The sequence below is a fragment of the Flavobacteriales bacterium genome (assembly GCA_016704485.1).
Lineage (GTDB): Bacteria > Bacteroidota > Bacteroidia > Flavobacteriales_F > PHOS-HE28 > PHOS-HE28.
In genome coordinates this window covers 1,786,258-1,843,928 of record JADJAA010000001.1, presented here as the reverse complement: position 1 = coordinate 1,843,928, position 57,671 = coordinate 1,786,258, and the positions used below count along the sequence as shown (strand labels likewise).

At 48.7% G+C, this 57,671-nt stretch carries 57 protein-coding genes and 1 pseudogene (2 of these 58 only partly in view); 24 read left to right on the top strand and 34 right to left on the bottom strand.

All coding sequences use genetic code 11. The features are described from left to right. Positions 1 to 1,364, top strand: the 3' portion of a protein-coding gene (locus IPF95_07800) for a T9SS type A sorting domain-containing protein (protein MBK6474601.1). The gene continues 565 nt to the left of window position 1, outside the view; only the last 1,364 of its 1,929 coding nucleotides appear in the window; its start codon lies off the left edge, out of view; it ends in the stop codon at positions 1,362 to 1,364. Between the two features lie 96 nt (positions 1,365 to 1,460). Here IPF95_07800 and IPF95_07795 read toward each other — a convergent pair whose 3' ends face one another. Then, positions 1,461 to 2,237 carry an ATP-binding cassette domain-containing protein gene (locus IPF95_07795; GenBank protein MBK6474600.1) on the bottom strand — a complete coding sequence of 259 codons (777 nt, stop codon included), beginning with the start codon at positions 2,235 to 2,237 and terminating at the stop codon, positions 1,461 to 1,463. A 6-nt stretch (positions 2,238 to 2,243) separates the two neighbouring features. After that, positions 2,244 to 2,984: an ABC transporter permease gene (locus IPF95_07790; protein MBK6474599.1), complete on the bottom strand. Its 741-nt coding sequence runs from the start codon at positions 2,982 to 2,984 to the stop codon at positions 2,244 to 2,246. Between the two features lie 341 nt (positions 2,985 to 3,325). On the opposite strand from IPF95_07790, the gene IPF95_07785 reads away from it, so the two are divergent. From IPF95_07785 to IPF95_07760, 6 genes and pseudogenes are all read left to right on the top strand, one after another. Then, complete coding sequence (locus IPF95_07785) at positions 3,326 to 3,958, top strand: sprT domain-containing protein (GenBank protein ID MBK6474598.1); 633 nt, start codon at positions 3,326 to 3,328, stop codon at positions 3,956 to 3,958. Positions 3,959 to 3,980: 22 nt separating this feature from the next. Further along, the gene (locus IPF95_07780) at positions 3,981 to 5,072 is read left to right on the top strand and encodes an NTP transferase domain-containing protein (protein ID MBK6474597.1); all 1,092 of its coding nucleotides are present in this window, start codon (positions 3,981 to 3,983) and stop codon (positions 5,070 to 5,072) included. Between the two features lie 62 nt (positions 5,073 to 5,134). Further along, positions 5,135 to 5,470, top strand: a complete 336-nt coding sequence (locus IPF95_07775) for a DUF2752 domain-containing protein (protein MBK6474596.1) — start codon at positions 5,135 to 5,137, stop codon at positions 5,468 to 5,470. A 33-nt stretch (positions 5,471 to 5,503) separates the two neighbouring features. Then, positions 5,504 to 6,658 carry a ribonuclease D gene (locus IPF95_07770; protein ID MBK6474595.1) on the top strand — a complete coding sequence of 385 codons (1,155 nt, stop codon included), beginning with the start codon at positions 5,504 to 5,506 and terminating at the stop codon, positions 6,656 to 6,658. Positions 6,659 to 6,764: 106 nt separating this feature from the next. After that, the gene (locus IPF95_07765) at positions 6,765 to 7,562 is read left to right on the top strand and encodes a sulfite exporter TauE/SafE family protein (protein MBK6474594.1); all 798 of its coding nucleotides are present in this window, start codon (positions 6,765 to 6,767) and stop codon (positions 7,560 to 7,562) included. Between the two features lie 38 nt (positions 7,563 to 7,600). Further along, positions 7,601 to 9,012: pseudogene (locus IPF95_07760) on the top strand (MBL fold metallo-hydrolase). 70 nt (positions 9,013 to 9,082) lie between these two features. Here IPF95_07760 and IPF95_07755 read toward each other — a convergent pair. Beyond that, the gene (locus IPF95_07755) at positions 9,083 to 9,712 is read right to left on the bottom strand and encodes a peroxiredoxin (GenBank protein ID MBK6474593.1); all 630 of its coding nucleotides are present in this window, start codon (positions 9,710 to 9,712) and stop codon (positions 9,083 to 9,085) included. Between the two features lie 178 nt (positions 9,713 to 9,890). Here IPF95_07755 and IPF95_07750 point away from each other — a divergent pair, with 178 nt between their 5' ends. The 5 genes from IPF95_07750 to trxA are packed head-to-tail and all read left to right on the top strand — an operon-like array spanning position 9,891 to position 11,164. After that, the gene (locus tag IPF95_07750) at positions 9,891 to 10,091 is read left to right on the top strand and encodes a DUF2892 domain-containing protein (GenBank protein ID MBK6474592.1); all 201 of its coding nucleotides are present in this window, start codon (positions 9,891 to 9,893) and stop codon (positions 10,089 to 10,091) included. Next, positions 10,088 to 10,285 (top strand): hypothetical protein, encoded by a 198-nt coding sequence (locus IPF95_07745; GenBank protein ID MBK6474591.1) that lies wholly within the window; start codon positions 10,088 to 10,090, stop codon positions 10,283 to 10,285. The genes IPF95_07750 and IPF95_07745 overlap by 4 nt, the downstream gene beginning before the upstream one ends. 9 nt (positions 10,286 to 10,294) lie before the next feature. Continuing rightward, positions 10,295 to 10,597 carry a rhodanese-like domain-containing protein gene (locus IPF95_07740; GenBank protein MBK6474590.1) on the top strand — a complete coding sequence of 101 codons (303 nt, stop codon included), beginning with the start codon at positions 10,295 to 10,297 and terminating at the stop codon, positions 10,595 to 10,597. Between the two features lie 8 nt (positions 10,598 to 10,605). Beyond that, entirely contained in the window at positions 10,606 to 10,854 is a 249-nt protein-coding gene (locus tag IPF95_07735) for a hypothetical protein (protein MBK6474589.1), read from the top strand. A 10-nt stretch (positions 10,855 to 10,864) separates the two neighbouring features. Beyond that, positions 10,865 to 11,164, top strand: a complete 300-nt coding sequence (trxA, locus tag IPF95_07730; GenBank protein MBK6474588.1) for a thioredoxin — start codon at positions 10,865 to 10,867, stop codon at positions 11,162 to 11,164. Here the strand turns inward: trxA and IPF95_07725 are convergent. The 5 genes from IPF95_07725 to IPF95_07705 form a co-directional block, all read right to left on the bottom strand. Further along, complete coding sequence (locus IPF95_07725) at positions 11,159 to 11,779, bottom strand: Crp/Fnr family transcriptional regulator (protein MBK6474587.1); 621 nt, start codon at positions 11,777 to 11,779, stop codon at positions 11,159 to 11,161. The two genes, trxA and IPF95_07725, sit on opposite strands and share 6 nt — an antisense overlap. A gap of 62 nt (positions 11,780 to 11,841) precedes the next feature. Further along, positions 11,842 to 13,236, bottom strand: coding sequence for a class II fumarate hydratase (fumC, locus tag IPF95_07720; protein MBK6474586.1), 1,395 nt, complete (start codon positions 13,234 to 13,236; stop codon positions 11,842 to 11,844). 43 nt (positions 13,237 to 13,279) lie between these two features. Continuing rightward, positions 13,280 to 13,630: an arsenate reductase (glutaredoxin) gene (gene arsC / locus IPF95_07715; protein ID MBK6474585.1), complete on the bottom strand. Its 351-nt coding sequence runs from the start codon at positions 13,628 to 13,630 to the stop codon at positions 13,280 to 13,282. 63 nt (positions 13,631 to 13,693) lie between these two features. Then, on the bottom strand, positions 13,694 to 14,794 hold the full coding sequence (prfB, locus tag IPF95_07710; GenBank protein ID MBK6474584.1) for a peptide chain release factor 2: 1,101 nt from the start codon (positions 14,792 to 14,794) through the stop codon (positions 13,694 to 13,696). Positions 14,795 to 14,898: 104 nt separating this feature from the next. Next, positions 14,899 to 15,375: a RecX family transcriptional regulator gene (locus tag IPF95_07705; protein MBK6474583.1), complete on the bottom strand. Its 477-nt coding sequence runs from the start codon at positions 15,373 to 15,375 to the stop codon at positions 14,899 to 14,901. Between the two features lie 109 nt (positions 15,376 to 15,484). On the opposite strand from IPF95_07705, the gene IPF95_07700 reads away from it, so the two are divergent. The 3 genes from IPF95_07700 to IPF95_07690 all read left to right on the top strand — a co-directional run bounded on the left by IPF95_07700 (position 15,485) and on the right by IPF95_07690 (position 20,976). After that, positions 15,485 to 17,203: a tetratricopeptide repeat protein gene (locus IPF95_07700; protein ID MBK6474582.1), complete on the top strand. Its 1,719-nt coding sequence runs from the start codon at positions 15,485 to 15,487 to the stop codon at positions 17,201 to 17,203. 365 nt (positions 17,204 to 17,568) lie between these two features. Next, the gene (locus tag IPF95_07695; protein ID MBK6474581.1) at positions 17,569 to 19,167 is read left to right on the top strand and encodes a T9SS type A sorting domain-containing protein; all 1,599 of its coding nucleotides are present in this window, start codon (positions 17,569 to 17,571) and stop codon (positions 19,165 to 19,167) included. A 12-nt stretch (positions 19,168 to 19,179) separates the two neighbouring features. Beyond that, on the top strand, positions 19,180 to 20,976 hold the full coding sequence (locus IPF95_07690) for a T9SS type A sorting domain-containing protein (protein MBK6474580.1): 1,797 nt from the start codon (positions 19,180 to 19,182) through the stop codon (positions 20,974 to 20,976). A 184-nt stretch (positions 20,977 to 21,160) separates the two neighbouring features. Here IPF95_07690 and IPF95_07685 read toward each other — a convergent pair whose 3' ends face one another. The 4 genes from IPF95_07685 to IPF95_07670 all read right to left on the bottom strand — a co-directional run bounded on the left by IPF95_07685 (position 21,161) and on the right by IPF95_07670 (position 24,552). Then, positions 21,161 to 21,742 (bottom strand): hypothetical protein, encoded by a 582-nt coding sequence (locus tag IPF95_07685; protein MBK6474579.1) that lies wholly within the window; start codon positions 21,740 to 21,742, stop codon positions 21,161 to 21,163. 261 nt (positions 21,743 to 22,003) lie between these two features. After that, complete coding sequence (locus tag IPF95_07680; GenBank protein ID MBK6474578.1) at positions 22,004 to 23,554, bottom strand: Rne/Rng family ribonuclease; 1,551 nt, start codon at positions 23,552 to 23,554, stop codon at positions 22,004 to 22,006. A 221-nt stretch (positions 23,555 to 23,775) separates the two neighbouring features. Beyond that, a complete protein-coding gene (locus IPF95_07675; protein MBK6474577.1) occupies positions 23,776 to 24,258 on the bottom strand; it encodes a tetratricopeptide repeat protein in 483 nt (160 codons plus the stop codon). A 3-nt stretch (positions 24,259 to 24,261) separates the two neighbouring features. After that, positions 24,262 to 24,552 (bottom strand): integration host factor subunit beta, encoded by a 291-nt coding sequence (locus tag IPF95_07670; protein ID MBK6474576.1) that lies wholly within the window; start codon positions 24,550 to 24,552, stop codon positions 24,262 to 24,264. 177 nt (positions 24,553 to 24,729) lie between these two features. On the opposite strand from IPF95_07670, the gene mutY reads away from it, so the two are divergent. Then, the gene (gene mutY / locus IPF95_07665) at positions 24,730 to 25,800 is read left to right on the top strand and encodes an A/G-specific adenine glycosylase (protein ID MBK6474575.1); all 1,071 of its coding nucleotides are present in this window, start codon (positions 24,730 to 24,732) and stop codon (positions 25,798 to 25,800) included. A 271-nt stretch (positions 25,801 to 26,071) separates the two neighbouring features. After that, positions 26,072 to 26,737 (top strand): hypothetical protein, encoded by a 666-nt coding sequence (locus tag IPF95_07660; protein ID MBK6474574.1) that lies wholly within the window; start codon positions 26,072 to 26,074, stop codon positions 26,735 to 26,737. Between the two features lie 383 nt (positions 26,738 to 27,120). Here the strand turns inward: IPF95_07660 and IPF95_07655 are convergent, their stop codons facing one another. Beyond that, positions 27,121 to 27,747 (bottom strand): hypothetical protein, encoded by a 627-nt coding sequence (locus IPF95_07655; protein MBK6474573.1) that lies wholly within the window; start codon positions 27,745 to 27,747, stop codon positions 27,121 to 27,123. 502 nt (positions 27,748 to 28,249) lie between these two features. Next, complete coding sequence (locus IPF95_07650) at positions 28,250 to 28,408, bottom strand: hypothetical protein (protein ID MBK6474572.1); 159 nt, start codon at positions 28,406 to 28,408, stop codon at positions 28,250 to 28,252. Positions 28,409 to 28,526: 118 nt separating this feature from the next. Here IPF95_07650 and ssb point away from each other — a divergent pair, with 118 nt between their 5' ends. The 3 genes from ssb to IPF95_07635 all read left to right on the top strand — a co-directional run bounded on the left by ssb (position 28,527) and on the right by IPF95_07635 (position 31,022). Next, complete coding sequence (gene ssb, locus IPF95_07645; GenBank protein ID MBK6474571.1) at positions 28,527 to 28,994, top strand: single-stranded DNA-binding protein; 468 nt, start codon at positions 28,527 to 28,529, stop codon at positions 28,992 to 28,994. A gap of 152 nt (positions 28,995 to 29,146) precedes the next feature. After that, positions 29,147 to 30,427 carry a gliding motility-associated protein GldE gene (gldE, locus tag IPF95_07640; GenBank protein ID MBK6474570.1) on the top strand — a complete coding sequence of 427 codons (1,281 nt, stop codon included), beginning with the start codon at positions 29,147 to 29,149 and terminating at the stop codon, positions 30,425 to 30,427. Continuing rightward, complete coding sequence (locus IPF95_07635; protein MBK6474569.1) at positions 30,420 to 31,022, top strand: gliding motility lipoprotein GldD; 603 nt, start codon at positions 30,420 to 30,422, stop codon at positions 31,020 to 31,022. Before gldE ends, IPF95_07635 begins: the two co-directional genes overlap by 8 nt. On the opposite strand, the gene IPF95_07630 is transcribed toward IPF95_07635, so the two are convergent. Further along, a complete protein-coding gene (locus tag IPF95_07630; GenBank protein ID MBK6474568.1) occupies positions 31,003 to 32,037 on the bottom strand; it encodes a COX15/CtaA family protein in 1,035 nt (344 codons plus the stop codon). The two genes, IPF95_07635 and IPF95_07630, sit on opposite strands and share 20 nt — an antisense overlap. Before the next feature lie 77 nt (positions 32,038 to 32,114). Next, positions 32,115 to 32,651, bottom strand: coding sequence for a heavy-metal-associated domain-containing protein (locus IPF95_07625; GenBank protein MBK6474567.1), 537 nt, complete (start codon positions 32,649 to 32,651; stop codon positions 32,115 to 32,117). Between the two features lie 96 nt (positions 32,652 to 32,747). Between IPF95_07625 and IPF95_07620 the strand changes: the two genes are divergently transcribed. The 3 genes from IPF95_07620 to IPF95_07610 all read left to right on the top strand — a co-directional run bounded on the left by IPF95_07620 (position 32,748) and on the right by IPF95_07610 (position 36,279). Continuing rightward, positions 32,748 to 33,656, top strand: coding sequence for a DMT family transporter (locus IPF95_07620; protein ID MBK6474566.1), 909 nt, complete (start codon positions 32,748 to 32,750; stop codon positions 33,654 to 33,656). A 69-nt stretch (positions 33,657 to 33,725) separates the two neighbouring features. Beyond that, on the top strand, positions 33,726 to 34,487 hold the full coding sequence (locus IPF95_07615) for a glycosyltransferase family 2 protein (protein MBK6474565.1): 762 nt from the start codon (positions 33,726 to 33,728) through the stop codon (positions 34,485 to 34,487). Between the two features lie 184 nt (positions 34,488 to 34,671). Then, on the top strand, positions 34,672 to 36,279 hold the full coding sequence (locus IPF95_07610) for a T9SS type A sorting domain-containing protein (protein MBK6474564.1): 1,608 nt from the start codon (positions 34,672 to 34,674) through the stop codon (positions 36,277 to 36,279). Between the two features lie 2 nt (positions 36,280 to 36,281). Here the strand turns inward: IPF95_07610 and IPF95_07605 are convergent, their stop codons facing one another. From IPF95_07605 to IPF95_07565, 9 genes are all read right to left on the bottom strand, one after another. Continuing rightward, a complete protein-coding gene (locus tag IPF95_07605) occupies positions 36,282 to 36,857 on the bottom strand; it encodes a DUF4123 domain-containing protein (GenBank protein ID MBK6474563.1) in 576 nt (191 codons plus the stop codon). A gap of 5 nt (positions 36,858 to 36,862) precedes the next feature. Further along, the gene (locus tag IPF95_07600) at positions 36,863 to 37,342 is read right to left on the bottom strand and encodes a hypothetical protein (protein MBK6474562.1); all 480 of its coding nucleotides are present in this window, start codon (positions 37,340 to 37,342) and stop codon (positions 36,863 to 36,865) included. A gap of 104 nt (positions 37,343 to 37,446) precedes the next feature. Further along, positions 37,447 to 39,246, bottom strand: coding sequence for a hypothetical protein (locus IPF95_07595; GenBank protein MBK6474561.1), 1,800 nt, complete (start codon positions 39,244 to 39,246; stop codon positions 37,447 to 37,449). Positions 39,247 to 39,254: 8 nt separating this feature from the next. Continuing rightward, complete coding sequence (locus IPF95_07590; protein ID MBK6474560.1) at positions 39,255 to 39,791, bottom strand: hypothetical protein; 537 nt, start codon at positions 39,789 to 39,791, stop codon at positions 39,255 to 39,257. Then, positions 39,788 to 40,888 carry a TIGR02594 family protein gene (locus tag IPF95_07585; protein MBK6474559.1) on the bottom strand — a complete coding sequence of 367 codons (1,101 nt, stop codon included), beginning with the start codon at positions 40,886 to 40,888 and terminating at the stop codon, positions 39,788 to 39,790. The genes IPF95_07590 and IPF95_07585 overlap by 4 nt, the downstream gene beginning before the upstream one ends. Further along, a complete protein-coding gene (locus IPF95_07580; protein MBK6474558.1) occupies positions 40,879 to 41,217 on the bottom strand; it encodes a hypothetical protein in 339 nt (112 codons plus the stop codon). Before IPF95_07580 ends, IPF95_07585 begins: the two co-directional genes overlap by 10 nt. Then, positions 41,214 to 41,753, bottom strand: a complete 540-nt coding sequence (locus IPF95_07575; protein MBK6474557.1) for a hypothetical protein — start codon at positions 41,751 to 41,753, stop codon at positions 41,214 to 41,216. The genes IPF95_07580 and IPF95_07575 overlap by 4 nt, the downstream gene beginning before the upstream one ends. A gap of 76 nt (positions 41,754 to 41,829) precedes the next feature. Next, complete coding sequence (locus IPF95_07570) at positions 41,830 to 43,188, bottom strand: hypothetical protein (protein MBK6474556.1); 1,359 nt, start codon at positions 43,186 to 43,188, stop codon at positions 41,830 to 41,832. After that, positions 43,188 to 43,988, bottom strand: coding sequence for a PAAR domain-containing protein (locus IPF95_07565; protein ID MBK6474555.1), 801 nt, complete (start codon positions 43,986 to 43,988; stop codon positions 43,188 to 43,190). The genes IPF95_07570 and IPF95_07565 overlap by 1 nt, the downstream gene beginning before the upstream one ends. Before the next feature lie 170 nt (positions 43,989 to 44,158). Between IPF95_07565 and IPF95_07560 the strand changes: the two genes are divergently transcribed. Next, positions 44,159 to 46,747 carry a hypothetical protein gene (locus IPF95_07560; GenBank protein MBK6474554.1) on the top strand — a complete coding sequence of 863 codons (2,589 nt, stop codon included), beginning with the start codon at positions 44,159 to 44,161 and terminating at the stop codon, positions 46,745 to 46,747. A 7-nt stretch (positions 46,748 to 46,754) separates the two neighbouring features. On the opposite strand, the gene IPF95_07555 is transcribed toward IPF95_07560, so the two are convergent. The 9 genes from IPF95_07555 to IPF95_07515 form a co-directional block, all read right to left on the bottom strand. Continuing rightward, positions 46,755 to 47,225 (bottom strand): hypothetical protein, encoded by a 471-nt coding sequence (locus tag IPF95_07555; GenBank protein MBK6474553.1) that lies wholly within the window; start codon positions 47,223 to 47,225, stop codon positions 46,755 to 46,757. Then, positions 47,222 to 48,868: a hypothetical protein gene (locus IPF95_07550; protein MBK6474552.1), complete on the bottom strand. Its 1,647-nt coding sequence runs from the start codon at positions 48,866 to 48,868 to the stop codon at positions 47,222 to 47,224. The genes IPF95_07555 and IPF95_07550 overlap by 4 nt, the downstream gene beginning before the upstream one ends. Beyond that, the gene (locus IPF95_07545) at positions 48,865 to 49,539 is read right to left on the bottom strand and encodes an ABC transporter ATP-binding protein (protein MBK6474551.1); all 675 of its coding nucleotides are present in this window, start codon (positions 49,537 to 49,539) and stop codon (positions 48,865 to 48,867) included. Before IPF95_07545 ends, IPF95_07550 begins: the two co-directional genes overlap by 4 nt. A gap of 82 nt (positions 49,540 to 49,621) precedes the next feature. Further along, on the bottom strand, positions 49,622 to 52,129 hold the full coding sequence (locus tag IPF95_07540) for a hypothetical protein (GenBank protein MBK6474550.1): 2,508 nt from the start codon (positions 52,127 to 52,129) through the stop codon (positions 49,622 to 49,624). A gap of 2 nt (positions 52,130 to 52,131) precedes the next feature. Further along, positions 52,132 to 53,601: a hypothetical protein gene (locus IPF95_07535; protein MBK6474549.1), complete on the bottom strand. Its 1,470-nt coding sequence runs from the start codon at positions 53,599 to 53,601 to the stop codon at positions 52,132 to 52,134. After that, positions 53,598 to 54,896, bottom strand: coding sequence for a T9SS type A sorting domain-containing protein (locus IPF95_07530; protein ID MBK6474548.1), 1,299 nt, complete (start codon positions 54,894 to 54,896; stop codon positions 53,598 to 53,600). The genes IPF95_07535 and IPF95_07530 overlap by 4 nt, the downstream gene beginning before the upstream one ends. A gap of 619 nt (positions 54,897 to 55,515) precedes the next feature. Then, the gene (locus tag IPF95_07525; GenBank protein ID MBK6474547.1) at positions 55,516 to 56,700 is read right to left on the bottom strand and encodes a PKD domain-containing protein; all 1,185 of its coding nucleotides are present in this window, start codon (positions 56,698 to 56,700) and stop codon (positions 55,516 to 55,518) included. Further along, entirely contained in the window at positions 56,697 to 57,245 is a 549-nt protein-coding gene (locus tag IPF95_07520) for a hypothetical protein (protein MBK6474546.1), read from the bottom strand. Before IPF95_07520 ends, IPF95_07525 begins: the two co-directional genes overlap by 4 nt. A gap of 256 nt (positions 57,246 to 57,501) precedes the next feature. Further along, positions 57,502 to 57,671, bottom strand: the end of a protein-coding gene (locus tag IPF95_07515; protein ID MBK6474545.1) for a M23 family metallopeptidase. 424 nt of this gene lie beyond the right edge of the window; only the last 170 of its 594 coding nucleotides appear in the window; its start codon lies beyond the right edge, outside the window — the gene reads right to left on this strand; the stop codon is at positions 57,502 to 57,504.

Sequence of the window (57,671 nt, the reverse complement as noted above, 5' to 3'; positions counted from 1 at the left end):
CCACTGCCTTCTTGACCAACCCAGGATTGCCATTGAATCAAGGAGCACCGGGAGTTGGAGGTGGACCCGTTACAACGGAGACCCGAGTGTTCAACTTGACCAATGCCATAGCTGCTGATGCGACCCAGGTGAAATTCCGTTTCCGTCACAACAGCGAATCCGGTACATCGCACTACTTCTGGCAAGTGGATGATATCGAGATCCGTATGCTAGGCGAATACGACCTGCGATTGGTATCTGCGGCCAATACTTCGTTTGACCTCGCCGCTGCTGCTACCTATGATTCATTGGCATACACCATTTTCTCATACAACCAACTGCGACCATTGGGATTGAATATGACCGTTCTGAACAACGGATCTATGGCACAAACAGATGCGGTTGCGAACTTTACGGTGATGGAGGGAAGCAATACCGTATTGGATCAGGACCAACCCGTTGCCGATTTCCTGCCTGGTGAAGAACGCTTGATCTTCGTAGATCCTGGTTTTACCCCACCAGCAGTAGCAGGTACATACAACGTCGATTATTCCATTACCTCAAGCGCGACGGATCCCGTAGCGGATAATACGGGCAGTTCCTCATTCAAGGTGGACGCTAACCGTTATGCAAGAGATGGTGGATCGGCCACTGGATATGATGATGGTGATGGTGCTGGCGGCGTGTTCATTTTCGGTAATATGTTCTACGCTGCCAATGCGGCTGACCTCTACAGTATTTCTGTGCTTTTAGGAGCCCAATCCGTAGTAGGAGATCTAGTGGTTGGCCAAGTGCGTGCTACTGATGAAGATTTCAGCCTTATTGCATCTACAGAAGAGATCCAGATAACTTCTGCAATGCTGAACGGAACCGGTGGAACTAATTTTACTGAACTACTTTTCTCTTCACCATTTACCGTTGAGGCAGGAACGGACTATTTGATCTCCATCGAAGTCTATGGAAGTGCTCGAATTGGCGTGAGCGGAACCAGTGAAGCACAAACTTCTTTCATCTATTACAACAGCCCAACGCAGGGTGAGGATTGGTTCTATACGACCACAACTCCGATGGTACGCATGAATTTCGATGCGACCGTAGGTATCGAGGAAAGGGATCTTTCCAATGGTGTTGCTTTGGGACAGAATATTCCGAATCCTGTAAATGAAACAACTACGATCCCATACGTGTTGGAGGTTCCTGCGGCAGTAACTTTTGAGGTGCGTGATCTTAGTGGAAAACTCGTTCAGTCCATTAACCAAGGGAAGCGTGGTGCAGGTTCATACCGCATGACCATGGACACTGGATCATTGAGCGAAGGCGCGTACACATACACCATCATTGCTGGTGCTGTTAAGCAGACCAAACGAATGACGGTCGTTCGTTGATCGGAACAGATCTAAATGCGGAACGCCCGTTGGTCAGACCAATGGGCGTTCCGCATTTAAGACGATCACAGTATTGTCTGTGGAAGGTCCAAACAATTAATCAAGCGCGTGAGGATCCTTTGTCATCACTTTCTTCACGATCCGCATTAGACCTCCAGCGAAGATGAACTCATTGAGTTCTGCATTATCGCTATTCATCAATTCGTCCCGGGTTCCTTGCCACCAATTCTGACCTTTATGGATGAACATGATGTTCTCACCAGTTTCCATAACGGAATTCATATCGTGTGTTATGACAATGGTCGTGGTGTTGAATTCCACGGTCAGTTCCTTGATAAGGTCGTCGATCAGGATACTTGTCTCGGGATCCAACCCACTGTTCGGTTCGTCCACAAAAAGGTATTCCGGAGTCATTGCGATCGCTCTTGCGATACCAACGCGTTTTTGCATTCCACCGCTCAACTCGGATGGATAGAGTCTATCCTTATCGAGAATGTTTACACGTTTCAAGCAAAAATGTGCGCGATCCTCCATTTCACTCTTGGACATATTGGCGAACATCTGCAACGGGAACATAACGTTCTGCATCACCGTAAGGCTATCGAACAATGCTGAACCTTGGAACAACATTCCAATGCGCTGCCGGATCTCGCGTTGCGCATCCGTATCCATTTCATGAAAGCTCTGTCCTTCGTAGAGGACCACACCTTCATCAGGCTTATGTAACCCAACGATACACTTGGCAAGCACGCTCTTACCGGAACCGCTCTTACCTATGATCTGGTTGATCTTTCCTTTATTGAATTGCGCATTGATGTTGCTGAGTACCTGCACGGAGCCGAAGCTCTTCGATAAGTTCTTTACCTCGATCATCCAGGATCAGATCAACAACAATTGTGTTAGTGCATAATTCGCGATCAGTATCACTACGTTACTGTATACAACCGCTTTGGTGCTACTCACACCAACTTCACGCGTACCACCACTTGTATAATACCCTTGATAAGCGGAAACGGTAGCAATGATGAATGCAAAGACAACGGTCTTGATCAACGCATACGTTACGTGGTAAGGATCGAAATCCGATTGGATACCTTGAATAAAATCCGTTCCTCCTACGATACCCGTACCAACTCCAGCGAGATAGCCACCGAATATGCTCAGGAACATGGAAATGATCACAAGGAAGGGATTCATCAGAATAGAAGCGATGATCTTGGGTAGGATCAAATAACCTGCACTATTCACACCCATGATATCCAAAGCGTCGATCTGTTCATTCACACGCATGGAGCCGATCTCTGCGGCAATATTGGAACCGACTTTACCGGCCAGAATAAGCGAAATAATAGTTGGGCTGAATTCCAGGATCGTGCTTTGCCGAACCGCAAAACCTACGATATACTCTTGGATCAACGGACTGTCCATATTGGTCTTGGTCTGGATCGTGACCACCGCACCCATGAACAAGGAAAGCAACGCCACAATACCTAAGCTATTGACACCCAGCAGGTCCATCTCCTCCAAGGTCCGCTTCCAATAGAGTTTCAACCGCTCAGGACGACTGAACGTCTCTTTGAGCAGCATAAAATATCGGCCAATGTGGAATAATACGGTCATCCAAGGAATTGAAAGGGCTAAAATTAGTTCTTGCTGCTCAGGTCACAGACCAAGAAGGGTCAACACTTCAATGTGTATCCGTAATTTTGGGGACGCTGATGAACATCCCTAAACCCAACTCGCTGATTCTTAAGATGGTGGCCATCATACTGGTCGCGACAAGCTTAACTGCCTGTAATTCAAGACCTTCCAAATATCGAAAGAAAAAAGAGTGTGATTGCCCCAAATGGAACCATCGGAAATTACCTTTGGACAATGGTGTACACGCTAATTTGGACCACCATAAGCCCTACGGCGCAAACACACAGGTGAATAAATTGAATACGATCGGCTCATAATAAATGGTACACTTATCTGACATCGATAAACTTCGAAAACACATTCCTTCCGGAGCATATCCTATCGTAGTGCAATGGTTACGTCGCAACCCTTTACAGTTGAGCATTGTTCGTCCACGCCAAACCAAGTTAGGTGATTACCGAAGTGCGATCAATGGAAAACCACATCGTGTAACGGTGAATAATGATCTGAACAAATATTCTTTTCTGGTTACGTTGATCCATGAGTTCGCGCATTACACGACCTGCGTGAATAGCAAACGTTGGTTGCAACCACACGGAACCAAATGGAAGAACGAATACCATCGGTTGATGCGACCGTTCATGTCACGCAGTGTATTTCCGGCTGATGTGCTAAAAGCCTTGGAGCATCATTTATACGATGCACCTGCAAGCAGTTGTACGGATATCGATCTGATGCGTGTGTTGCGCAAGTATGATCGTGAACCACGTCCGATGTTGGAGGAATTGGAAGATCGTTCCGTATTCCGGTTCAACGAGAAGATCTTTGTAAAAGGTCCGCAGATGCGGCGTCGTTATAAGTGTCATTGTCTTAACGATCGTCGACTTTACTTCATTGACCCATTGGCTGAGGTACACGTGCATGGTCCTATGATCGCACGTAAAGCATCGTAGAACTTCGGCTGCCCACTACATCATGACGAATAAACATACCTACTGCGTTATTATGGCAGGCGGCGTCGGAAGCCGTTTTTGGCCAATGAGCCGTAGTGTTTACCCAAAGCAGTTCTTGGACTTTTTAGGACTTGGTCGCACGCTGTTGCAGATGACCTATGATCGGTTCTTAGCGATCTGTCCACCAGAGAACATCTACATCGTTACGAATGCACAATACGCGGATCTGGTGCAGGAGCAACTACCGGGACTGAAAGCACACCAAGTTCTGTTGGAACCAAGTCGTCGGAATACGGCGCCTTGTGTGGCTTATGCGAATCATGTTATCGCTGCACGCGATCCGGAAGCGTTGATCGTAGTGGCACCGAGTGATCACTTGGTGATGAAAGATGAAGCATTCCAGGAAACGTTGCGAATTGCCTTGGATGAAGCGAAGGGTGGCGATCGATTGGTGACATTGGGAATTACACCGAGCCGTCCTGATACGGGTTATGGTTACATACAATATGTCGAAGGAACTGATACGGTACATGCCCGTGTAAAAAAGGTGAAGACCTTTACGGAAAAGCCGGATCTGGAAACCGCGGAGCGATTCATTCAGAGCGGTGATTTTTTGTGGAATGCCGGCATCTTCATCTGGAGCGTTAAGAGCATCATGAAGGCATTTGCGAAACACCTTCCGGAAATGGAAGCTCGTTTCGCGGAAGGTGCGAACAGCTATGGCACCGACAATGAGCGTGCGTTCATAGAGAACACCTATGCAGATTGTGCGAATGTGAGCATCGACTACGGAATCATGGAAAAAGCGAAGAACGTATTCACGGTCGTAAGTGAATTCGGATGGAGCGATCTAGGCACATGGGGAAGCTTGTTCACGCACTTGGAAAAGGACGCCAGCGGCAACGCTGCGGTCGGCGATAACGTTAAGCTCTACAACTGCAAGGACAATATGGTACATGTTCACGATGGCCGTTTGATGGTGTTGCAAGGCTTGGAGGATTACATCGTTGTGAGCACCAAAGAAGCATTGTTGGTCTGCCGTAAGCAGGATGAACAGCAGATCAAGCAATTCGTGAACGACCTTACCGCTGAGAGCGGAGGCAAATACGTTTGATCTTGAGCATCAGGCAAATACGCGAAAGAAAGATCACGTCCTTAGTGATCTTGGGCTCAGTGATGATTGTTCTTGGCGTATTCTATTTCATCGATCCTGCTTCGGGCGGCCTATTTACCTGCCCATTGAACAAACTCACAGGACTTCTTTGCCCAGGTTGCGGTTCCCAACGTGCATTGCACGCTCTATTACACGGGGAAACAATTGCGGCAATGAACCACAACCCACTAATGTTCATTGGGTTACCTGTACTTGGGCTCCAATTGATCTCAAATAGAGCAAGATCCGGCCTTGCTTGGAATGAACTACCGAAATGGAGCGTTATCAGTTGGTCGATCGTTATCATAGGCTGGGGAATTTTACGCAATATGCCCGTCCTTAGTGGCTTTGGTGACTAGCGCCCCTTACCTTGCACCATTCACCTCGGCGAATTGACCAGAACCTCCGCATCTCCCACTACCGTGCCAGCATTTGAATTGATCACTGAACCGAAAGCTCTAACAAAGCTTACGGCACATTTGGCTCCTACCAAGGTGCTTGCATTGGATACCGAAGCGAGTAGTTTTCATCGTTACAAAGAGCGTGTCTGTTTGATCCAATTAAGTGACAGGGATCACACCTGGTTGGTGGATCCGTTGTTAGTTGAGAACTTGGATGATCTCGGGAAATTACTGGCCGATCCAGCAATGGAGATCGTGATACATGATGCTGACTATGATCTTCGGATCCTTGCTAAGCATCACAAGATACGGGTGTCCAATATTTTCGATACGCTTGTCGCTGCTGAATTGGTGAACGAACCTGAGATCGGTCTCGCCGCATTGCTTAAGAAATACAAAGGCCTTCAGATCGATAAGAAGTTCCAGAAAGCAGATTGGAGCAAACGCCCATTGCCGCAGGACATGCTGGATTACGCCGCTGGCGATACCAGCGACCTGATCGAACTGCGCGACATTCTGAAGGAAGAGTTGATCGCTAAAGGTAGATGGGCATGGGCTGAAGAAGAGTTTGCATTGCTTACCGACATGCCATTCAATGCGCCAACAAAAGGCGAGCCCGCATTCATTCGCATGAAAGGCGCCAAGACCCTAAAACCAGTTCAACTCGCCGTTCTTCGTGAAGTGCATGCATGGCGCGAGAAAGTTGCAGAGCGTATGGATCGTGCCCCGTTCATGGTGGTCGGCAACACTACGTTGCTCGCAATTGCAGTACAGCCGCCATCGAGCATGAAAGAATTGGCCAAGGTTGCCGGCATGGGCGATAGGGTCATGGAACGTTACGGTAAAGCCATCATGGATGCAATTGTAAAGGGCCAGGCCGTACCAAAGGACGAATGGCCTCGCGTAGAAAGGCCGAAGCGTTATCCACGTGATGACGATCATGAAGAGCGCTTGAAACGGTTGAAGGTAGTTCGTGAAAAGCTGATGGTCGATCACGACCTGAAACCGGGAATAATCGGCGCGAATCAGTTGTTGGCTGATATTGCTCGCACGCTACCGGGCGATCTGGAAGCGTTGGCCGCATTACCGGGTATCCGCAACTATCAGGTCGCTAACTTCGGTTCAGAACTGCTGAAGGCACTTTGAACACGTATGCCAGTTGGGTGTGATGTACATCACGTTGCACCAATTGTTACACCCGTAAATTTGCAGCTTGCTTGGGGAAAGCGTCATTTGTTGTTCCCAATTGCCCATGGAGATAGTAGGCTATTTAGGAGCACTTGTAATGGGTATTACGCTCGGACTGTTCGGCGGTGGTGGATCAATTCTCACTGTACCCATACTTGTCTATTTATTCGGACAGGATCCACTCACCGCTACGGGTCTGTCGTTGTTCATTGTTGGAGCTACGAGCGCGGTCGGGTCGTTCGCCCATCACCGGCAGGAGAACATCCATTGGGGGACTGCGCTTTTATTCGGCGCGAGCTCAATTATCAGTGTTTATGCAACACGGCATTGGTTGATGCCCGCATTGCCCGACCCATTATTCCTTATCGGCGACATTGCCGTTGGCAAAGGCACCGCGATACTTGTTCTGTTCGCGATCCTCATGTTGGGCGCATCACTTTCCATGATCAGGAAACCAGCTGCACAGAACAACTCAGTTGAACACACACCAAGTCCATTAGCACTGTTAATTATCGGTCTGCTCTCGGGTGTGATCACCGGCATCCTTGGCGCCGGTGGTGGGTTCTTGATCGTACCGGCATTGGTACTGCTTGCAGGGCTTGACATGAAAAAGGCGGTGGGCACATCCCTCTTCCTGATCACTGTAAATGCCTTTATCGGTTTTATGGGTGATCCGGATATTCACATCAAAGAGCAATACGCGATCCTACTACCTCTCGTGGCCATAGCGATACTCGGAACAGTGCTAGGCAGCCGAATGTCCAAGCAGGTCGATGGAAAAAAGCTTCGTCCTATCTTCGGGTGGTTCGTTCTAGCGATGGGGATCATGATCATGGTGAAGGAACTATGGATGATCAAGTAAGGAGAGGATCAACTACACGACAACAAAAAACATAGAAAATGAAGATTGAACAGATCTATACGGGCTGTCTTGCACAAGGAGCCTATTACATTGAAAGTAATGGCGAAGTGGCCATAATCGACCCGTTGCGTGAATCGCAGCCATACATCGATCGTGCTGAAAAGAATGGTGCTAAGATCAAGTACGTTCTGGAGACACATTTCCATGCCGACTTCGTGAGCGGCCATGTTGACCTTGCCAAGCGCACCGGGGCAACGATCATCTATGGCCCGAACGCGAACCCTGATTTCACAGCGCACATTGCAACAGATGGTGAGGAGTTGAAACTTGGGAATGTCACCATCAAAGTGTTGCATACGCCTGGCCATACTATGGAGAGTACGACTTACTTATTGATCAACGAGCAAGGCAAGCCGCATTGCATCTTCAGCGGTGATACACTGTTCATTGGCGATGTAGGCCGACCGGACCTTGCACAAAAAATGGGATCACTTACACAAGAGGACCTTGCAGGGTATTTGTACGATTCATTGCACACCAAGATCATGACGTTGCCAGATGATGTGATCGTTTACCCTGCGCATGGTGCGGGTAGTGCGTGTGGCAAGAACATGAGCAAGGAGACCTATGACACGTTGGGCAATCAGAAAAAAGTGAACTATGCGCTTAAGGCTGCAACCAAAGAACAGTTCATCAAAGAAGTGACGGACGGCATTCTACCACCGCCAGCTTACTTTCCACAGAACGTGGCCATGAACAAAGGCACCATCCCTAGCTTGGATAAAGTGAAGGAGATGGGCATGCGTGCGTTGACACCTGATCAACTGGAACTGGTTGTTGAAGGAGAAGGCGCACTCGTATTGGACACCCGCGAACCACAGACATTCAAGGATGGGTTCGTACCGCGTAGCATCAACATCGGGTTAAAGGCGATTTTGCTCCGTGGGTCGGAGCGATGATCCCGGACGTAAAACACCCGATCGTTATCGTTGCGGATGAAGGAAGCGAAGATGAAACCGTTACACGCTTGGCCCGGGTAGGCTATGACAATGTCTTCGGCTATTTAGAAGGCGGGATCAATGCTTGGAAAAAAGCGGGGCGTGAAGCGGATACATTGGAAAGCATCAGTGCCCAAGAATTCGCAAGGCGCATGAAAGCCGAGGATCTGAATGTTTTCGATGTGCGTAAGCAAAGCGAATGGGAAGCAGAACATTTGGAGCATGCCAAGCATGCTTCATTACAATTCCTGAACGATCATCTTGCTGAGTTCAACAAGACCGCGCCGAACTATATCCACTGCGCTGGTGGTTATAGAAGCATGATCGCAAGTTCTGTTCTGAAATCACGCGGATACCATAATGTGATCGATGTCGCCGGTGGGTTCGCTGAGATCAAGAAAACGGATCTGGCTACAACGGCATTCGTGTGCCCAAGCACGTTGAAGAGTTGATCAAGCGAAAGTCTTTACACGAGAAGGGCGGCCATTTCTGGCCGCCCTTCTTCGTTGAACATTTGTCGACCTACGCCAACTCCTTTTTAGCGAGGTAGAAATCGATCAGTTCAATACCCTTCTCGTTCAAGCGTGCATCCAGATCTTTCAAGGTCTTAGGTGGAGGAAGGATCACCTTCGCTCCTTTGACCCAGTTCAATGGCATTGCACAACCCTTCTCATCAGCTGTTTGCATCGCCTCCAGCACACGTTTGATCTCATCCATATTGCGACCAACATTCAGTGGGTAGTACATGATCAAGCGAATGATCCCTTTCGGGTCGATGAAGAACACGGCTCTAACGGCAGCTGTGCTGCTTGCATTATCGTGCAACATTCCATAAAGGCGAGCCACCTTCATGTCGATGTCGGCAATGATCGGGAAGTCCATGTAAACACCGGTCTTCTCCCGCACGTTCTGTACCCAAGCTACGTGGCTGTGGATACTGTCGATGCTTTCACCGATCAACTTCGTGTTCCGCTCTGCGAACCATTTCTTCTCTTGCGCAAAGCCCGAGAGTTCGGTGGTGCAGACCGGCGTGAAGTCAGCCGGGTGCGAGAATAGGATGACCCAACTATCCTTCATGTATTCACTGAACTTCATCGGACCAGTGGTCGTTAGTGCGTCAAAATCGGGAGCTTGGTCACCGATCCTAGGCATGTGCATCGTTTCCATTCTTCTATGTATTGGTTTGTCCTACAAAGGGAATGATTCTCCTGAGAAACGGGTGTGACATCGGTCACCTGGATCTCCAAATTGTGTTAACCATCTGGGTGATGTTCCTCACACATGGACCCATTCGGATACCGGATCTTTGCACTATCAAATTGAACATCACATGAAACCGAATATGGGAAGTTTGGATCGTACCCTGCGTATACTTGCGGCGGTCGGGATCATCGCACTCTACTTTACACACGTGGTTACAGGAACATTCGGTCTAATGATATTGGCCGTTGCTGCCGTTTTCCTACTCACCGGATTCGTAAGTTTCTGCCCACTGTACGCGGCATTCAACTTCTCTACGCTAAAGAAATGAAACGAACGGTACTTTACACTTCGTTGGGAATTCTCATTGGTGCAGTGGCCGGATATCTGTATTACCATTTTTATGGTTGCACGAACGGCTGCAGTATAACGGGCAGCCCGATCAACAGCACATTGTACGGATCGTTCATGGGCGGTCTGCTCGTGAACACCTTCAAGAAGGATAATAAACAAGAACAACACTAACATAAGAACATGCTACGCTCTCTTTTTGGAATCGGTCCCAAAGTGGACTATAAGGAATTGGTTGCCAATGGTGCAACGATCTTGGATGTTCGGTCCAAGGCCGAATACGCAAGTGGCCATGTAAAAGGCTCTATGAACATACCACTGGACCAACTCGCTGGCCAGATGAAAAAACTACCGAAGGGCAAACCTGTGGTCGCATGCTGCCTGAGCGGCGCACGCAGCGGGCGTGCAGTGGATATGCTCAAAGCTGAAGGGATCGAAGCACACAATGGTGGCGGTTGGTCTAGCCTGAACAGTGCTTTGAAGTAGGGTAAAAGATGCGCACGTTGTTACAGAATTGGCCGATGCCTCGGATACTGCGACTCGCTTTCGCTGTGGTATTCCTTGCAGCTGGAATCTCCAGAGGCGATACGTTGGCCTATTTCATTGCCGTCGTATTTGGAATACAGGCCGTATTCAACATCGGCTGTTGTGGAGCAACGTGCGCACCTTCAACTACAACGAGCCAAGCGTCCGATGTGGATGTGTCGGTGATCAAGGACGTAACCTTTGAAGAGGTAAAATAATCCCATAAAAATGGCAAGCTCATTCAAGGAATTGATCAACGGGGACAAACCAGTATTGGTGGATTTTTTCGCCGAATGGTGTGGTCCCTGTAAAATGATGAAGCCCATTCTTGACGAGTTCAAGGGGCAGATCGGCGATAAGGCCGTGGTGATCAAGATCGACGTGGACAAGAATCAAGCTGCGGCACAGGCCTATCAAGTGCGCGGGGTTCCTACGCTTGCGATCTTCAAGAATGGCAAAGTGGTTTGGCGCAAGTCGGGCGTACTATCCGCCACGCAATTGAACGAGGCGTTGCAACCGTTCCTATAACTTCGGCTCCCAGGCCGCGCTAAGGTGTACCTCCAGCGAACCTCTTGAAACGGTAACACGTCCATCACGCTGCAATTGGTGTAATAAACGCGTGATCACTTCGCGGGGTGAATTCAACTCGTTCGCGATATCCTGATGCGTGGCCTTGATCACATGGGAACCTGTGGCCTGCACGCGTTTTACCAAGTAGTCCCAGAGTTGCTCATCCAACTTATGGAATGCGACCACTTCGATCGTCTCCAATAATTCCCCGAAACGTTGTGCTTGGGTCTCACCAACAAAGTGGCGCCATTCCGGATAGATCATCCATTCTTCCGCAAAGCGTACCGGAACCATTAAGAGTTCAGCATCCTCTTCAACAATGGCCAGCACATTACTGCTACGCTTACTGACACAACAAGTCAAGGAGATTGCGCAACTTTCACCGGGCATGATGTGATAGAGGAATCGTTCACGTCCCTCAGGGTCTTGTGCCAATATGCGTATCGAACCTTTTTCAACGATCGGCACATGCGTTATTGAATCACCAACGCGCATCAATTCTTCTCCTGCTGGAACTGACTTCCGAACTACCTCCCGTTCGAATTCAGCCTTTAGTGTTGGGTCTATGAACATGGTTGGTCATATTGAAGTTGCAAGAATTCCTCACCTGATCCGGGTACGACGATCGATGTCGTTCACCCTCCGGAAACCATTCCCATTGGATCTACCCACTTATCAAAATCAGCTGAACTCACGTGGCCCAATGCTACGGCAGCTTCCTTCAACGTAGTGCCTTCCTTGTGTGCTTTTTTGGCGATCTCTGCGGCTTTGTAGTACCCGATGTGCGTGTTCAGGGCGGTCACCAACATCAGCGAATTCTCCATGTGTTGTTTGATCATTGGCCTATTCGGTTCAATTCCAGCAGCACAATTGTCGTTGAAGCTTACACACGCATCGCCGATCAAACGCGCGCTTTGCAATACGTTCGCAGCGATCAATGGCTTGAACACGTTCAATTCGAAATGACCATTACTTCCTCCGATACCTACGGCAACATCGTTACCCATCACTTGCGCGCACACCATGGTCAGCGCTTCGGGTTGTGTAGGATTTACTTTACCCGGCATGATGCTCGATCCGGGTTCGTTATCCGGTATCACGATCTCGCCGATGCCGCTACGCGGGCCACTGCTCAACATTCGAATATCGTTGCCGATCTTCATGAGGCTCACAGCAACGCGACGCAATGCACCGCTCAGTTCCACCATGGCATCATGTGCCGCTAATGCTTCGAATTTATTGGGTGCAGTAACGAATGGAAGACCGGTAAGCTCCGCGATCTTCTTCGCCACAAGAACACTATATCCCTTGGGTGCATTCAACCCAGTACCAACAGCCGTTCCACCCAACGCCAGTTCGCTTACCATCACCAATGCATTCTCAATGGCGCGTATTCCATTGGTGAGCTGTTGCGCATAACCACCGAATTCTTGTCCAAGGGTAAGTGGGGTCGCATCCATGAAGTGCGTGCGGCCTGTCTTAACGATATCCTTGAACGCATCGGCTTTTGATGTGAGCGTATCCCGCAGTTTCTTGATGCCCGGTAACGTTACTTCAGCGGTGAGCTTATATGCGGCGATGTGCATTGCCGTAGGATAAGTGTCGTTGCTGCTCTGGCTCTTGTTCACATCATCGTTCGGATTCAACACCTTTTCCGCGTCATCGAGCTTTCCACCATTCATTACGTGTGCGCGGTAGGCAACCACCTCGTTGACGTTCATATTGCTTTGGGTGCCACTTCCGGTCTGCCAGATCACCAGTGGGAACTGATCATCCAATGCGCCGGTAAGGATCTCGTCACAGACCTTACCGATCAGATCACTCTTCTCTTTCGGCAGTTTGCCAAGTTCCAAGTTGGTCAACGCAGCAGCCTTTTTCAGATAGGCGAAGGCATGAACGATCTCCAACGGCATACTCGCCGGTGGTCCGATCTTGAAGTTATTGCGGCTACGTTCGGTCTGTGCACCCCAATATTTATCGGCGGGCACGTTCACCTCGCCCATTGTGTCTTTTTCTATGCGGTAGTCCATGTTGTCCTTTTTTGTTGGGGCCGATCATGACCGGCCCGTAAAACTATCCGATCAGGTCGGTGAGTTTATCCATTGGCCGCGCGATCACGGCTTTATTTCCTTTCACAATCACCGGTCGTTCGATCAGTGTTGGGTTTTCGTGCATCACTTTGATCCACTCGTGCTCATTGAATTTGTACTTGCTGTATTTCTCCTTGAAGAGCGGATCTTTCTTTCTCACCAACTCCTCTGCCTTCACACCCATCTTCATTACCAACAGTTCCAATTCTTTTGGGCTTGGCGGGGTTTTCAGGTATTCGATCACCTTCGGTTCGATCCCGTTCTCTTCCAACAGCGCCAATGCTTTTCGACTTGTGCTGCACCGTGGGTTATGATATATCGTGTATTTGTTCATTTGTTTTTCTATGGATGAATCTGGACAATAGGGGGCGCAAGATCTTGCGCCCCTACCAAACCGCTACGACGCGGTTTGGCTTTGTCCGTGCATCATCAGGTAGGCTTTCAGGAATTCATCGATGTATCCGTTCAGGACATCATCCACACTGCTGGTCTCGTATTCGGTGCGCACATCTTTTACCAATTTGTACGGTTGCAGCACGTAGTTCCGGATCTGACTTCCCCACTCGATCTTCTTTTTTCCGGCTTCGATCACACTGCGCTTGGTCCTCCTTCGCTCCAACTCCGCTTCGTACAACTGGCTCTTCAACAACTGCAATGCTTTGGTCTTATTATCAAGCTGACTGCGGGTCTCGGTATTCTCAATGATGATACCCGTTGGTGCATGTCGTAGTCGCACGCCGGTCTCCACTTTGTTCACGTTCTGGCCTCCAGCACCTCCACTCCGGAAGGTATCCCAAGTGATATCAGCCGGATTGATATCGATATCGATGCTTTCATCAACCAGTGGGAAAACATACACACTAACAAAACTGGTGTGTCTACGCGCATTGCTATCGAACGGACTGATCCGCACCAAGCGATGCACGCCGTTCTCTCCCTTCAACATCCCGAAAGCGAACTCACCATCCACCTCGATGGTAGCTTGTTTAATGCCTGCCGCTTCACCGTCCTGATAGTCGAGCACCTTCACGTTATAACCATTCTTTTCCGCCCACATGCGGTACATGCGCAAGAGCATCAAAGCCCAATCGTTACTCTCCGTTCCGCCGGCACCACTGGTGATCTGCACTACGGCACTCAACGGATCCTCCTCCGCGCTAAGCATGTTCTTGAACTCCAACTCCTCCAACGCAACAGTGGCCTTTTTGAACTGCGCCTCCACTTCCTCTTCAGTAACCTCCTTCGCTTTATAGAACTCGAACATTACGCCTAGGTCGTCGATCTCTCGCTCCACTCCTTCATACATGCCTACCCAGCGTTTCAGCTCGCGGATCTTATGCATGACCACTTGCGCCTTTTTCTGGTCATTCCAAAAATCAGGATCAAGGGTGTACTTTTCTTCTTCGAGTATACGTCCGCGCTTATCCTCAATATCCAAGTACGCTTTAAGTGCATCAATGCGTGTTCTGAGGTCTTCGACCTTGTCGATGGTGATCATGGCAATTCGCGGTACGGGCGGCAAAAGTAAGGGTTAAGGAGTAGTGAGAAAGTTCGAAGGACAAAAGGTTCCGAGCGGGTTGTCCCTAGCGCTAAATAGGCCGCTCACTCATTCAATTTGTCAAGCGCTTTCTCTATCTGGCCGGATGCATATCCCTTGCCCATGAAATAGTTGATGACCTTTCTGCGAGCGATGTACGGGTTGATATCATGCAGCTTGTTCAGCCGTTTATCCACCGCCTTGAGTAGCTCGCTGTCATACTCGTCCGAATCAATGGATGCAAGCGCTTTGGCTATGCATTGTGCACTTATCGACTTCAGTCTTAACGCCGCCTCGACCTTGCGTTTCCCCCACCCTTTTTGCCGGAATTTGCTCACGGCAAAGTGTTCGGCGAAACGCATTTCATTGAGGAAGCGCTCACCGATCAGTTGTGAAACAATATTCTCGACGACGGCTATGTGCCCACCCCAACCGTACAGCTTATCACGCACCTCCTGCTGGCAACGCTCTTGCCGGGCGCAGTAGCTGCGTGCTTTCACCAATAGTTCGTTCTCTGAAAAGGTGGGTTCCACGTGGCGAATATGGCGAAAGCACGCGACGTATGTCCGATCCGGTATCCGACATGCATAGTTTCCTTATGCGTTCACGGCCCAACATGTAGTTTTGGTTCATCCCTTCGGGATAGCGTTGATGCACACCACCCTTGCGAACCCTATTCGAACGACGCCACTTGTTCTATCGCTTGTGATCATCTTGATCGCACTGATGGCTCCTCGCTTGGTATTCTCCCAACCGGATCGATCCGGGGGTAATGGGACCAGATCTACAGTGGACTCTCACGGGGCGTTAGCAAAGGAACTTTTACTAAGCAATGCCGACTCCGCACTCTATCATGCACTAGAGGCTGAAAAGCGATCGGATGAGCTGAGCTCATTGGAAGAAAAGGCACAGGTATTGATCCTGGTCGGCGATGCATACCAATCAACCAGCGCTATGCCAGAAGCCTTGCAGGCATACCAGCGGGCGCAACTTTTGATCGAAGATGCGATCAGGAAGGATGGTGCAATAGCGTCGCTGGTTCTGGCTCGATCCGACATCCAATTGAAGATCGGTGTATTACATTTCCAACTCCGGAATTTCGACCAGAGCCTTAGCTGCTACAACGATGCGCTACGCTTATTGGAAGCCACCAGTAAGGACCTACCCAGCGAAGAATTGGCCAACCGGAAAGTGCGTGCGTTCAACAATATCGCAGCGGTCTATATACAGCGGTCGGACTTTGCTACGGCACTTCCCTATTTTGAACAGGCCGTGGCTATCAATAGGCCGTTGAACAACCTTCGGAATGAGGGTTCACTGAACAATAACATTGGTATTTGCCACATGGAATTGGGCAAATACGATCTGGCTAACCAGTTCTTCTTGAAGGCTCTAGCAGTGCGCAAAGAGGCGGGTGATGCACGGGGCCAAGCGCAAGTGCTGAATAATTTAGGCAAGAACCAGACGAAGGTCGGCAACTTTCAAGCGGCGCGGGAATATTTCGATCACGCCTTAATGCTCGGTCGTGAAAGCGGATCCCGCGAATCGATGGTCATTTCGCTGGAGTCATTATCCTTGGTGTACGATACCCTTCAGAATTACAAGGCCGCCGTAGAAACCTTTCGCGAATTCAAGACTCTCAACGACAGTTTGTACAGCGCAGAAAGCAGAACTACGATAGCACGATTGGAGGATGGATTCCGCCGGGACAAGGAGAAGAAAGTATTCGAGTTGGAAGCAAAACGTAAGGATGCGGAGAACGAACGGCAGCGGATCTGGAACATTGCATTGGCGACGGTAGCCTTTTTCCTCTTGCTAACTGCATTTCTGATCTACAAGGTGATGCGCGCCCGTGTGCTGAATGGTGCCTTGGAACAGGAGAGACTTCATTTGGAACAGGAAAAACTGGAGGCGGAACAAACCATTTTGAAGGAAAGTTTGGACTACAAGGACCGTGAGCTCACTGCCAATGCATTGTTCCTGCTAAAGAAGAACGAGTTGATCGCACATATCGCTGAACGCTTGCTCAAAGCCAAATCCACCTTCAAGCAAGAGAACCAAAAGATCGTGCAGGACATTGTACGCGACCTACAGAATAGCCAAGACGAACACAATTGGGAGGAATTCGAGGCCCATTTTACGCGGGTCCATTCCACCTTCTACCAGACCTTGAAGGAACAATTCCCGGCCCTTTCTCCGAACGAACGAAAACTATGTGCCTTTCTCCGGCTCAACATGTCCACAAAGGATATATCGGCCATTACCCACCAGAGCTTGAACAGCATAACCGTGGCACGTTCGCGGCTACGAAAAAAGCTGAATATCGAGGGTGAAGATGTTCACCTGATCGACTTTTTACAGTCGATCTAGGCCTCATTGGAGGCCTTTTTATACACTGCTGAAGTTCAGTAGATTACATCAACCTGTAGGGTGAATGTAAGGTCGAAATCCACGAATGTATAGGCCATGTAAGGCCGGTCATTGGACTTGTGCAGGTGATGTAATGGTCATATGCTAGGCAACAGCAATTTCGTGGCGCACTTTTGCTGCCAGAGAACAATGAGCAGTATTACGCCCCCCGAACAAGACCCCATCCCACCGGATGAAATGGAAGGCCTTGAACAACTCCATCAGAAATCGAAAGATGAACAGGAAGCTTGGCGCAACCTATTGGAGAACTTGAACAAACTGAAAATTGAACGGAAAAAGAGAAACGAACCAAAAAAGCCGAACACATGAAAAACAAATTCTACGCTCTTCTATCCGGGGTCGCCCTCTTGATGTGCTCCATGCATGTACTTCAGGCCCAACCCGGTTCATTGGATCCTACCTTCAACGGCACGGGATACGTGGTTACTCCAGTGAACACATTAGATGCGGCCCAGAAGATCCTGGTGCAACCCGATGAAAAGGTCCTGTTGATCGGCTTTTCGTTCGATACGAACTACGTCGCTCGCACGCAGGTATTCCGTCTATTACCGGATGGAACTCCAGATACCGATTTCGGGACCAACGGAGTCTTCACCTATGAGCTGGACTACGAAGCCGACATCTATTCAGCCGTTCTGACCTCTGAAGGAAAGATCATATTGGTGGGATCCACAACGGATTACCAGACATACAGATTATTACTGATCCAATTGAACGCCGATGGCACCTTGGATAACACCTTTGGCACCAATGGCGTGGTAACGGGGCACATTAGTCTACCCACGGAAAATACCGAGGACCAAGCGTACGATGTGTCGCTCGATGCGCTTGGTAACATCTTGGTGTGTGGTAGTTCAGATGATCTCAACTATGTACCGCGCCCTGTAGTGGTGCGCTTTACGCCGAGTGGCGTGCTTGATACCACGTTCGGTACGGATGGAGTGGCTACGATCCCTGTCTTGACCGTGGGAAGCAATTCCTTCAAAGGTATTGTGGTGCAACCAGATGGCAAGATCGTTGCATCCGGTTATTTCGGGAATACGGAATTGTGGTACGTAATGCTCGTTGTACGCTTTGAAACCGATGGCACACTTGACCCGACCTTTGGTGATGCAGGAATCGTAAAGTACAACTACGGCAATGTGGACGATGAAGGCGAGGACCTGAAATTGTTGCCCGATGGATCCATTCTTGTGGCCGGGATTACAGTGACTCAATCCTATAATTACAGTGCGCTGCTGGCAAAATTCACACCATCAGGTCAACTTGACTCCACCTTCGGAACGAATGGCACGGTCAAAGAGGACCTTGCCAATTTCGACTACGCAGCCAACCTGGAAGCCATGTCCGATGGCACGATCATCATGTCTGGCACTTCCGGTGTAGGACCACCCAACGGCTTTGATCTTGCAGTATGGAAGTACAATGCTGATGGCACACGCGACAATACTTTTGGTAGCAACGGTGTAGTTCAGCACGCCATACCTAGCTATTACACCATGATCTATGCAATGGATGTACAGGCCGATGGCAAGATCCTGATCGGTGGTCAAGCACGAACCACGATAAATCAGAACTACTTCTTCATTGCACGATTGGAGAACGATGTGATCAGCGCGGTGAAAGAACTTTCCAGCGTACCAGAAGCATTCGTATACCCGAATCCGGCCAACATGTATTCCACCATTTCACTTCGGATCTCGGATGCAATTCAATCAAACGCATTGATCAAGCTCTATGGATCCGATGGACGCATGGTGACTTCAATTTCTGCCCAACAACTGCAGCGTACTGGTACTATTGTCAACTTCAATTTGCCAACGGGGATCGCACCGGGCATCTATCAAGTTGCATTTGAGCAACCGGGCACCCGCATTGCAACGAACATTCTGATCAACGAGTAAAAACACACCACCATGAAACACCTCTACCTATCACTTCTTGGTATCGGTTTAGCGGCGACAACAGCCTTCGCACAATACAACGCCACCATAACCGTTACGGACCTCAGCACTGGCCTGCCCTTGCAGGACGCCGAAGTGATCTTTGACGGAAACTTCCAGACCACCAATGCTGCGGGATCGGCAGTATTCACGGATCTTATCGACTTTGATTACTCATACACCGTATCGAAAGGTTGTTATACGGCAAATTCCGGCATGCTTACCATAGCAGGAGCCGACAACAGCGATGCCATCGCGTTGGAGCCAACGACCGCCAACAACGTGTTCTTCTTCGTCGGTTCACCACTGACCATTGCTGGTGCTACGGTGACCTTGACGGACGGTGTAGACTACAACGAGACACTCGAGACGGGTGCTCCGTTCGGTGATCTGTTCGAGAACGTACCATTCGGTGAGTACAGCTATTCGATCAGCATTCCGTGTTACGAGCCATTAAGCGGAAACGTAACAGTTGATTGCACAGGCAACGGTGATGGTATTGCGGTGTTCGCAGAGCCGGTTGCGTTGACCGCAAATGCTGTGTTCTTCTTCGTTGGTTCACCACTGACCATTGCTGGTGCTACGGTGACCTTGACGGACGGTGCCGACTACAACGAGACACTTGAGACGGGAGCTCCGTTCGGTGATCTGTTCGAGAACGTACCATTCGGTGAGTATAGCTACTCCATCAGCATTCCATGCTACGAGCCATTGAGCGGAAACGTAACGGTGGATTGCACCGGAAACGGTGATGGTATTGCGGTGTTCGCAGAGCCAGTTGCGCTGACCGCAAATGCTGTGTTCTTCTTCGTCGGTTCGCCAATGACAATTGCTGGTGCAACAGTGACCTTGACAGATGGTGCCGATTACAACGAGACACTTGAAACAGGTGCTCCGTTCGGTGATCTGTTCGAGAACGTACCCTTCGGTGAGTACAGCTACTCCATCAGCATTCCTTGCTACGAGCCAGTAAGCGGAAACGTAACGGTTGATTGCACAGGAAACGGTGATGGTATCGCCGTGTTCGCAGAGCCGGTTGCATTGACCGCCAACAACGTCTTCTTCTTTGTTGGTTCACCACTGACCATTGCTGGTGCTACGGTGACCTTGACGGACGGTGCCGACTACAACGAGACACTTGAGACGGGCGCTCCGTTCGGTGATCTGTTCGAGAACGTACCATTCGGTGAGTACAGCTACTCCATCAGCATTCCTTGCTATGAACCAGTAAGCGGAAACGTAACGGTTGATTGCACAACTGGTGATGGTATTGCGGTGTTCGCGGAGCCGGTTGAGGTCATAATTGATGCCACCGTTACGTTGGCATCAGGTACACTTACAGCAACGGAAAGTGGACTTGACTACCAGTGGGTGGATTGCGATGACAGCAACGCCCCGATCGCTGGTGCCACGGAACAGAGCTATACCGCCACCGAAAGCGGAAGCTATGCGGTGATACTTACCATGGGCGATTGTTCCGTAACATCAGAATGCACATCGGTGATCGTCAATGGCGTTGAAGACCGTTCGAGCCTAAATGCGTTCGCTGTGTACCCGAATCCGTTCAACGAAATTCTAACAGTACGTTCCAACGGTCAGTCAGGTGTAGTACATGTCGAATTGATCAACATGGCCGGCCAGATGTTGCGCAATGAAACCCGCACAGGGATGGAACTGATCACTATAGCAACAGGGCAACTTGCACCCGGCAGCTATGTGGTACGATTGACCTCTGCGAACGAAAGCACAACGCTTAGTGTGATCAAGTAACACGCACAGTAAACACTAGAGAGGTGCATCGACAGCGGTAGGCTGTTGGTGTACCTTTTTTGTTTCCACATGGCGAGAGCGAACGTAATCGTATCGCAACCTTCACAAGAAAACCCGCACGCTAACGAAAAAGGGAGATGATCCAACGGACCACCTCCCTTTCATATTCGGTTAATTGCAACGATCAAATGCTATTCGGCATTTTGTACTCTTGCATCCATACGCGTACTTCCTCTGCCTCTTTCAAAGAGATCTCACGAACATTCGCCCAACTCACATCGTCCGCTTCGCCTATTTTCTTGATCAGACGGTCCATTCGCTCCAAGCCTTGTGCCAATTCCGCCGCACGTTTCTGGTCCGCTTCCTTTGCTGCGGCATCTGCACCTGCGGTCTTCAAACGGCCACGAACAGCATCCAGTTCAGCCATCAATGTGGAACGCAATCCGTTCAACGCGTTGGTCGTACCTGTGCGTTCTTCGGCTGGTGTCTTGTAAGTGATCACCATGAACGTGCGGGACCCGGTCGTACTACCGTCCAAGTTATCCATTCCGCCAGAATTCACTTGTGTATCGGCAGCATGGCCGTGGTCAGCCGCACCATTGGCGTGATCATGGCCGTCACCGGTGGTATAGCCCGCGTCATCAAGATGCATCGTATCTTCACCATTGGCATCATGCGCAGTTCCATCATCGGATCCTCCGCAACCAGTTAATACTAGGCCGGTGATAGCAATGATCCCGGTTATGTTCCGAATAGTTCTGTTCATTGTCAGTTTTGATTGAGGCGCCAAAGGTAGAGGTTCCTAATATCGGTAAAACATATTCACCCAGGTCATATTGAAAAGTCATTGCCGAAGCTGTTTCTAAGCGCACCGGTCCAGAGGTGTTCCACTATGCCATCAATAGCGGATCTCCAAAATGACGGCACTTGAGAAGAACACAACTTCTCGATCAACACCGTTGGGTATCAATATGTTAAGAATATTGCGCTCAGGACCGAATAACAAGACGGTGCGATAAACGTCTGCTTACACCGGGATCTCGCTGCCGCTAGCGTCCGCTACCTTGTAGGCGAGAAACTGCATGGAACTTTCGGGCTTCACATTCACCCATTTCTTCCAACGCCATGCCCATTTCATTTGGCGACTTGGAAATCCTTTGGTGATGTACGCGTGGATGAACGGATGCACGCTCAGGGTCAAGCCGGACATCTCCTTTTCGGAGACCAGGTAGTTGAGGGTGTTCTCTATCTCGTCCACGATCAGGATCGGTGCATCCACTTCGCCGGTACCGTTACACGTCGGGCAACTTTCGCTGGTGTCGATCTCGGTCTCCGGGCGGACGCGTTGGCGCGTGAGCTCGATCACTCCGAAACGGCTTGGCGGCAATACATTGTGCTTGGCCTTATCATCGGCCATGGCATCCTTCATTGCGCGGTGCAAGGTGCGGCGGTTATCGGCTTCGTATAGGTCGATGAAATCAATGCAAACGATACCGCCCATATCGCGCAAACGCAATAACCTGGCGATCTCAATTGCCGCTTCCACGTTGATGTCGAGCGCGTTCTTCTCCTGTGCCTGATTGCCTCCTTTCCGGCTGCCACTGTTCACGTCGATAACGTGCATGGCCTCCGTTTTTTCGATGATCAAATAGGCTCCGCTGGTCAGCATCACCTGTTTACCGAAGGCTTGTTTGATCTGCTTGTTCACTCCGAAATTATCGAAGATGTCCAGCTTGCCTTTGTAATGCTTTACAATGCCCTTTTTCTCGGGTGCCGTCTTTTCCAGTGTTTGGTAGATCTCCTCCGCAAGGAGTTCATCATCCACTTGGATGCTCGTGAAATCCTTGTTGAGCACATCGCGCAACAACGCATTGGTACGATCGATCTCGCCCAGCACCTTTTTGGCTGGCTGCGCATTCTTCAGGTTGCGGAACATCACGTCCCAGCGTTGCAACAAGGTCTTCAGATCGGCCTCTAGGTCCTCGCTTTTCTTATCGGCCGCATTGGTACGGATGATCACCCCGTGGTTCTTCGGGCGAATGGCCTGCATCAGGTCCTTCAACCGTCTGCGCTCACCCTCATCGATGATGCGGCTACTGATGTTCACTTTGTTGATGAACGGTACCAGCACCATGTACCTGCCGGCAAGGGTGATCTCTGCCGATAAGCGCGGTCCTTTGGTACTGATCGGTTCCTTCGCGATCTGCACCAGGATGGTCTGGCTGGCACTTAAGGCATCGGCGATCTTGCCGTTCTTTTCGATGTCAGCTTCCAGTTTCCAACTATCCAAGCTTGAATCATTGAGGTTGCCGTGAACGGCACCTTTCGCGAAATTGTAGGTGTTGCGGTATTGTGGGCCTAGATCGAAGTAATGCAGGAAGGCATCCTTCTCGTGCCCAACATCAACGAATGCGGCATTGAGGCCTGGGGCCACCTTGCGCACTTTGGCGAGGTAGATGTCTCCAACGGCGAATCCGCGTTCTGTCTTTTCCCTGTGGAGTTCGGCCAAGACCTTATCCTTCATCAGGGCAATAGCCACTTCGGAAGCGCCTGAACGGATGATCAGGTCAATGTTCACGTGATGTTGATTTGAAGTGAAGGGCCCCGTGATCCGGGTACCCAATAACGCCACGTAGGCCCCAAGGAGGATATCCTTAGGGCCACGCGACGTAAGAGGTCAAAGAGAAAAACCTAGCGGTTCTTCTTCTTGTGCCTATTCTTCCGCAAGCGCTTTTTGCGCTTGTGCGTGGACATCTTGTGACGTTTTCTTTTTTTACCGCACGGCATGAATGCTCAGTGTTATTCGTTTTTCAATTGAAGCAGGAAGCGATCGATACCATTATTGATCGCCGTATCCTGCGAAGTGCTTTTATACTTTTCCAGACTCGCAATGGCTTGGGGTATGGAGTCCAAGGTCGCGTAGGTTCGGCCCAAGTAGAACAAGGCATCCGGGTAACCATCCGGGTCCAGTTCAACTACCTTTTTGAAGCGATCAAGGGCTTTATCATACTGTCCGCTTTTGACACTGAAGAGTCCCAGATTCCAAAGTGCTTCCACATTGTTAGGTTCCTCTTTCACGATCTCCAGCAGCATTTTGATGCCGCGCATGGGTTCCTGTCCATTCACCAAAGCAACCGCTTCCGCGGTACGCGCCTTGGCGGGGTCCATTTTCGCCATTTCCTCCTGCTTCCCGGAAGGCATCCGGGGGGCCAATACCAAAAGAACGATCACTACCACTGCTACTCCGAGTGCCAGCAACTGAGGCTTCTTCAAGCCATTCATTGCTTACGCGGACTTAGCTCTGTTCTTCACCTTGTCGACGAACGTGTCGGCAGGTTTGAACGCCGGCACATCGTGTGCTGGAATGATAATGGTGGTATTACGGGCCAGGATCCTTCCGGTCTTCTGTGCCCTGTGCTTTACCACGAAGCTCCCGAAGCCACGCAGGTGTACGTTCTCGCCTTTCTCAAGGCTCAACTTCACTTCTTCCATGAATGCCTCAACGGTAGTGAGAACAACTTGGCGTTCAACACCTGTCCGTTTCGCGATCATACCGACCAATTCTGCCTTCGTCATACCCTGCTTTAGATTTGGGGCCGCAAAGATAGGTGATCTTCTTGAATGAACAACCAGTGGGTGATACTTCTTTCACCGCATCGAACAAACCGACGCTCAGTGAGTTCCGTAAAACAGCAATCCACATGGATCCTGATCAACGGTAGCGGTTACATGCGAATCCTCTCCCACTGACCAATGGCACGCACACCCAACAATACTAGCACCGCACTCCAGTGGTTCAGCAGGGCATTGCTGCCATGGTACCGGGAGCACTACCGCGACCTGCCCTGGCGGCGCACCACCGACCCGTACCGGATCTGGTTGAGCGAGGTGATCCTACAGCAAACGCGGGTTGACCAAGGAATGGCGTACTGGCATCGGTTCGTGGAACGCTACCCCACCGTGGCCGATCTGGCCAAAGCACCCGAGGATGATGTGCTGAAACTCTGGCAAGGACTCGGCTACTACAGCCGGGCGCGCAACCTCCGGACCGCCGCGCAACAGGTCATGGACGTGCATCAGGGGCAGTTCCCACGGAACTACGAAGCCTTGAAACAACTGAAGGGCATAGGCGAATACACCGCAGCGGCTATTGGCAGTATTTCTTTCAACCTACCGGAGCCGGTGGTCGATGGCAATGTGTACCGTGTGCTGGCGCGGGTCTTCGGGTTGGACCTCCCGATCGACAGCGCAGCAGGAAAAAAAGCGTTCCGGTCCTTAGCCGCAGACCTCTTGGACCCGACCCATCCGGGCGACCACAACCAGGCCGTAATGGAATTGGGCGCTACGGTGTGTACTCCGAAGAACCCGCTGTGCGCAACCTGTCCCGTTGCAACCAAGTGCATTGCAAAAGCAACGGACCGCATCACCGAATTACCCGTAAAGGCGAACCGGACCGCAGTGCGCACGCGCCATTTCAACTACTTGCACATCATCACCAAAAAAGGCACTTACCTACGGAAACGAACAGGCAAAGGCATCTGGGAAGGCCTGTACGAGTTCCCCCAGATCGAATCCGAAAAAGACCTTGGAACCAAACGGTTCGCAGCGCTCTTGGAACGCACCTACGGCAAGGGATGGGAACTCACCAATTCCCACGGCCCGGTAAAGCACGTGCTAAGCCACCAACTCATCCGTGCCACCTTCTGGACCGCCAGCTCGCCACCCGGTTTCGCTATTCCAGCGGATTGGGTCCTGGTGCCGAAAGCGAAAATGAAGAAGTATGCTGTGCCGCGGTTGGTTGAACGGTATTTGGGGGAGGGTTAGCGGCCTAGAAGAACATCGGCTTATCGCTATTCCTATGGGAGCCATTGAAACGGACCTTGCCACATCTTTAGTTGATTTTTTAACCATTCAAAACGCAGAGCCTCGGAGCGAAGAGCATGTAAGCGTTTAAATCATTCCTTCGGTGTAGTTGGCAACTTCTATCCGAATGATGAAATAAGAGATTAGTTTAGGTGCCATGGAATTACTTTCTGAACTCTGGTCATCTATAAAGTTCCGTATTAGGAACCCATTCTATGGAACACTGATTGTCATGTTCCTACTGTGGAATTGGAAGGCGGTGCTGGTCCTCTTTTACCCGATGGAGCATCTTGACCTTTTTGGCAGAATGCAATGGCTGGGTGAAAATGAATACACTACAGGATGGGACAAAGCCTTGCAGATATATATTTATCCAATTCTTAGTGCACTTGCTGCGCTTACATTGTTCCCATGGATACTGAATTTGTTGGACAAAGTGTACTACAGTCTCCTAATTGAGAGACGAAATTCCAGAGTTAACGCGGATGGATCTATTCTTTTGACAAGCTACGACAAGTCAGAATTGATCAAGACAATCCAAACAAAAGAACAGGAGTTGGAAGAATGCAAAATCAGATATCAACAAAGTGACTTAGATCGACGGCAGTTGAGCGGAGAGTTAATGACACTTCGACAATTTGGCAATATGGCCGGAATGCAGCCGAAAGAACTTTACGAAAAGCATATTGCAACTAACCATTTACTCATTGAAGTTCTCCAACGTGTACGAGATCAGCGCATGGAACCGGATATGACCGAGAATCCATCTTATCAATTCCTTGCTCAATGCAGGGTCGTAAAACCATTAATATACAAAGGTGGTCAACCACACATGCTCCCTTTGAATGTGGCATTTACGGAGTATGGGGAACAAGTCGCAAAGTTTCTACCAAAATAGCTACTCCGATTGTCCTTGTGTAGGATGCACGAAGTGGACCGCAATACGAATAGCGTTTAAACTCCAGCAAAATCTCCTTCTTAGCCACATAGACGCACACGCAATTGACACTAAGGTGTCACATATGGTCATCAACCTTGAGAGCTACAAAAGCCTACTGCTTCGCCGTAAGCTCCAACGGTGCCGCTGGCGAAGCTGCTATGAGCGACCAGCTCTGGTACGCTGGTTATGCTGGGTTTGCTGGCTGCTAGCAGTAAATAAACTTCTTCTTCAGGAAACAACCTTGGCCTTTGATGGGGTTGTTTTGTTGTGTAGCAAATGCAGCCGAAGGGTCGACGACAACTGAGAAAGTACTGGCGGAGTGTGTCAATAAGTTTACCGTACTATTCCGTATATAATTTCTTTTTGTCCTTATAAACAGTCGAATATTTCTTGAAAGCAAGTTCTAAAGCAATTCCCCAATCTATCACTCGATTGTAGCTGTTCTTGTCGCGCGATGAAACATAGTCCGCCATTAGGAATTGTTTTGTCGCAATGTCGAAAAAAGTAAAGTACCCGGATGCTCTTTTACTTGCATTGTCAAAACACTCAACGATCACGACGAACCCCACTCCTTGCTTTTCGGTGATCTGATATTCATCAATGTATGACTGAATTGAGTCTTTTGAGATCGTATATGGCGTTACCCATCCAAGGTTTTCAGAATTCAATGTTTTGTTCAGCGTAAGTGTTGGATACAGATTGAAAGTGACCTCGTCTTTTTCTAACCAAGAACGCAAGGTCTTCTCGGTTATATGCTCTTGACAAAATTCTGTCCAGATGAATACGAACTTCTTTATATCCTGATCCATCCTCTTAACATCAGAAAGTCTAAAGTGTGTAAAGTCATAGCCATAGAACACAATTTCCTTTGCGTCAAATACTGTTTGCTCAGAAGTGGATCCACTTTGACAGTATGAAATACCTACTGAGGAAATAAGTATGAAGATCGAGAGTCCGAGTCTTTTCATTTTTCTATTTGGCGTGGTGGGGGTATTTCTTCAACGATTGCTAAAAGTTGAAAAGAACGCTGAAGCGCAGGGTCTCAAAGCGAAGACCTTGCGAGAGCATAGAGCGAATCGGCGTTTGTGAGCGCTGGGTAGTAGTGGTTCTGCTGGCTGCTGGCAGTAAGTACATGGCTGCTATTGGGAACAACCTTGGCTTTTGTTAGTGGTGTTTTGGTTTTGTGTGGGTGTAGCTCAAAGGTCGAGTGCAAACCACTAAAGCCTGTGCGGGTTTAAAAGTTGCATCATATTCTCCTAACGTGTAAAGATTTTGCCATTTTCTTTACACGTCATGTACTACAAGTAAAGGTTTTGACGATTTTTTTACACGTTGATCAATCAACGGTTCTCCGTCCAAGCCCAAGGCTGGAGCGACCGCAAGCACCGTTGAGCAGGTGGGTTGGCGCAGTGCTGATCCACAGCCGCGAACGAGCCGACCAACCGGAGACGCTCGGATGATCGGTGGATCTTACTTACCGATCCCGAATTCAAGTTGGCGTTCGTATTCTTCCGTTGGGAAAGTTCCTATTGAAGCGCTGATCAGGTTGTCTTCGCTAAGGGCCCAGAGCTCGGATCCATTGATGTTAACGGTGGGGCCTTTCGCATTGAATTTCGATGTACTATTCATGCCTTCGGCACTAATAGAATGCAACGACCATGTGAGGAGTGAACGCTATTACGTATACAAAGCTCCATACAAGAAAACCCCGACCGATATATTACCTTCGTCCTTCAACCCCCCTACAATGGCCGGAGTAAACAAAGTGATATTGGTCGGCAACCTTGGCGCCGACCCAGAAATTCGCCACCTGCAGAATGGTGCGAGCGTTGCCAATTTTCGAATTGCCACCAGCGAGACGTATAAGGACAAGACCACAGGTGAACGCCGCGAGCAGACCGAGTGGCATAGCCTGGTTGCATGGCGTGGTCTGGCAGAGATCACCGAGAAGTATCTGCGCAAAGGCAGCAAGGTGTATGTAGAGGGTAAGCTCCGTACCCGCCAATGGCAGGACAAGGATGGTAATACCAAGTATACCACGGAGATCCATGTGGATGAACTGACCATGCTGGATCGCGCAAGTGACAACAGCGGTGCTAGTAGCAGTGGGAATAGCGGTCAACAACAACCTCAGTCACAAGCGAAGGAAACATCCAGCGCCGCGCAAACGCCCATTGGCCAAGGCGCCGATGATGATGATGACCTGCCGTTCTAGAGTGCGGGATTCCGGGTCGCGGCCCGGAATGACGGTGCAAGAAGGAGCCATCGTTTAACTTGCGCCATGCGCTTACCCCTGACTTTATAGCGTAAACCAAAAATTCGTTGGAACCTCCGTCCTCATATTTACTATTGATCACGCTGCTGAGCATGAGTCCGGCGGTGGTGATCTATCTGGTGATCATTGGTGCATTGTTGCTGTTGACAGCGGCGATGTCGGCCAGTGAGTTTGCGTTGTTCTCGCTGAAGCCGGAGCACTTGCGTGAACTGAAAGAGCGTGGTGGGAAGAATGGAATCCGTGTGATGGAACTGCTGGCGAAACCGCGTCGGTTGCTTGCCACGATATTGATCTCCAGTGCCTTCGTGAACATGGGCATTATCGTCCTTAGCACGTTCATCGTTACCCAGTTGTGGGATGTGGCGGCGATGCCGCACTACTTGGCCATCACGGTGCATGTATCCGCCGTGGCGTTCTTGATCGTGTTGGTGGGTGAAGTGATCCCGAAGGTGTATTCAAGTACGGAGCCGATAAGCATTGCAAAACGAATGTCCGGTCTGTTGATCACGTTGCGCTGGTTGTTCCGTCCGCTGAGCGAGACATTGGTGCGCAGTACGAATTTCATTGAGAAACGCTACAACAAAAAGCAGAAGCAGACCCTTTCCGTGGATTCATTAGGCCACGCGCTGGACCTTACTCAGGATGAAAGCTCGAGCGTGCAGGAACAGCGGATCCTGCGCGGCATCGTGAAGTTCGGCAACTTCGAGGTCCGCCAGATCATGCGCCCCCGGACGGAGGTCGTCGGGTTCGCACAGGAATTGGATTTCAAACAATTGTTGGCGGCAATTGTCGAGAGTGGATTCTCGCGTGTGCCGATCTATGAAGAAACCTTGGACACGGTGAAAGGCGTGCTGTACATCAAGGACGTGCTACCGCATATCGAGAAACCGGCGTTCGATTGGTTGAGCCTGATCCGTGAACCGTATTTCGTGCCGGAAAGCAAGAAGTTGGATGACCTGTTGAAGGAGTTCCAGACCGAGAAGGTCCACTTGGCCGTAGTGGTGGATGAGTACGGCGGAACAAGCGGGATCATTACGTTGGAGGATGTGATCGAAGAGATCGTGGGTGACATCACCGATGAATACGATGACGAGGACCTGTGGTACAGCAAGCTCGATGACCGCACGTGGGTATTCGAAGGAAAAGCCGCACTGACGGATGTTTACCGTGTGTTGGGCATCGACGGTACACTCTTCGAGGAACACAAAGGTGATAGCGGAACGTTGGGTGGTTTCATACTGGAACAGACCGGTCGTATCCCGAAAAAGGGCGAGCGCATTGATTTCGGAAATTGGACCTTCGTTGTGGAGGGTTCGGATAACAAACGGATCCGACGGGTGAAGATGATCATGCGTGTTGTGGTTGATGAGTAGTACCAGCGAACATAGGATCTCGGCGCAGTGGCGTGTGCTGCTAGGAGCCACCGTGATCTTGGTGGTCCTTGCCACTGGCTGCACACCAGATCCGGTTCCGAAACCACGCGGTTATTTCCGCATCGACCTTCCCGAAAAACAATACGAGCGTTGGAACAGTTCAAACGGACTATCCGCAGAGATCCCGACCTACGTGAAAATGGCCGAGCGTGATGCGAAGAGCGATGCGCGCTGGTATGATATGCGCTTTCCGCAGCAACGCGCGACGGTCCATCTGACATGGAGTCCTGTTGGTGGCCAATTGAACAATTTGATCGCCGACGCGCATGAGTTCAAGAATTCACACGGTGCCAAAGCGTTGAAGATCGGCAACGAACGCGTGGTGCGCGACAGTGTGCGGGTATTCGGAACGCTCTTCGATGTGGAAGGTGATGTTGCAAGCCCGTTCGTGTTCTACCTCACCGATAGCACGGACAATTTCCTTTACGGTGCGCTGTATTTCGATGTGCGTCCGAATGCCGATTCACTTGCGCCCGTAACGGATCGGATCCGTGATGACCTGCGTCATTTGGCTGCTACGCTGCGTTGGAAGTGATACCGGTACTGTGCATGACCCAAAGCACGGCAGCAAGTAGCAGCAGCGCTCCGAATTGATGCGCAACGCCAAGGGCGATATGCACGTGCGATAACACCGTGAACACACCCAGAACGAATTGCAGTCCAACGGCGATCATCAGCCACTTCGCAGGTGCGGCAAGATCGGGGGTATTCCTGAAGCGTACACCGTACCAAACGAATGCAAGCGCTACCACCCACGCGAAGTAGCGGTGAACGAATTGCACGCCGTCGCGGTGGTCGGTGAAGTCCTTGAGCAAGCTCCCGAATGCGGTCACGTTCTCGGGCATGATCTCGCCATTCATCAGCGGCCATGTATTGTACATGTGGCCGGCATCCAGCCCTGCGGTGAATGCGCCCCAAACGATCTGTAATAGCAACAGGACCAGCAGGCCTCGCGCCCATTTACCTTCGCGTGAACCGTTGGATTTGAACGTTCGCCTACCCTTCTTGATATCAAGAACCGTCCACAACACAATGGCGAACACCGTGAACGCCGCACAGAGGTGGATGGCCAAGCGGTAATGGCTCACATCGGTACGTTCCTGTAGCCCACTAACGACCATGAACCAGCCCAGCGCACCAACAAGTCCACCACCGATCAGGATCACCCAACTGCGTTTCCAAAGCCAGCCTTTCAACAAACCCTTTCGCCAGAACAGCACGAACGGAATGGCAAAGACCAGCCCCATCATCCTACCCCAATTGCGATGCAGGTACTCCCAGAAAAAGATCCGTTTGAAACCCGCGATGTCCATGTGCGGGTTGGTCAGCGTGTACTCCGGGATCTCTTTGTACTTTTCGAAGGCCTCTGTCCATTCGGCATCGTTCATGGGTGGCAATGCACCCATGATCGGTTTCCATTCGGTAATGGAGAGGCCGCTATCCGTAAGGCGGGTAATGCCACCGATAGCCACCATACAGGCGATCAGGATGCAACCCGTGAGCAGCCAAGTGACAACTGGTTTTAATCGAGTTTGTCCCTGATCTTTCATTGAAGCGGCAAAACTAGCACCTACACGCATAAAAAAAGGGAGCCGAAACTCCCTTTTACAAGATGGAACTGTGTGGATCACCGGACCAGGATCCGCGTCAGGATCGCGAACAGGCTTGGGATAATTATGGAAGAAGTTGGGGCGCATGAAGCTGCGGCTACAGGACCATTCTCCTTCGGCTTAACCGCTTCTTTGTTACTGGATGTCGCACTTTTCACCTGTTTGGTGACCTTCACAGCCATCACTTTGTACTGTCCATCATGCAAGGCTTGGATCGCTTCGATCATTTCAGCGTCAGTCACCTTTGTGTCATCATAAGAAATGATGGCGTGATCCTGTTCATCGCCTTCAATGAACTCGATCTTTGTGCTTGTTATGCCTGGGAGTTTGGCCAATGCCTTTTTGATGGAACCACCGCACATCATCTCGCAGGACATCCCGTCAATGCTAATATCCGCACTGGTAACAGGTACGCCGGAACTGATCCCAACTTCCTGAACGGTACGAACCACGTTGGCAGCCGCCTTCATGGTGGTATCCTCAACTGTGGTATTGCCGCAACCAAAAAGCAATAGACCAGTAGCGAGTATCGGGAGAGCGGTTCGGGAGATCATTGTGTTGGGATTTGTATCAGATATGACGCATACAATGCTGAAACGTTACAAAGGTAACGACGGTATGTTATAGGAGATACCTTCGCGCCCAGTTAAATGACCCTAAAAAAAGACAATAACTCGGGCACTATTTGGCTCCTGCTGGTCGTTCTGGCCCTGATCTGGGGCACCTCCTTCATTCTTATGAAAAGGGGTTTGTACCACGATGGCGTTGCGGTTCTTACGCCCTGGCAAGTCGCTACCAGCCGCTTGGCAATTGCGTGGCTTGCACTCTCACCGCTATTGTTCAAACATTTCGGATTGATGCGCAAACATTGGTTACCCTTGATCGGCACAGGAGTACTGGGGAATGGAATTCCTGCATTCCTTTTCGCCACGGCGCAAAGCAGGATCGACAGCTCACTTTCCGGCATGTTGAATAGCCTAACCCCGCTCATGACCATGTTCGTCGGAGCGCTCTTGTTCGGGATCCGCATGCGCGGTGCACATGTTATCGGTATAATTCTCGGGTTGATCGGTGCAGCAGGGTTGATCTGGGTGAAACGCGGCGATGGAACACCTGCTTGGTCATTCTATGCGCTATTGCCCGTGATCGGAGCGCTGTGCTATGGCATCAGTGGAAACATCGTTAAGCGGTATTTGTACACCCTGCCCGCTACGGCAACGGCTGCTTTGGCGCTCACCTTCGTCGGCCCGATCTGTCTCGGCCTGGCCTTGGGCAGCGGTTTACCGGAAACCCTGCGCACCAATCCCCAGGCTTGGACTTCTTTGGGTTATATCGCCATACTCGCTACGTTGAGCAGCGCCTTGGCACTGGTCCTGTGGAACAAGCTCCTGCAATATACCACCGCATTGCGCGCTTCATCCGTTACGTACCTCATGCCTGTGGTTGCCATCGTCTGGGGCGTATTGGATGGCGAACGTGTGACCCCACCACAGCTCGCCATGATCACATTGGTGCTGAGTGGCGTATACATTGTGAGCATTGCGGAACGGACCCGATGAAGGTTGATCCGCCATTCCGGCCGAAGACCGCATCTTTGCGCAGACCTAGCTGAACGACAACACACGAACATGTACCAAGGCAAGAAAGTAGTTGTAGTGCTCCCCGCTTACCGCGCAGCACTGACCCTGGAACAAACTTACAAGGAGATCCCCTTCGACCTGGTGGATGATGTTGTGCTTGTGGACGATAAGAGTCCGGACAATACCGTTCAAGTAGCCCGCGATCTCGGCATTCGCCACATTGTGATGCACAAGAAGAATACCGGTTACGGCGGCAATCAGAAAAGCTGTTACGACAAGGCGAAGGAATTGAATGCTGATATCGTTGTGATGTTGCATCCGGATTATCAATACACGCCGAAGCTGCTGGCGAGCATGATCACATTGATCGGCAACGATGTGTATCCCGTTGTGTTCGGGTCGCGCATCTTGGGCAATGGAGCGTTGAAAGGAGGCATGCCGGTGTACAAATACATCGCGAACCGCTTGCTTACCCTCACGCAGAACATCCTTATGGGGCAGAAATTAAGCGAATATCACACGGGTTACAGGGCATTTGGTCGCGAAGTCCTTGATGCATGTGACTACCACAAATGTTCGGACGATTTCGTATTCGATAACCAAATGATCGCGCAGGTATTCTGGAAGGGGTTCGAGATCGCCGAGATCACCTGCCCAACAAAATACTTCGATGAAGCGAGCAGCATCAATTTCAGTCGCAGCATGACTTATGGTTTAGGCGTGGTGGGCGTGAGCTGGCGCTACTTCTTCGCGCGGATCGGTATCGCGGGTTGGAGCATATTGGGTTCACGCGGACAACAAGGCAGCTAAGTTGCTAGGATGGGAACGCGACGTTCGATCAAGTTCCTTATCATAACGATGGCGGCGTTGCTAAAGTGATGGGCCTTCATAGTTGAAAGACGTGCTGGCTGTGATTCCATATTTTTAGACGTTTCAACGACAGTTACCCCGCTTTGGATTACATTGTGGAGGCTTTACCAAAACCCTCCCAATAATGAGAAGCCACACTCTCCTATCCTGCTTACTACTTTTCTCGACCATCGGTCACGGTCAATGGAACACCATTCCATCGGTCTACTGCATCGAATGCGATGTACCGGAAATCTTGGTGGAATGGGACGCTCTACCCGGCGCGGATCAGATCGAGCGACTGAACACCGGAATCGCTTTTCGATCCAATGACGGTACCGGGCATTTCCCAACATCTCAACTGATCATGCCGTTGCCAGGCTATGCGCAGATCTCGTACTTACAGGATGTTGATGATGACCAGGATCATGATGTGTTCATGACCCATGGGGACACCATTTATTTGTACGTGAATGATGGCGGCATGCTGACGATGATGTCATTGGATACTGTCTTGATAGATGCAGAGTACATGGTATCGCATCAGTTGGACAATGGCTACTTGGCACCGTATGATCTGGACAATGACGGCCAAATGGAATTGATATGGAAGATCCAACAGGGTTCATTCTTCCACTATTACAAGAAGAATGGCAACGCCTATAACAAAATGACCGCTCCCTTGCTCTCACCCTATGATATTCCCTTAAATACCAAAGTGGTCATGATCGACTGGGACGGAGATGGGTGGCGGGATATCGTTCACCTTGGATCCGATACGGAGTTCGATGTTCTATACGTAATACCTGGCGTAAATGGCTCTTCATGGGCTACTACACCAACTACCTTGCAAATGGCAGGGATTCGCGACCTGATGGTACACGACATCAATTCTGATGGCGTTGAAGACCTGCTCGGTTCGCAGTCCTATTATATCAGCCATCCGGATTCTGTTCATTACTTCGTCCAAAGTCTGTCTAATGGACCGAACTGGGCCGAGTATACCCGTAAGTTGGATATGGATTGTGATGGAGACATTGAAATCGTCTCCAAAGGGTTCAACGTCGGGCAAATGGAATTATCGATCCATAATGCTGATCAATTGACCCTATCCAGTGATATCATGACCTTTGGTGCGCAAGGCGCTTACGGCAACCCAGCCCATGTAGTGGCCGATGTGAACGCCGATGGTGCGCTGGACCTCCTCCTAAGCTCAAACTTGCATGATACCGTGTATCTGTTCGTAAACCAAGCAGCGCTTCCGACCGTCACGTTCGCTCCTCCTTCCACTAACATCCCGCCGACGAACATCTTGCTCACTGGCAGTTCGCCGGTCGGCGGCACGTACTCAGGCCCTGGTGTTGTGGATGACAGCCTAATCGTTTCCATGTTGCCAGGTGGTAACATTGACATCACCTACACCTATTCCAGTTTTCCTGGTTGCGTGGATTCCGCAACAGTGACGTTCATCGATCTTACTACTGCACTGGGAGTTCTTGATGATCCAGGTAGTGGCTTTACGGCATATCCTAACCCTGCCAGAGATCTTGTCGTGATCAAGTCTTCCATGGAAGAACCTGCAATTGCTTGGCTGCAAGACGTGATAGGCAGAACCGTAACGACTCCAATTCGGATCCCTTCGCAAGGCATGGCTCAATTGCAGGTAAGCGAACTACGACCCGGTACGTATCTACTGATCCTTGCGGACGAGCAGCAGAATATCCTAGGGCAGCAGAAGGTGCTGGTCGAATAGGATCAAGCGGGAGAATTGGCGGGAGCACAAGCCACACGTTCCGTGTTGGCAATGGTTTCTGCCAGTTCTTTCTCCCGGACAGCTAGGAAACCCTTGAGGTCCATGCCCAACTCTTGCTTGTACAACGCACCGCCATCAAGTGTGAACCGGATCATATTGCCCGCTTCATCCTCCATCACGAACGCATCAACCAAGTCGATGCCGAAGAACTCTTGTAGTTGCTCGGCATCGCAGGTGGGGAGGAATACGCGTAATACACGCGGGTCGTAGAAGCGGAAATAGAGTTCCTTGCCTTCTTCGGTGGTTACCATAAGGAACTGGCGAAAATGATGGTGCAGTTCTTCTAAAGTTGCATGGCTTTGAACGATGATGCCCCAGTTCTTACCTGGGGCTTCTTCGCCTACCCACCGCTTAAATCCTGGTGAATGCGAAGCATCGAACAACCATGGAGCTACGTGTCCGAGTACGGTTTCGCTATCGCCGATGTAGAGGCATTGATGCTCAGAACAATGCTCTTTGGCTTGGTGGATGGAACCATGCAGGGATGCTGCATCGAAGAGGGTGAAGGTGTTTGACATTACGATCAGTTGAACTTTACCAGTATCTTTTTGATATTGGAAGTTTGCCCGCCATATTCAATGTAGATCTCAAACTCACCAGGTTCCATTCTCAGCGGCACATGATCCATTGCATTCGTGTTGAAGAAACCACCTACCTTCAGTCTGGGATCCGTTGGTTCAGGCTCAAAGCCTTCTGGGCGTTCTGGGAGAAGTGGAGTATTCTTTTGAGGACGGATCACTGATCCTACAAAGATCGAATCCGTCTTCAATTCCCGAATTACGATCTTCATAGGTGCATCCGTCCGTTCCATATCCACCACCTTCAATTTGTAGTAACCGCAAATAGGGATCACCGGTAAGATATCCCGTCTTTCTACAATGGCCATTTCAGGCACGTTAATTTCAATGCCGCTCCAACCTGGAGGTGGTTCCTCTGGCGAACAGTCGTTGGGTTCATCGTGATCGATGATCACTTTTGAGTACTCTTTAGGTCTGTATTCCATGCCTTTTATTCTGTTCGAGCAAGATGGAAGCAAAGCGAAAGCTACAGCAATGAATAATAGTATGATCCTATGATCATAGTTCCTTGCATTCATACTTGACTTATTCAGATCGATCTCACCCCCCTGCTTAGATCAACTTTTTGTACTGCGACTCTACAATGTTCACAAAAGGCAGATTTTTTGGTTGCACCATACATTACACAGTCGTGCTTGCCATTATCAGTAACACTATCATATCGTGCTTGCCCCGCTGGAATTCCATGATGGCAATGTTGTCCATAATGGCCCTTTTTACTGGAATAATAAGTCGCAATCTGATCCGGTAGTCGTTCATAAGCGTTGGATGCCATACCAATTTGATGCCCCAATTCATGGGTAATTACTATGTTTTGCAAGTCTGAGGGAAGACTACCCCACCGAACCCTTGTACAAACACATATCAAATTTCCTGCAAATGTCAACCCACCCACAAACATAGCGACCCAATGGACCTTTAATCTAATAGTACCCTTCGCGGCAACCAGATCATCGACCTTTACCTCCACTCGATCAAAGTAAGTAGTCGATCTCTGTGAACTCTTAGGTAGACAATGATCTTCACTTATATCAACGGCATTGGCAACATCTCCACCTTCAGGAATAAATTGACAACTGACGAACCACCCTTCTTCAGATCTGATATTTTTCCACAATGGTCTATCTTTAATAGCATCAGTTCTTCCCTTTTCCGGTCCTCTTATTTGAATAATCACGGGTGCAACCTTTGGCCCAACAGCCACATCCTCCAATTCAAGGGTTCGCTCTGCGTCTTTAATAGCCAAATGATCGGTATAAGCAATGGCAACTGCATAGGGGTTTTTATCGGCAGCCTTGCTAGCTCTAAAAGCTTCCTTACACTTATTCTCAAAAGCTGTAACTTGAGCTTGCTCGTCATCATCAATATTCTCCATGTGCTCCATTTCTGCAGCAGGTAGCATCAATAATTCGACACCGTGTTTGGCGTATTCATTGATCGCACCATTCAGGTTGGGAGTGATCGATGTCAATCCTTTCATTTTCAACTCAACCAAATAAAAAAGCCTCTTAGTTGTAAGACCAACCGTTGACTGCACTTCCTTACCCTTCTTATCAATAACCGAAACTTTAAACGTATCGTTACCACCTGAGCTGAGTTTCAAATTGGAGATGATCAAAGTGCCATCTCCACTAGTTATGTAACTGAGCGTACGCTCTTCATGAGCAAAGTGGGGGTTCCTTTTTTTCTCGTCTTCACTATATGTTAGATTATTTGTACCCGGCACCAATTTGGCGGTAAATGAATGCCTACCTGGCTTATCAAATTTCACAAGTATCCTTGGCAAGTCCGTCAAGCGGTCCATATTCTTCACTTTCTCACCATCTACCCATTTTTCATTTCTGGGAAGGTTGACGAACTGTTCCATATTGGCCGTTGCCACATCTTTATCCGAACCGTTCAAGAACTCTACTGAAACGACCTTGGGCATTTCGGGGTCTGGATCATCAACGGTTACGTCCTTGGGTATAACTTGAGGCTCCAACACTACCTCCTCGGTATCGCTACCCACACTTAAGATCATAATTTGTTCGTCCTCTACAAGCTGTCCACCCACTTGCATAGTTGGTGTTCCGGGTGGCAGGTCTATCACTAGATCTTCCCCGGACATATTCTCGGATGTTATGACCAACCGTACCTCGCGCTCTTTTGTAACATCTTGTATGCGTGTGCCATCGGGATCTGTGAAATAGGCTTCAACAATGCGCTGTACTGGATCCTGTGCCGAATAAGGACATGCTGAAGTGCTTGATCCAACTTCATCCTGCGAACCTGAATATGCAGGCTCTTCGTCCAACTCATTTCTATGCAATACGCGTACGTTTCCCATTTTCGATCTCAGTTATTCCCGTTCTTACAATAGGTGCCTGGTGATCCTTCGAATCCCACGGCACTGAGCTCCCTCGCTTTAGTAACGTGTGCAACATCAGCTGGAAAAATGGATCCGGTACCAGGCCAATAATACTTCCCCTCCAAAACACACAAACAAATGATGGCCGGTGCGGGTTCCAGGGGCGCATCTTCCCCTTTTTCAACAACCATTTCATACTCGATCAACATCTCTTCTTTCCCTCGGTAAGTTTCAAATACAGTTGCTTGGTAGATCAGCTTCTCCTCGTTCTCAGCATCTCCGTGCAGCGCAAAGCGGCGTACATGATCCTGCTTGATCATTGCGCAATAAGTGGTGGACCTCATAGTATATTCCATTGCTTCAAGCATTTTGGTCAGGTGCATGTTCTGCATGGAGTTATTCTCCAATGCTATTGGCATATCATCCACCAACGACAGCTCAAGATCCTGTTCCGCATGTTCTTGACCTGAACAAGCCGCCAATATGAAGGAACAAAGGATCGCTATATGCCATTTGGTCGTCATGCCTCACTTCCTGCTGAAACTGCACTTTGATCATACACCGGAAGTTCGGCACCTGCCACATCGTAGTCCGATGGGACCATGAAGTGCGACCAAACATCTCTCGCATACCTTGATACATTCACCTCATTTCTTTGATTTCCACCTAACATGAATAGCCACTGGCCATCTATACTCTTGCCCACCACAAATGATGTGTGGCCACCACCGGTCCTAGTTTTAACACCAATAGCGCCGTAAATAGGTTCATCGATCTGTCTTCCAAATTCCTTCCAACTTTTAGCACGGAAAGAGGCTCTTGGAAGAGCTGAACCATGCTGGGTCATAACCCATGCGATAAATGATCCGCACCAAGCATTTTCCGCACCGGTATCATCTGTGCCCCAGTAACCTGATGCATCAAAATACTGTTGTATTCGGGGATTGATCCTTGTCCCGCCGGCTTCATGTTGTCCTATTTCGCCTTTGGCTATTTCCATCCAAGGTGCAGGCGTTCTCTTGAGTTGAAACCATAAGCCATCCATATCCAACCAAAGGTTGCGCATGGAATCCGTGCCCTCGTTCCGTCCGTAATAGCTGAATCTGCACTGCGGCACATCTGTATTCCCTGTGTGGGCATCCACCAGAAGGTACAATGGCGCTGCTTGTCCTGTTGCTCCTAAAATGGCCTCATCCCAGTGTCTGGTTGCTTCTGTAGATGAAGCTTTTAACTCGATGGCAATTATCGCATGATCCAAGAATTCATTCCTATTGTTAGCATTTGTCTCTGAAGCGAATTGGCCTACTTGGATCTCGATCAAGCCTTTGTGTTCATCTCCTACCTGAACTGCAATTACAGCGTTTACATCTGCGACCACCCGTTCAATGCCTTGCTTAATGTTCACCTTGAGCGTTCTATTTCTAAAATTCTCCGTTTCCACTACTAAGTGAACACGAGCGGTAACAGCGGCCCTTGTTATCCGCTCAATGGTCATGTCATCACCCACCGATACTTTGGCGAAATAGGCTCTCTTAATATGGGGATAAGAAACCGTAAGCGTAGGGATCACCGTTCCAAGCCCCCTATCGAACATATCACTTATGATACTATCTAGCCCCATGACCCTTTCGTTTTTTTGATCATGTCCTTAACCCGTTTATCCTCACTTACGTTTTCCTGCATCAAAGCATCTTTCAGTGGCTGCTCGAATGGCAATTCAAGTTCAGACTGGATCCAGTGATAAAGCAACTTTTGCACATTGATCTCCTTCTTCACATCGTATCTCTTGGCGAAGTAGATCATGTTTTCAATAGACTCCATAATGACTGCGTCTTCCTTATCCATAGCCCACTGCGCACACTCCTTTCGCAAAAAAACGAGCGTCTTCGCAATGAACGCCTCCTTGTGTTGGGCTCCAAAAGCTTCGAGTTGCTGTGTGGCGATGATCATGGGTCAACGAATTCCAGATCTCTGGTATTAAGTAGCTCCCCTGTTGCTCCATCCAACGTGATCTCTTCCAATCTACTCAACCCTTTCTTCCACGTGACCACCCAAACCGCAATACCTTCATCGTTCTTATTCTTATTGATCATGGTCTGCCATCCGCCATGCACATATCCTTTGACCAATGGTATGGCCCGATCATTACAATAAGCGATCACATCATCCCATGTGAATGAATAACCGGTGTCTGTATCTTCTCGGCTCACAACGCTACCACGCTCATTGAACTCATAGCGAAAACCTCGTTCAGAACCTGAATTGAACAGGAGTGCTCTGGTCTTGATCCCGCCAGTTGCGTAATATTTCTCGTTCACCTTGAAGTAAGAATCATTGTGATATGTTCTGCGGATATAACCGTAAGATTGGATCTCCTCTTCGATATACATCCCATCCTTTTGAATGACCCGCTTCCTATCCACACGTTCTTGATCGAAGGCCTTAATATCGAATGTGCTGAATTTATCATCTACATATGGTACCATGTTCATGTTCTTTTGGGCTACACAATTTGCAAGAGAGGCCATTATTAGGATGGAAAGCGTCGTTCTCCAATTCATTTCAAGTGATCGAGTCGTTAGCTTTTACCCATTGCCAGTACCACAAAGAGCGTCGATCATTCGTATGACCGGTAACTTGGTGCGAATAGTCCAGCAAGTTTTCCGTTTTAAGTGCTTCGTAGGTAAACAGGGCATGCCCACTTGATTCTTTATTAGTGAATGAATGTGGCAAGTTGAAAGAATGCAGGATCTCATGAGACGCAGTCTGCTGATTCGCCGAACTGAACACTACAACAAAGTCAGCTCCAAGACGCGAATAACCGCTTAGTCCCCCACCGGAAGCGCCAGAAAGTCCTCCTTCCCCAAAATAGAATGCTTTGAAGAAGGTGGCATCGAACTTACCATCTTTCTCCAAGCCAAGTTTGGTTTTCAAATAGGCATCAAGGGTCGAGTCATCAACGGTGCTTCTGTTCACTACCCTCCCATTAAGGATGAACTGACCAAAGTCATCCTCTTCAATTAGGTCCATTGTGATTACTTCAGAATCTTCGTCCAATTCGATCAACGCTTGTCTGGTATAACTGTTGACTCTGACCTTTTCATTACTAGGATCATAGGAACGCTCTCCTTCACCCGGCACGATTTCTGGGGTCAGCACCTGCACAAATACAACTTTTTTCTTCTTTCGTTTCGCTGGGCCGTTCGCCCACATTTTGAGCTTACCTGCCAGTACACCTTCACTTTCATTTTCGAACCCTTCGCTGTCATAGGCCTGCATTACTAATTCCAAAGCAGCAGGGCGTTCATTCTTATATGCACGCATAACCAATTCCAGATCTGCTGTGTGCTCTTCAATACAAGTGATCCTCAATGTAACATCAAGGTCTTCCTGCCCGTTCTTTCCTTTAACATCGATCACCGAAGGTTCGATCAAGTAATTATCATTGGAATCGAATGCCAAGTGGTCGGCTCCGCGTGAAATAACCACCTTTATGTTCAATTCAGCACTACAGTCCTTGTAAAGTGATACCCACGGCACGATGTATTCAGCTGGGATCAGGTCACCATCATCATTCAATTCAGCCCAAGGCAAACTGAATTTAGCATATTGACGTTTGAGCGCCTCATACTGAAAACTCTTACCATCTAAGTCAAGTACTGCAGCGTAATGACCGCCCTTCTCATTGCCATCCATTTCAAAAGTTGTCTCAGTTGCATCGGTGAAGTGCTTCTTTACCACATCTTCATAATCCGTATCCCAGAAATAGGCAGTATCCCCACATCTGATCCAATCAAAGCCGAATTCACCACTATAATCAGACTTTAACCTGAACAAGGCGATCACTTCGGGTTTAGGCAGCTTCAATGCATTAGCAGTGGCTGTAACACGGGTATTAGATGTGAGGAAAATAGACGGCATTATGCTGTATTCATTTTAATTCCTAATTCAACTTGGTGCTTATCACTAGGCATGGAAACCTTCAGCTGATCATTCTCAATATAGTTCCCTTGATAAGTGAAGTCCCCGGAGTTGTCGTAAAGGGTGATCAAGACTTCCTCGCCCCCAATATTCTCACCTTCAATGGTCAGCATCACGGTTTCTTCCTCCTCCACCTCGGTAATCCGATTGCCCTCCGTATCGGTGAAGTAGATCGAGTTGATCTTCTTTACTTCTTGCTCCACTGGTTGTACTCCGGGAGCGTCGGCTTTACCACCACGTGATGCTCCGGTACCTGAACTGCCATTATTCTTAGCAGCTTCACACACCTCGCAGAAAGCCGCACCACTCACAGCGGCTTGTTGTAAGCTTAGCATCTGCCTTACCGCCAGCGCTCCAGCTTCTCCTCCTTCAAAGCCCTTGATCTTCAATAACATGGCAATGAGCATCAAGCGCATTAGCGCCAATCCACCTGGTGAGATCTCACCGATCAGTACAGTTGGGCATCCTACTACAATAGCCCCGCCATGCCCACACATATCACCCAAGCGCGCTGCTGGTTTCCCCCCTATCAATACTCCAGTAGAACCTAGCGTGATCGTGTCGGGCGGTCCTGTACATACGCACATATCACCCATCACTGCGGCAGGCATACCGCCGATCAACACCGTGGCACAACCTGGCCCTATTATAGGTCCACCCACATGCGGTATGGGCGGTGTTCCCGGTGTTACCATCGGGCACACGTGCATATCGCCTATTCGTGCTGCGGGTTTGCTCATGGTCTTGGATCTTGCGCAGTGAAAGTAACTAACGGCTTATGAAATGGCAATTCGTGTTCACCAACGGCACGATGCAAGGGATGAACATCATGATCAGCCACGGATAGTGTTTGTTATTGCTATATTTCCCACTCTGACCATCCGTTACGACCTTTGGGTCCCATTGCACCATGAAACTACGCACTCTAACGTCCCTCACATTAGCCTGCACACTTGTGGGTGGGTCAGCAGCACAGACCAACAGCACCGATCTGCACGAATACATGGCACGCTCGTTGGTGCTCAACAATTTATTTGCCTTTAACGATATGGTGCATATTGGCACCGCAGTCAAGAGCAATGCTTCATCATTTGGCGGTATGCTATCCCCATACAACGAAAGTGATCTTTTTACCAAGGATTGCACGATGGAACTGGCCTTGTTCGACAATAAGAACTTCGCACCACGCTATGCTGCTCAGCGAGCACAGGATGTGGTTTTCAACTTAGAGCGTGATCTGAACCTGATCACGGTATTGCACGAACCCTTCTTTTTCCAGTCACTTCAGTTCTCTGACCTATACGAGAAAAATGGAGTGCAACGGATAGACGTAAGTGGCGTGTTGAACTTTGCTGCTGAATTCCACAATGAGAATAACGGAATTGAAAAGTCCTTTTCGGGCCCCTTCTATGCAACGTATGAAGTGAGTTTTGTTCCGGAGAAAAGCACCTGTTTGATGAAACAGCTTAAAGCAGCTCGTTCACCGGACGACCTCCCGCCATTGCTCAACACAAGCACATTTGAACCATGGGCATTGCATACACCGGTATTTCTTGACGCGGATTCATCTCCATTGAGCACTGCCAGCAGCAGCCTATGCTCATCGGAACAATTGCAGCGCATTGTGCGACCTGTATTAAAATGGCAGATCGAATCCGAACTGGAATCGGGTATGAAGAAAGACACCCGAACGAATTTTACAAAAGCGACTGAACTTCGTAACACGGCTACTCTTAGATCAACGGAACTATTTCAGTCATTGCCTTTCTACCTACCTAAAAAGACACAGAACACTTCGATCTATCTGGGCGACATTGAGATCAGGGAATTGCTTACCATGTTGGAAAAAACCCCTGATGATGTTCCACCAAAAGTAACTAGTGTTCTGAATAAGTACAACCAAGCGAATGAGCCGGTAAAAATTCAGGCGTATTTAGTAAACGCGTGGTATTATACCTTGGTGGAAGAGAACCTACCCAAAGCACTGCTAAGTTTAGAGCAAGCGGCAAACTGCCCCGTCATTAAGGAGATCTACTTGATCCGCTTTTTCGCACAGGCAAAAGCCGGACAGTATTCCGAAGCGTTGGAGAGCATGGACATGTACCGGATATTGAACGGACAAGCAGTTATGAGCCAATATCTTACGGATAATTACGCATTGCCATGGTTCAATTACGGTAAGGAAATGCATTTCGTGAATTCGCACCAGGAAGCTATGAAGGGGTATTTCATTGGTGCTATGTTGGCACCCACCCCAGAACGTCTTTTGGCACTAGCGGAAAAGTCGGAAAAGTTGGGCTACTTATCCATTACGCAAGCTTGTTACGTGCAAATGCTTAAAGAGGGGAGCGCACCTGACCCTAGCACAACATGGTTGGAACTAGCAATGGTAGAAGGTGCACTTGGGCAAGACCCGACTACAGCTATTGAAAAAGCAAGAACACTGGATGGCGCAGAAAAAGCAAAAGCACATGCGGCAAAAGCAACCTATCTGAATACCATTGCCCAAATACCCCAAGCGCAAGAACTTGTTACTACGGGTTTGAAGCAGTGGAAGAACGACCCGGACCTGCTCATGGTAAAAGGTAACCTTGCCAAGGATGCCGTCAAGCAGCGCAAGTATTGGCGAAAATACGTAAGCGCAACCAAACCTACTACCGGGATCAGATCCTTCAAAACAGGGTTCATAAGCCAATGGATCGCGGATACTGATTCGGCAACGCTAGGCGACGCTAGTCGCAAAGGGTTCTATAACCAGGCAATACAGGAGTTCAAAAAGGCAGAAAAGAAGAATTACCAAAAGGCATTAGTGGAGCGTAAGGTGGCGCACTGTTATGTTATGATAGATGATATGGAGGAGGCTGCGAACTACTATGCACTTGCTAACAAGAACGGCAGCAGCGAGGCTTCGGTCTATTTTGCACGGGCAATATTGCATGCGTGCAGGAACGAGTTAGGTTCTTTGGCAGACAACCTGAGCAACGCGCAGGACAATGGTATTGAACGCTTGTTGGACACACGAGGTAAGGAACTACTTGAATTTCTTTGGATCCTTGCCGATGCAAACCAAGCAATGGAATTATTGCGCAACCAAACGCCGGATGACCGATCGAACCGCGACCGAGTAAACCTGTTTCTGACCCACATCAACGAACGTGCAAGCCGCTTACAGATCGGCGAAGACCGGGGAAAGGCATACGCCAGTTTTGGGCGCATGCTGGTAGCCTGCCTTAAAGGCTATAACGAACGCGAACCTAATGATAACAAGAGTTACAAAGGCACACCATTAGAAGCAAGCGGTGTAATTGATAACATGGTTGCCCACTCGGATATAGCTCCGTATTTTTTCATGGACAACGCATTGATCAAGGAATTACGCGGATGGAATGACCAGTTGGATGGTGAAGTGTATCCTCTGCTAAGACGCTCACCCAAAACGGTGAACTGCACGTATTTAAAAGAAGCCGAGATCTTCAAGGACGAATACAATTACTTATGATCTTCGGTCATTTGCTGTTACACTTGCGCACAAGATCCTTGAAGTTGCCGAATACCTTTAGAATATCCTGCTGGTAATCTTGATCATTGTAAATTTCTCTGAATACTTGATCATCTCCGCATTTGGCAAAAAACTCTTTCAACTCGGCAATGCCTTTGCAATTAGCAGCATCATCAACTTTTGCTTGCAAATGAGCTGCTAACTTTTCTGGCTCTGTCGCGAATCCAGCCAGAGGTGATGCAGAGATCCGCTCAACCCGTTTTTCTTCCTGCTTCTTCACCTCTTCGTGAAACGCCTTCACCTCGGTCTCGTCGAGTACCTCCAGGTCCTGCTGCTTAGCCTCTTTGTGCTCCTGTATCTGCGGGTTCTGATCCAACGCTTCAACGGCTTTCTGTACTTCTTCATCATACTTGTCAGCACCACATCCACTTGCTAACATTGCGATCAAGAGCACAGAGAAAATGTGCAGGTTCTTCATTCCGTTCGGTTGTAAATGAGGTCGCTGGGAGCATGGCGCAACACGGCATTCACAGATCGGCGCGTATTCCACCACGTGAGCAGCAAGATAAGTATGATGAGCAAGAACAAGCTCAAGCTCAACACGCTGAACGCCTCGTTGAAGTCTTGGTTCAATGACATGCCTAACAGTGTGAGCAAACGGTATGGTACGTGCAATACATCCAGCATACCAACTACCATCAAGGCAAACAAGAAAACGGCCAACAACATGCCCAGGATCATGCGCAAGTAACTGCCCACTAGGAATTGGCGCGAAAGGCCGAATGCCATAAAGGTGCCCAGGTTCATTTTTATTTTTTCAAGATGTGACCGCAATACATTGCTGATGAACATGGAAATGCTGATCAAAGCGAAAAGGATGAGTGCAATGGCCAGAATGCTGGTGATCACGGTAACCAAGTGAAAGTTCTCCCGCGATTCGATCTGCTCCAAATTAATGTCCAACGCAAATTTGTTCAACATGTATTTGCGGAATGGACGGATGCTGTCGATCTGGTTGAAGTGCAGGGTAACGAAGGAGTATTTGTTGTCGCCAGTGCCGGGCCTCACCAACACATCCTTGGAGCCACTAAGGTCGCCAGTGCGGGCCCAATTGTACTCCTCCTGTAGGAATGGCCTCAGGTATTCGGTAGTGCTGGCGCGGGTGATCAGTTCCACCAGACCATGGGTGCGGCTTACTTCATGTTCACCTTCCAACATTACGGTCATGGTAGCATTGAACGGACCTTGCAGTACAGGCAATTGTTGAAGCAAGATGTTCTTGACCTGAAGATCATAACCCTGTTCCTGAACAAGTTGGTCCAGTTGAACTTTGGCGGCTTTTGTGTCGAACTGAGCATCATCCATTTTCACCAGGAACTGCAGTTGGTCCGTCTGGCGATAGTTGTTATAAAAATCGAATTCGGTGCCTGCGCTCCGAGCGAGGTCCCAGAACATTTCATAACTGCTCATGAACATGGCGCGGTCCGGCAGGCTCTTCACCACAGCGATAACCCGTAATTGCAAGTAATGATCTTTGCCGTACTGCGCGTACAACGTGTCCTGATCGGCATCGAATTTCATCATTCGCACCAGTTCTTCCGTGATGAAGATGCCCGTTTTCTTTTGTGTATCAGTCCATGTGCTCGGATCATTTCCTGGAGCATTCATACGCAAGACATTCTGCTCATTTAGTATGGCAGCCAGTAGCGAATTATCTTCTGGAGAAATGAATGTGCGGCCCTTTACTTTGTCCGTCACACGCCCATCAGCTCGGCGAAAACCTAAAATATAGCGATTGAATCCACTATGACGATCAAGGGTGAACCGCTGTAAGCTCTTTAAGCTATCCAAGTCGTGGATAATTGCTCTGTATTGACTGTCCACATCGGAGCTTACCGGAAAATCGATCCACTTTACGTAAGGGTTATCCATGCGCTTCCCCAAGTACTTCCATCCCGCTTCTGCAAACACTACGGCAATAAATGCCAGCAATGTGAAGTAGGCCAAGGTCTTCAAATTCTTGTTCCCCTTACCAAGCACCGTGCGCAACTCATTGCGCAAGAATAGCGCCCGGTGATCGGCACCCCTACCAGCTATTGCTTTGAAAAGGAGTTCGATCATGGTTGAACCACTCCAATGGTCTGCTTGTTGCGTTTCTGTAGCTCAATATTTACAATGCGATCCGCAAAACGTTCAGCCAACGCTACATCATGACTAACAATTACGGCTGCCAATTGGTTATCCTTTATATGCTTGCTCAATAGTTGGAACAATGAAAGCGCATTCTCGTGGTCCAAATTTCCAGTAGGTTCATCGCAAAAGAGCACATCAAACCTTTTGCATAAAGCACGCACGAATGCGGCACGTTGCCGCTGACCACCACTGGCCATAGCAGCTGGTTGGTCGAACAATGCAGGATCCAAGTTGAGCTGATCCATTAACTGCAAGGCCTTGGGTTTCATAGTACCAAGGTCTGCTCCTTCCAGCATGCCCGTAAAGCAGATATTCTCGCCCAAGCTGAAATTGGGCATTAGGTTCGTACTTTGAAAAATAAAGGAGAAATGTTTTTTCCGCATCGCAGTTGCGCGGTCACCACCATCTTCCCAAATATCCAATAAACCAATAGTATTTTCTTGTTCGGTTTTGAGGTCAAGTAGAGAATTTGGGCCGGGCTGGAACGTGTTCTTCATTAAACCCAAACTCTCTAACAGGGTACTCTTACCTGCACCACTAGGGCCTAATACGAATGTAAGCTCACCCGGCAAAACCGTAAGATGAGGAATGTGCAGCACCGTACAACCAATTTCATAGCCTAGGTCAAGGTCACGAATGGAGAAAGCAGGAGCAGTGGCCCTTGCGGTGTGCTCGATCGCTCTAGAACAGGTATTCCATTGGGATCCAGTAGAATTTCAACTCTTTGTCACGCTCTCCAATGCCAGCGGTATATACAAAAGGGTAACCGCCTTTTACATTTATGACTTTATCATTGAACTCGCGACCCGAGCGTTTAATTTCACGGAAATAATTCTGAACTTCCATATCACTCAGGTTTTCAATATCATCCAATTTACTCAAGCGGCTTAGTAGGGAGGTGCTGCCACCAACATGGTCCCCCACTCCGGTTATTTGGCTGCGCAATCTGCTTATATCCACCTTCTGATCCATGTCTTCAATGTTCAAAATACTTTTGGCGTATTTCTCCAATGCGCTTTTAAGAATATCCCGCTGCCCCGCAGCATCTTCACTATCAGAAGCATTTTCCACACGTGCGAAAAGGTCACGCAATGCATCTACGCTACCCTGTTTCATGAATAGCACTAGCCTATAAGTAGGATATTGTGCGTCCTTGTTCTTCAGAAAAGTATTTGCCAACTGGAACGTGTGTACGCGCTCTTTCGCTAACAAGAGCATTTCCTCTGTTGTAAGGTTAGCTTTACTCAAGGCGATCACAGCTTCTGAACTGAAGTCCGTAAAGGCTTTACCAAGTGTCTGGTCATCGTTGAAGAGCTTTGCCCTGATGTTCAATTCCGTCTCGCCTTTCTTATTGGCTTCTCCATATGCTTCACCGATCAATTGTACCAATACTTCAGGACTCAATTCACTTTCCGCCTGGGATCGGTCCGGATAATAGATGCGCATCAAGGTTGGTGCATTCTCGATCTCTGTATACCCCTTTTTCCTGATGACCTCTGTTTGTGTTTCTTGTCCTGGGGCATAGTTTATGAACCGTTCCTTCTCGCTATCATTAATTTTACTTGCGACCTTCTCCATTAACACCTGCATTTCATCTTCGAACCCCTTATAACCAATGCCATTTTTCCAAGCTGTCTGAAAGGAAATAATAGCTGGTCTCTTATTGAAGAATGCATTGATCAGATCACCATCATCAACAAAGGGTATTTGGGTACAACTAAAACTACGTACCATATCACTCCCCACATCCATTGTTCTACCCAAGTGGAAGATGATGTTGGTCTCGTCTTCATTCATTCCCAGATCATTGAGTGCGGATAACAAGCCAAACCTGGACGCAACCAATACATCGCCATCAATGCTTGTATTCACTTGCGTTGCGCTGGCAAACTTGGAGAATTGATCAAGATCATTGGTCAGCTTGATACGTTTCACCAGAACGTTATCTACTGAGCTTCCACAATCACCATCGGCATAAGCCACCATTCCGAAACGCAAATTGCTACGTTTCTCACTTGCTGTATTTGCAATAAGCGCTTGAACGGCTGGCAACAAGGTAGACTTGAAATGCTTTTGCATGCCAATAGTTGCATCCACAACAAACACAATGTTCACCTTGCCTTGGTTTTCCTGTGCTCGCTCCAATTTCTTCCGGAGTAACCCGAATTCCACATCGCTCGTACCCTTGATCGCTCCTGTATTCGCAACATTCATTTTGCCAATTGCACCGCATTCGATCACTGCATCGTTACTAGCCTGAGACAAGAAAGGGAAGCGCGGAATAATGCCACTGAACCGTCCGCTTTCATGCAGGATGGACACGTTCGTCTTATCTTTTTCCAGTATGACCGGATCAAGTTGATTCAACGGTTTCACCTTATAGTCACCACCATAATAACGCGTAGCATCATTATGATCCTTGAACACTTGCGCAATGAATTGACTGTTCTTTCTTCGCTCGTCCATCGCACTGTTATCCCAATTGGGTTCTAGCGCTAAAGCCGTATCCCAAATTTTGACACGGTTCTGATCCACCCACCCAAGAATTTGCCCATCTCCATCCAGTTTATAGTTATTGCTAAGGAGGTAACGTCCTTGCGCATCATCGTATTTATAAGCAAAGAGTATCTGGTAGATCTGTTTAGTGTCCAGTACCTTGTTGGAGGATGGGCCATCGTAAATTTGATAGAAAGCCTTCAACGTAGGGTCTTTGCCAATTTTTTCAGTAAAGGCTTTATCAACCGTGTTCACGATAAACGCTTTAAGATCCACAGCCTCAGAACCGTACTTCACCAGAGGATGCGGCCAAAGCACGAGTTCCGCCTTTTTCACCCAACCCAATTTGGAGCCTCCCTGTGTTACTTCAACTCCCTCATTACTTTCTTTAATGACCGTTAGCATGGTTCCAATGCGTGGCAGAGCGGTCTTTTTTTCTTTCCATTTATCATTCTCATAAATGCCCACATCCGATCTATCGGTGAAGGCATGCCACTCTTGGTCGGCGGTATTGCGGCTATGAATCTTTCCAGTTTGATAATCAACCCCGTCATTCAGCTTAACCATTTTTTCCCCCATACTATATCGCGGATGGAGCAATTCACTGGGCAACTGAAGCTGTGCACAGATTAACAATGGACCAACCGTGCTTACCACCAAATGCCAAACGCGCAAATGCCGTGAGATGTTCATGCTTATCTTATTTTTTGAATGCTAAGTCCGAAGCCCAAGAAATGAGGCGTAGCCTTTTTAACGAACGCCCTACTAGCAGAAACCTCCTGCTGACGGATCTCATTCAGTTGTGTTGCCGGTAGATCGGTATTATCAAGACTTGGTGTGATATGTTGCCTTAAAGATAGAAAAGCCCCAAGCTTTATCTTTCCAGCTCTAAAAGACTGTGTCAATCTCACATCCCAATAGAACGTAGATCTTAATTCCACTTCCTGATCCAATTCAGTACCGGACGAGCCAAACCCATAAGCAGATGCATGCGTGTTACTATATACCGTGTTTCCGTTGTAGCTTACGGAATTGGGGTTAATAGCAACTTCACTACCCGCGAATGGTCCTTCTTGGAAAACTGCGAATTGGTCATCCACAGCACTAAGGTGCACATTGGCCTTGCCACCAGAAACATAGCCCAACCCGAATTCCAGGTTGGTGCTCCATTTACTTTTCTTGAACACATCATAGCTAACCGCGCCACGGAAAGTGAACAAAGTTCTTGTTATGCTTTCCGGTGCAAATCTACTTCGCTGGTTCAGCACGAAATCCTCACCACCAAGGTCATTCAGAATGTTCAGTTCGATCAGGTTGGTCACATGATCACCGGCACCCAGATAATCAGCTTGTTGCGATCCTATAGCCTCAATTCCGGGAAGCTTATAACTCCATTTTTCTGCTCCCGCTCCTATATGAAGACCCAACCGACCACGTACCAGAGGTGAAGCTCCTTTGAAAGGATAAAAACGATAGCCAAGACCGATACCTAATAAACCGACCGCCATGTTAACATCATTGGGCAATAATGTGGCACCACTATTCCGGATCACACCTTTCCCACCGCCGAATTTGTACAGATCAAGTGTCCACTCATTCTCTAATGGCTCGAAATAGGGTTGTATTACCTGGATCAATGCTTTCCCTTGTTTACTCACGCGCACGGTCATGAATTGGAACACTTCTTTCGGCTTTTTCGGCACGATCAATACACCATTGCTTAGCACTTTTTGGAAAGTTCGTTTTATAACAAGCCGCACAATAAAATGATCTCGGGCGCCTGAAAGCGTGACTGATGTAAGCGGCTTAATAACCTTAGTGACCACTCCTAATGGTTCGTCAATTCCTTTCGAATAGTACTCTGCACAATACGCCTTTGGGCCTAAGCTTTGGCTAACATCGATAGCATTCTCATCGTTTGCATGAAAATCCAACAACAGTTGCGCATTCAGTCCAAATAGATCCAAAAACCTTCCTTCAAGATTCTGTCCTTGTGTATCCTTCAATTGGCTCAGATCGTTAAACCGATCCGCCAGCTCAAATGCTTTGATCTTTGCCTCTGAGCGGTTGAAGTCCATCGGAATGTTATCCTGCGAATTCACGACCAACGGCATTACGACCGTAGCTAGTATACCTACTAAGAAGGACATGAAGTATCCTTTCATCGCACGATCACTTTATGGCTCACTACATGGGCTGCAGAGCGCAGTTCCATCAGGTAAATTCCATCCAGATCATAGGGTATTTCAACTGTTCGGAAGATGCTACCCGGTTCCATTTCCAATTTCAGCACGCTCTGTCCGAGCAGATCGATCAGTTGCATTTCCACATGCTGGTCCCTAAAATAACTCGGCATGATCATATTAACATTGCCCTCTACGACCGGATTCGGGTATACCTTCAATTCGTTCACATGACCAAAGAACGCTTTTGTGTTCAACCTCTCGGAACTACACTCACAGAGACCTTCGCCATAGTAGGATCCGAATACGCGGATCACGCTATCTGCCAGCGCTTCTGGTATTATCGCAACCGCCGCATTGCCAACACTAGCAAGTGTGTCCAGAGTTAAGGGGTCATTCGCGTTGAACCACTGGAAGAACGGTGTATTGCCATTGAAAGTGGTATCCAACGAAGCAATGAAAATATAGCCAGGGAACTGGTACAATGAACTGATCTTGCACAACGAGCGTGAAGCATGCACAGTAAGCATAGTATCCGCTTTGCAGACTACCCCACTTGAATCCCGGCTAACGGTGAGCACTATTTCATGGGTTCCAGTGCTAGTGATCATGGGTTCGTATGAATCACCAAGAGCCATGTCCGGCTCCAAAAAGGCGGTGTCCAGCGCTGTCCAGACAGCATTCGTATCTGCACAGCTCAATACCAATTGCTGACCATTGCAATAGCTAACCTGCCCATCAAGGAAATCGCTGGTATTAGTTATTAACGCAACCGGCAAGGGGAATAACTGAATATTGATCAACAAGGTATCCAACGAACAGGCTCCTTGCAATACCAGATGAAGTGGATCCATGGAGTTGTTAGCGCTAATGATGCTCGCACTGTCGCTGGCGATGGCAAATGCGATAGGTTGCGGCGAACTGGCCCATGCGTAAGTACCCATGTTAGCATTTGAGATGCCGGACACAATTAAGGTATCGCCTGCACAAGCGAAGGAGGTAATGGTATCGAAAGATGGTTGGGGATGAATTAGTATGCTTATCGTAGAAGTTGTGTCGCAACCAGTGGTGTTGTTAGTTAAGGTATTCAGTACGCTCGTATTGCTGTTCGGTGTGGTATTTATAGCTGGGGCCACTAATGTGTCGCTCGAAGAACTCGGCCAACTTCCCGAAGACCAAGCCAGAGAGAAGGTGTCTGTACCTGTCGGAGAAAATGCGATCTGAAGCTGCTCGCCAGGGCAAAATGCTGTGTCGCTGAGTACGGTGGCCACTGGCATTTGGTTTACCACAATATTCGCTGCGTTACTGTTTGCGCAGCCTGTAACGGTATTGGTGACCGAGTTTATCTGAAAAGAATTGTTGGATGGATCGGTGTTGTACACCGATCCGGACCATGGATTGTCCATACCATTAATCGTGTCTGGTGCGCCTCCCAGCGTAGATTGCCATTCCAAAACCCAGCTCTGCATGGGAGAAGCTGGAGCCACGCCGATGATTAGAAGATCTCCCGAGCAAAATGGACCCACGCCCAATGCCAAATTTGGAATTGGGTTTACCACCAAAAACAGCGTATCCCAACTTGTGTTCAGGCAATTATCGGAAGAAACAATAGCATAAACCGTGTCCGTAACACTGTTAAATGCCGTTTCAAGTGAGATTGAGTCGACCACAGTGGTAGAAGTTGAGAAACTTACTCCGAAAGAATCACATAGCATGGTACCAACTACGAACTGTGAAGCTATATCTTGAAGATCAAAAACACCGTTTGTACTATTGGAACAAGCGTTTAAGGTGTATTGAGGCAAAGCGGTCATACCCATCAGTAGCATGCACAGTGCCAATAGCCACCTGTACATATTCTGAAGCTCTGATATGAATGGCATAATAATAGTGGTATCAATACTTGAATTCAAGTTTCACGATCTTGGTCTTTTCGACAAAATCCAAGCCACCCATTAAGTCACCTATGTCAATAACTCCTAGGCAATCATTATCATAGCTCATGTCGGCGAAGCGGCTTTGTTCATCTGCAGACTGTACCGTAATTATGTACGATTCTCCTTTCAATAGCGCACAACCCAGTGTGGTTACGCTTACGTATCGAGGACCATCAGAAAACCCACCTTGCACTGGAAATACATTCTGCACCCATTGGTAGTCGCTCTTCGCATTCTTAATGCGTACAAGTAATTTATTACCTTTCAGATTAGGGTCCGGCACTACCCAAATTTTGCTTAGGCAAACATCTTTTTTCAGGTCTTTCAAGTTCAGCGTTCTGCGTTCACCATTGTAGTCATAACAACTTTCCTCTACGCCATCTACGTAGCTTACCAGATACGTTTCACTGAATTCGTAGCTGGCCTTGTTCAGGAATCCGTTGCTTATCAAGGGGCTAGGGGGTGGTACCGACGGTTTTATCTCGTTCTTTTTTTCAACCTTGGGTTCCTTTTTAGTAGGTGGCAATACGGGTTCTCTTCTTTCTACTTTCTTCTGTGGTGGGTACACGGCCATTTCGTTACTGTACATCGGCAAGGTATCCCCGTCATTGGTTATTACGCGCACATCCACCTTGTAGTCACCGGCTTTGGTGAACTGGTAAGTGAGTTCGGTCGCGCTGCTATCCACCGTTACATCCTCATCGTTGATGTACCAGTGGCGCGAGCGTGCGTTGTTGGTCTTATCGCTGAAGGTGGCTTCAACATTCAATTCCATTCTACTTGGCATGTGTATCACCGCGTTGCATTGCTTCACGGTAATGGTCCTTGTGCCCCTATATCTTCCATTGATCAACATATCCAGCCTATGCACACCCTCGGCAAGGTGTGAGAATTCGCGGACGGGCTCAATTTCAGACAGCGAATTATCCATTCTCCACTTTATCTCGTCATTTTTGGAAGTAGCCTCTTGTGGAGGTGAAACCCGGAATTTTTCACCAATACAGAACACAGTATCCACAACCAGCGAATCCTGAGCATTACGGAATTCGATAGGCAGTGTTTCGTAATGTGTTGATGCCATTAGCATGAACATGACACCGAAGCTGAACACGGCCAGTAAGCTGAATATGACCGGTCTCTTCATCGGACGACCAGTTCACTAGGTGGCACATTGTACTGTATGGCGACGTTCTTAATGCGGGTAATATCGTCCTGCATATCATTCATTGTACGCAGCATTTGATCCTTTTCATCATATAGGTTCTTATATCCCTCATTGTACAATTGCAATGCGATGCACATTTCGATCATCAAAGCAGTATCCTTCTTCTTTTCCTGCCCCACTACGTTTCGGTTCAGATACGTCAATTGATCTTTCAAACTTGTTGGGAGGCTATAGATCTGATCGGCCAATTCACCGGACATATCCTTGGAAGGGCTCACTTTGTTGAGCTCTTCGATCACGGCCTTTACCTTTAACGTGATTTCCTGTTGCATCTGCGCGATGTTCCCTTCTTCTTCTTCATAGACTTTCATCGCCCCCACCTTGGTGCGCAACAATTCATTCTCGTGGGCATCCGTGCGAGCGAACAGATATACACCAGCACAGATGGGCAGCAAAGTGAGTAATAGGATAAGCACGAAGATCCCAATATTCACTTGACGTTCCTTCTTATTCAACGGTTCCATTTAAGGTGTATTAAGGTTACAACAATGATAAAGCGTTCAGCTTCTACAAACAAGCTACGGGTTAAAATAATCCTTCGACGAATATAACATGGACATGTGAATACCAAAATGCTTCATCACATAAAGAACGATCGTGGGCGGCTGGGTAATTATGAAGCCTCTCATTCTCTATACTTTCTTTACCTAGGACCAGAAGCTATAACCAAGGCGCGGATCAGGTGACATTGCTGCATCAAGGACATGATCAGGAATACCACTAAAAGGCATGATGACAATCGCGGTCGTAAACGGGTCTTCCACTGGCGCCAAATTCCGTACCCATAAAGTCCTCCGGGTTCAGACGAGCACTGGCCGAAAACGTTTTGTCGATCTCAAATTCTCGCACCTCCAAGTGCATGTGCGCTTTTACACTCCCTTGGTAAATCG

Bases quoted from the DNA above. Each gene is read 5' to 3' on its own strand.
- IPF95_07795 (MBK6474600.1), bottom strand. From the start codon at position 2,237: ATGATCGAGGTAAAGAACTTATCGAAGAGCTTCGGCTCCGTGCAGGTA.
- IPF95_07790 (MBK6474599.1), bottom strand. From the start codon at position 2,984: ATGACCGTATTATTCCACATTGGCCGATATTTTATGCTGCTCAAAGAG.
- IPF95_07785 (MBK6474598.1), top strand. From the start codon at position 3,326: ATGGTACACTTATCTGACATCGATAAACTTCGAAAACACATTCCTTCC.
- IPF95_07780 (MBK6474597.1), top strand. From the start codon at position 3,981: ATGACGAATAAACATACCTACTGCGTTATTATGGCAGGCGGCGTCGGA.
- IPF95_07775 (MBK6474596.1), top strand. From the start codon at position 5,135: ATGATTGTTCTTGGCGTATTCTATTTCATCGATCCTGCTTCGGGCGGC.
- IPF95_07765 (MBK6474594.1), top strand. From the start codon at position 6,765: ATGGAGATAGTAGGCTATTTAGGAGCACTTGTAATGGGTATTACGCTC.
- IPF95_07755 (MBK6474593.1), bottom strand. From the start codon at position 9,712: ATGCCTAGGATCGGTGACCAAGCTCCCGATTTTGACGCACTAACGACC.
- IPF95_07750 (MBK6474592.1), top strand. From the start codon at position 9,891: ATGAAACCGAATATGGGAAGTTTGGATCGTACCCTGCGTATACTTGCG.
- IPF95_07745 (MBK6474591.1), top strand. From the start codon at position 10,088: ATGAAACGAACGGTACTTTACACTTCGTTGGGAATTCTCATTGGTGCA.
- IPF95_07740 (MBK6474590.1), top strand. From the start codon at position 10,295: ATGCTACGCTCTCTTTTTGGAATCGGTCCCAAAGTGGACTATAAGGAA.
- IPF95_07735 (MBK6474589.1), top strand. From the start codon at position 10,606: ATGCGCACGTTGTTACAGAATTGGCCGATGCCTCGGATACTGCGACTC.
- trxA (MBK6474588.1), top strand. From the start codon at position 10,865: ATGGCAAGCTCATTCAAGGAATTGATCAACGGGGACAAACCAGTATTG.
- IPF95_07725 (MBK6474587.1), bottom strand. From the start codon at position 11,779: ATGTTCATAGACCCAACACTAAAGGCTGAATTCGAACGGGAGGTAGTT.
- fumC (MBK6474586.1), bottom strand. From the start codon at position 13,236: ATGGACTACCGCATAGAAAAAGACACAATGGGCGAGGTGAACGTGCCC.
- arsC (MBK6474585.1), bottom strand. From the start codon at position 13,630: ATGAACAAATACACGATATATCATAACCCACGGTGCAGCACAAGTCGA.
- prfB (MBK6474584.1), bottom strand. From the start codon at position 14,794: ATGATCACCATCGACAAGGTCGAAGACCTCAGAACACGCATTGATGCA.
- IPF95_07700 (MBK6474582.1), top strand. From the start codon at position 15,485: ATGCACACCACCCTTGCGAACCCTATTCGAACGACGCCACTTGTTCTA.
- IPF95_07695 (MBK6474581.1), top strand. From the start codon at position 17,569: ATGAAAAACAAATTCTACGCTCTTCTATCCGGGGTCGCCCTCTTGATG.
- IPF95_07690 (MBK6474580.1), top strand. From the start codon at position 19,180: ATGAAACACCTCTACCTATCACTTCTTGGTATCGGTTTAGCGGCGACA.
- IPF95_07685 (MBK6474579.1), bottom strand. From the start codon at position 21,742: ATGAACAGAACTATTCGGAACATAACCGGGATCATTGCTATCACCGGC.
- IPF95_07675 (MBK6474577.1), bottom strand. From the start codon at position 24,258: ATGAATGGCTTGAAGAAGCCTCAGTTGCTGGCACTCGGAGTAGCAGTG.
- IPF95_07670 (MBK6474576.1), bottom strand. From the start codon at position 24,552: ATGACGAAGGCAGAATTGGTCGGTATGATCGCGAAACGGACAGGTGTT.
- mutY (MBK6474575.1), top strand. From the start codon at position 24,730: ATGGCACGCACACCCAACAATACTAGCACCGCACTCCAGTGGTTCAGC.
- IPF95_07660 (MBK6474574.1), top strand. From the start codon at position 26,072: ATGTTCCTACTGTGGAATTGGAAGGCGGTGCTGGTCCTCTTTTACCCG.
- IPF95_07655 (MBK6474573.1), bottom strand. From the start codon at position 27,747: ATGAAAAGACTCGGACTCTCGATCTTCATACTTATTTCCTCAGTAGGT.
- IPF95_07650 (MBK6474572.1), bottom strand. From the start codon at position 28,408: ATGAATAGTACATCGAAATTCAATGCGAAAGGCCCCACCGTTAACATC.
- ssb (MBK6474571.1), top strand. From the start codon at position 28,527: ATGGCCGGAGTAAACAAAGTGATATTGGTCGGCAACCTTGGCGCCGAC.
- gldE (MBK6474570.1), top strand. From the start codon at position 29,147: ATGAGTCCGGCGGTGGTGATCTATCTGGTGATCATTGGTGCATTGTTG.
- IPF95_07635 (MBK6474569.1), top strand. From the start codon at position 30,420: ATGAGTAGTACCAGCGAACATAGGATCTCGGCGCAGTGGCGTGTGCTG.
- IPF95_07630 (MBK6474568.1), bottom strand. From the start codon at position 32,037: ATGAAAGATCAGGGACAAACTCGATTAAAACCAGTTGTCACTTGGCTG.
- IPF95_07625 (MBK6474567.1), bottom strand. From the start codon at position 32,651: ATGATCTCCCGAACCGCTCTCCCGATACTCGCTACTGGTCTATTGCTT.
- IPF95_07620 (MBK6474566.1), top strand. From the start codon at position 32,748: ATGACCCTAAAAAAAGACAATAACTCGGGCACTATTTGGCTCCTGCTG.
- IPF95_07615 (MBK6474565.1), top strand. From the start codon at position 33,726: ATGTACCAAGGCAAGAAAGTAGTTGTAGTGCTCCCCGCTTACCGCGCA.
- IPF95_07610 (MBK6474564.1), top strand. From the start codon at position 34,672: ATGAGAAGCCACACTCTCCTATCCTGCTTACTACTTTTCTCGACCATC.
- IPF95_07605 (MBK6474563.1), bottom strand. From the start codon at position 36,857: ATGTCAAACACCTTCACCCTCTTCGATGCAGCATCCCTGCATGGTTCC.
- IPF95_07600 (MBK6474562.1), bottom strand. From the start codon at position 37,342: ATGGAATACAGACCTAAAGAGTACTCAAAAGTGATCATCGATCACGAT.
- IPF95_07595 (MBK6474561.1), bottom strand. From the start codon at position 39,246: ATGGGAAACGTACGCGTATTGCATAGAAATGAGTTGGACGAAGAGCCT.
- IPF95_07590 (MBK6474560.1), bottom strand. From the start codon at position 39,791: ATGACGACCAAATGGCATATAGCGATCCTTTGTTCCTTCATATTGGCG.
- IPF95_07585 (MBK6474559.1), bottom strand. From the start codon at position 40,888: ATGGGGCTAGATAGTATCATAAGTGATATGTTCGATAGGGGGCTTGGA.
- IPF95_07580 (MBK6474558.1), bottom strand. From the start codon at position 41,217: ATGATCATCGCCACACAGCAACTCGAAGCTTTTGGAGCCCAACACAAG.
- IPF95_07575 (MBK6474557.1), bottom strand. From the start codon at position 41,753: ATGGTACCATATGTAGATGATAAATTCAGCACATTCGATATTAAGGCC.
- IPF95_07570 (MBK6474556.1), bottom strand. From the start codon at position 43,188: ATGCCGTCTATTTTCCTCACATCTAATACCCGTGTTACAGCCACTGCT.
- IPF95_07565 (MBK6474555.1), bottom strand. From the start codon at position 43,988: ATGAGCAAACCCGCAGCACGAATAGGCGATATGCACGTGTGCCCGATG.
- IPF95_07560 (MBK6474554.1), top strand. From the start codon at position 44,159: ATGAAACTACGCACTCTAACGTCCCTCACATTAGCCTGCACACTTGTG.
- IPF95_07555 (MBK6474553.1), bottom strand. From the start codon at position 47,225: ATGAAGAACCTGCACATTTTCTCTGTGCTCTTGATCGCAATGTTAGCA.
- IPF95_07550 (MBK6474552.1), bottom strand. From the start codon at position 48,868: ATGATCGAACTCCTTTTCAAAGCAATAGCTGGTAGGGGTGCCGATCAC.
- IPF95_07540 (MBK6474550.1), bottom strand. From the start codon at position 52,129: ATGAACATCTCACGGCATTTGCGCGTTTGGCATTTGGTGGTAAGCACG.
- IPF95_07535 (MBK6474549.1), bottom strand. From the start codon at position 53,601: ATGAAAGGATACTTCATGTCCTTCTTAGTAGGTATACTAGCTACGGTC.
- IPF95_07530 (MBK6474548.1), bottom strand. From the start codon at position 54,896: ATGCCAGTGGCCACCGTACTCAGCGACACAGCATTTTGCCCTGGCGAG.
- IPF95_07525 (MBK6474547.1), bottom strand. From the start codon at position 56,700: ATGAAGAGACCGGTCATATTCAGCTTACTGGCCGTGTTCAGCTTCGGT.
- IPF95_07520 (MBK6474546.1), bottom strand. From the start codon at position 57,245: ATGGAACCGTTGAATAAGAAGGAACGTCAAGTGAATATTGGGATCTTC.